This window comes from Streptomyces sp. NPDC029151 (assembly GCF_055564315.1).
On sequence record NZ_JBVHWQ010000008.1, the window covers coordinates 57,672 to 112,710 of the forward strand.

Sequence of the window (55,039 nt, forward strand, 5' to 3'; positions counted from 1 at the left end):
AGAAGATCTCCAGCCGGTCGCCGTCGGTGACCTCACCGATGACGGTGGCGATGACGTCCCACTTCTCGCAGATCTCCAGGAAGCGGTCGACCTTCTCCGGCTCCACGACCGCGCACATGCGTTCCTGCGACTCGCTCATGAGGATCTCCTCAGGAGACAGCGTCGAGTCGCGCAGGGGGACGTCGTCCAGCGTCACGCGCATGCCGCCGGAGCCGTTGGAGGCCAGCTCGGACGTGGCGCAGGACAGGCCCGCCGCGCCCAGGTCCTGGATGCCGACGACCAGCTTCTCCCGGAAGGCCTCCAGGGTGCACTCGATGAGGAGCTTCTCCTGGAAGGGGTCGCCGACCTGGACGGCCGGGCGCTTGCTCGGCTTGGCGTCGTCGAAGGTCTCGCTCGCCAGGATCGACGCGCCGCCGATGCCGTCGCCGCCGGTCCGGGCGCCGTAGAGGATGACCTTGTTGCCCGCGCCGGAGGCCTTCGCGAGGTGGATGTCCTCGTGCCGCATCACACCGATGGCACCGGCGTTGACCAGCGGGTTGCCCTGGTAGCAGGCGTCGAAGACGACCTCGCCGCCGATGTTGGGCAGGCCCAGGCAGTTGCCGTAGCCGCCGATGCCCGCCACGACGCCCGGCAGGACGCGCTTGGTGTCGGGGTGGTCGGCGGCGCCGAAGCGCAGGGGGTCGACCACGGCCACCGGCCGGGCGCCCATCGCGATGATGTCGCGGACGATGCCGCCGACACCCGTGGCCGCGCCCTGGTAGGGCTCGACGTAGGACGGGTGGTTGTGCGACTCGACCTTGAAGGTGACCGCGTAGCCCTGGCCGACGTCCACGACACCGGCGTTCTCGCCGATGCCGACGAGGAGGGCGTCGCTCTGCGGCGCCTTCTCGCCGAACTGGCGCAGGTGGACCTTGGAGGACTTGTACGAGCAGTGCTCGGACCACATGACCGAGTACATGGCGAGTTCGGCGCCGGTGGGGCGGCGGCCGAGGATCTCCACCACCCGCTCGTACTCGTCTTTCTTCAGACCGAGTTCGGCCCAGGGCAGCTCGACGTCGGGGGTCGCGGTCGCGTGCTCGACCGTGTCCAGAGGCGTCCGGCTCATGCGTTGACCAGCTTCTTGAGGATCGAGGTGAAGAACGGGAGCCCGTCGGTACGGCCCGTACCGACCAGCGGCTCGACGGCGTGCTCGGGGTGCGGCATCAGGCCGACGACGTTGCCCGCCTCGTTGGTGATGCCGGCGATGTCGTTGAGCGAGCCGTTCGGGTTGAAGTCCAGGTACCGGAAGACGACGCGGCCCTCCGCCTCCAGCTTGTCCAGCGTGTACGCGTCGGCGACGTACCGGCCGTCCATGTTCTTCAGCGGGATGTGGATCTCCTGGCCGGCGCGGTAGTCGCCGGTCCAGGAGGTCTCCGCGTTCTCCACCCGCAGCTTCTGGTCGCGGCAGATGAAGTGGAGGTGGTCGTTGCCGAGCATCGCGCCGGGCAGGAGGTGGGCCTCGGTGAGGACCTGGAAACCGTTGCAGATACCGAGGACCGGCAGGCCGGCCTTCGCCTGCTCGATCACGGACTCCATCACCGGGGAGAACCGGGAGATGGCACCGGCACGCAGATAGTCGCCGTAGGAGAAACCGCCGGGCAGGACGACCGCGTCGACCTGCTTGAGGTCCTTGTCCTTGTGCCACAGGGCGACCGGCTCGGCGCCCGCGAGACGGATCGCCCGCTGGGCGTCCCGGTCGTCCAGCGTGCCCGGGAAAGTGACGACGCCAATACGAGCGGTCACTTGGCCGCCTCCGCGACTTCGTCGACACGGACCGTGAAGTCCTCGATCACGGTGTTGGCGAGGAAGGATTCCGCAAGATCGCGGATCCGCGCGAGCGCGGCATCGTCGACCGGCCCGTCAACTTCCAGTTCGAAACGCTTTCCCTGACGTACGTCCGAGATCCCTTCGAATCCCAGGCGCGGCAGCGCACGCTGGACCGCCTGGCCCTGGGGGTCGAGGATCTCCGGCTTGAGCATGACGTCGACTACGACGCGTGCCACTGGCACTCCCGGTGTGTGGTGCTGAGCAGGTCCCTTCAGACTACCCGCACAAAATTTCTACGCGGGTAGAGTTGGAGGAAAGTACGTGAGGCGCATCACGATCGGGTGTCGAAGCCGCGCCCTCGCGAAAAGTTCTGGGAAAGTTCCACAGTCCGCCCGTCACCACCTATTGCGCCCGGACACGCGGACGGATTTAGTCGGGCTTCACTTTGCATTGCCGGGCACTGTACAAATGAATTGGCAATAGCCGATACTCGGCACGTCGACGGCGTTGAGCTGTAACGACGTGCCGCACGAAGGGACCGATATTCGTGGCGCAAAAGGTCGTGGTCACTCTCTTTGACGACATCGACGGCTCGGAAGCGGCGGAGACGATCGCCTTCGGACTCGACGGCAAGTCGTACGAGATCGACCTGAACGAAACCAACGCCGAGAAACTCCGCAAGGTGCTCGCGCCGTACGTCGAGGCCGGCCGCAAGCGAGCGCGGTCCGGCAAGGCGTACAAGCAGACGGAGGTCGCCCCCGACCCGGCGGCCGTCCGCGCCTGGGCCCAGGCCAACAAGATGGACGTCCCGGCCCGGGGACGCATCCCGAAGAAGGTCTACGAGGCGTTCAGCGCCGCGCAGTGAGCCCGCGAAGGGGCGAGCCCCCAGGGCCCCGGGAACCGTCAGGGGGCCCTGGGGGCCGTGCACTTGGGGCATACCGGGCCTGACGGGCCGCCTTCCCGTGCCCGCGGGGCCCGCCGGCTCCCGCCCGCCGCGGAGCCGACTTGCGCTACCCCCCTGCTGATCAGCTAATGTCTGGAACACGCCGAGGGGCGAGGCCGGAAGGCCGGATCCCAAGGACCATGCGGGTGTAGTTCAGTAGCAGAACATCCCCCTTCCAGGGGGAAGGCGCAGTGTGCAATTCCTGTCACCCGCTCTGCACCGCCGACACGACCACTGTTGTGGATCAGGTAGGCTGGTGTTCGCACCGATCGGTGGGAGCCGATCGGGAGCAGTGCGGACGTAGCTCAGTTGGTAGAGCGCAACCTTGCCAAGGTTGAGGTCGCGAGTTCGAGCCTCGTCGTCCGCTCGGGAAGAAGACCCCGGTCCACTGGACCGGGGTCTTCTCGTTGTCCGGTCCGGCCGGGCGCTTCTGACATTTGTCACGGCGGGCGATGACACCGCGCACTGCCGGGCGGCCCGTGCCGCCGGGACGCTGGTGGCATGGACACCCACGGACACGAGAACGTGATCGAGGTCACCGACCTGCGGCGGGTCTACGGGGGCGGGTTCGAGGCCGTACGCGGCATCACCTTCTCCGTGGCGCGCGGGGAGATCTTCGCCCTGCTGGGCACCAACGGTGCCGGAAAGACCTCGACGGTCGAACTGCTGGAGGGGCTCGCGGCACCGGCCGGCGGCCGGGTCCGGGTACTCGGCCACGACCCCCGCCGCGAGCGCGCCGCCGTACGCCCCCGCACCGGCGTGATGCTCCAGGAGGGCGGCTTCCCCGCCGAGCTGACCGTCGCGGAGACCGCCCGGATGTGGGCCGGCTGCACGAGCGGGGCCCGGCCGGAGGCCGAGGTGCTCGACCGGGTGGGGCTCGCGGAGAAGCACTCGGTGCGGGTCAAGCAGCTGTCCGGCGGTGAGCGCCGGCGCCTGGACCTGGCCCTCGCGCTCCTCGGCGACCCGGAGGTGCTGTTCCTCGACGAGCCGACGACCGGGCTCGACGCGGAGGGGCGCCGGGACACCTGGGCGCTGGTGCGCGGGCTGCGCGAGGCGGGCACCACCGTGCTGCTCACCACGCACTACCTGGAGGAGGCCGAGGATCTCGCCGACCGGCTCGCCATCCTGCACGAGGGCCGGATCGCCGCCTCGGGCACACCGGCCGAGGTCACCGCCGGCCGTCCCTCCCGGATCTCCTTCGAACTTCCCGACGGCTACTTCCCCGGAGACCTGCCGCCCCTCGCCGGCCTCGGCGTCTGCGGACACGAGAGCGACGGCAGGGTCGTACGGCTGCGTACCCGCGAACTCCAGCGCACCGCCACCGCCCTGCTCGTCTGGGCCGAGGGGGCCGGTGTCGAACTGCGCGGCCTGGACGTGCGCTCGGCCTCGCTGGAGGAGGCCTTCCTCGGGATCGCGCGCGAGCAGCAGGAGGTGGCGGCATGAGCGGCCGGGTCCTCGGCGTCCCCACGCCCTCCGTACGGCGGCTGAGGGCGCTGGCGCGGGCCGAGCTGACCCTCCTCGGCCGCAACCGCGGGGTCCTGTTCACCGCGCTCGCCGCACCGCTCGTGGTGCCGTTCAGCGTGCGGCCCGCCCTCGACGGGCTCGACCTCGGCAAGCGGGGCATCACCCCCGGCGCGGCCATGCTCACGGCCGCGATCGGCTTCACCTTCCTCTTCGCCGTCTACACCTCGCTGGTCAACGCCTACGTCGCCCGCCGCGAGGAACTCGTCCTCAAGCGGCTGCGCACCGGCGAACCGACCGACCCCGAGATCCTCGCCGGCACCGCCCTGCCCGCCGTCGCCGTGGGTCTCGCGCAGGCGCTGCTGCTGTGCGCCGGCTGCGCGGTGCTGCTGCACGCCGGTGCGCCCAGGGCGCCGTACCTGACCGTGCTGGGGCTGGGGGCCGGGCTGGTGCTGAGCGCCGCGCTCGCCGCGCTCACCGCGTCCTTCACCCGGAGCGTCGAGAGCGGCCAGGTCACCGCGCTGCCACTGGTGTTCGTGTCGATGGCCGGTTCGGGAATCATGATCCCCACCGAGGTCATGCCGGAGAAGCTCGCCTCCGTCTGCGAGTTGCTCCCGCTGTCTCCCGCGATCCGGCTCGTCCGGGCGGGCTGGACCGGCCAGTTGAGCGTGTACGAGGCTCTCGGCACGCTCGCGACCGCGCTGGCCTGGACCGTGGTGGCGGTGTTTGCTGTACGGCGGTGGTTCCGGTGGGAACCCCGGCGCTGAGGAACGGGGGCGCGCGTGGTGGGGCGGATACGGCGGTGGCAGCAGCGGCACTGGCGGGAGCGGAGCAAGGCGGAACGGGTCGAGCTGTACACGGTCGCCACCTGGTACTGCACGACCTGGTTCTTCTCGCTCGGCTGGTTGCTGCTCCCCCTGGTCGGCGGACTCGACGCACGACCCGTGGCCTTCGTGCTCGGGGCCCTGCTCGTCCTCGTGGCCGCCCTGCAGTGCGCGGTCTCGAACCGGCTGACCCGGCCCGCGCTCGACCACTACCTGGGGCGTGCCCGGCTGCCGGCCGGGGCGCACGGCGTCCCGGCCGTCCTGCTGGGGCTGGCGCTGACGCTGATCGTGGCCCTCGCCGCGCTGGACGCGGCCGACCCGGTGACGGTCCGGTTGGCGATCGGTGCCACCCTGCTGCCGTTCGGCGTCCTCTACGGACTCACCGTCCCGGTACGGGTCTTCCTGCGCGGGGCGGCACTGCTCGCGGTGCTGCTCATGGGGGCCGTCTGGCTCGCCGACCTCGACGGCGCCGGGATCCTCGTGACCGGTCTGATGGTCGTCTTCCAGACGGTGTTCTCGCTGCTCGCCTGCCGCTGCGGGGCCTGGACCCTGGCCGTGCTGTGGGAGGCCGAGCGGGCCCGCGAGGTGGAGGCCCGGCTCGCCGTCGCCGAGGAGCGGCTGCGGTTCGGGCGGGACCTGCACGACGTACTGGGGCGGAACCTGTCGGTGATCGCCCTGAAGAGCGAGCTGGCGGTGCAACTGGCCCGGCGGGGGCGGCCGGAGGCCGTGGAGCAGATGATCGAGGTGCAGCGCATCGCGCAGGAGTCCCAGCGTGAGGTGAGGGCCGTCGTACGCGGGTACCGGGAAGCCGATCTCGGCATGGAACTCGTGGGCGCGAAGGGCGTGTTGACCGCCGCCGGGATCGACTGCGAGGTGCGCGCGGAGCCCGGCGGGCTGCCCGCCGAGGTGCAGTCCGCGCTCGGCTGGGTGGTGCGCGAGGCGGCCACCAACGTCCTGCGGCACGGGAACGCGGGCCGGTGCGAGGTGGAACTGGCGGTGCGCGAGGGGCACGTGGTGCTGACGGTGGAGAACGACGGGGTCGCGGCACCCCACGGCGGCGGTGGTTCCGGGCTCGCCGGGCTGCGGGAACGGCTCGCCGCCGTGGACGGGACCCTGGAGGCGGGGATCGTGGCCACGGACCGGGACCGGTTCCGGCTGGTGGCGGACATCCCCCTGGAGACGGTGAGAGGAGTCACCTCGTGAACGCTCCGGTACGGCTGTTGCTCGCCGACGACGAGCACCTGATCCGGGGGGCGCTGGCCGCGCTGCTGTCCCTGGAGGACGACCTGCTGGTCGTCGCGGAGGCGGCGAGCGGGCCCGAGGCGCTGGCGATGGCCCGGGCGCACACACCCGACGTCGCCGTCCTCGACCTGCAGATGCCGGGCGCCGACGGTGTGAAGGTCGCCACATCCCTGCGCGCGGAACTGCCGGACTGCCGGGTGCTGATCGTCACCGGGCACGGGCGGCCCGGGCATCTGAAGCGGGCGCTCGCGGCCGGTGTGCGGGGGTTCGTCCCGAAGACCGTCAGCGCCCGGCGGCTCGCCGAGATCATCCGGACCGTGCACGCCGGGAACCGTTACGTCGACCCGGAGTTGGCGGCCGACGCGATCTCCGCCGGGGACTCGCCGCTGACCGTGCGGGAGGCCGAGGTGCTGGAGCTGGCCGCCGACGGGGCGCCGGTCGCGGAGATCGCCGAGCGGGCCGCGCTGTCGCCCGGGACCGTGCGGAACTACCTCTCCTCGGCCGTCACGAAGCTCGGTGCCGAGAACCGTCATGCGGCGGTGCGTCTCGCACGCGAGCGAGGTTGGGTATAGTTGCTCTCGCGCCACGGCGCAACGCGGACGTAGCTCAGTTGGTAGAGCGCAACCTTGCCAAGGTTGAGGTCGCGAGTTCGAGCCTCGTCGTCCGCTCGGGAGAAAGACCCCGGTCCACCGGACCGGGGTCTTTTCGTGTCCCTAGCTCCAGCTCATGCCGGTCAGCCGCTCGTACGCCTCCACGTACTTCTGCCGGGTGGCGGCCACGACCTTCTCCGGCAGCGGCGGCGGGGGCTGCTCGCTCGCGCGGTCCCAGCCGGACTCGGCGGACGTCAGCCAGTCCCGCACGAACTGCTTGTCGTACGACGGCTGGGCGCGGCCCGGCTGCCACTCGTCGGCCGGCCAGAAGCGGGAGGAGTCCGGGGTGAGGACCTCGTCGGCGAGGACCAGGGTGTCGCCGTCGTAGCCGAACTCGAACTTGGTGTCGGCCAGGACGATCCCCCGGTCGCGGGCGATGTCCCGGGCGCGCGCGTACACGGCGAGGGTGGCCTGGCGCAGCTGGGCGGCGGTCTCGGCGCCGACCTGGCGGGCCACCTCCTCGTAGGAGACGTTCTCGTCGTGCTCGCCGACCTCGGCCTTGGTGGCCGGGGTGAAGATCGGGGCGGGGAGTTCCGAGCCGTCGACGAGGCCTTCGGGAAGGGCGAGGCCGCAGACCGTACGGGACGCGTTGTACTCGACCAGGCCGGAGCCGGTGAGGTAGCCGCGGGCCACGCACTCCACCGGGACCATCTTCAGGGACTTGCAGACCAGGGTGCGGCCCGCCCAATCGGCGGGGGCGCCCTCGGGGAGGTCGGTGCTGATCACGTGGTTGACGGCCAGGTCGCGCAGCTGGTCGAACCACCACAGGGAGAGCTGGGTGAGGACGCGGCCCTTGTCGGGGATCTCCGTCGGCAGCACCCAGTCGTACGCGGAGATGCGGTCGCTGGCGACCATCACGAGGTCGCCCGCCTCGTTCTGGTACAGCTCGCGCACCTTTCCGGTGTGCAGGTGCACCAGGCCCGGAACCTCGTTCGGCTCGGGCTTTTCTACGAATCCGGACACGGTTCCTCCCCGTGGCTCTGTCCAAGTGCCTCGATTCTCCCGTACGCGGGCCGGGGGTCGCGCGCGGGGGTCAGTCGCGTTTGCAGATGCGGTCCAGCAGGTTCGCCGTGGCCCGCTGGACACGGGTGTCCACGTGCTCCGGGCGGTCCAGGGCCGGGGACCAGGCGAACGTTCCGGAGGCGAACACCCAGGCGCCGGAGGGGGCGCGGTAGAGGGACGTCTCCTGGTGGCGCAGGACGCCGTCGTTGTCGGTGTAGGGGGAGTGGGCGAGCAGGATGCGCTCGTCGTGCTCGGGCAGCGGGGTGCGCGGGAAGTAGCGGTCCGCCTCGCCGGCGACCAGACCCTCGATCTCGTCGCCCTCGTGCGCGCCGGTCGCCTCCCACAGCCAGTGACCGCCGTTGCGGACGATCAGCGGGTGCGGCTCGGGGACCCGGCCCGCGTACTGGATGCCGACCAGCTGCTGCTCGGGCCGGTCGATCTCCCGCCACAGCACCGGCCGGCCGGGCCCCTTGCGCTTGCGGCACGTCAGCAGCCGGTCCGGGACCCCGGACGGGGACGGTCCCAGCTCCACCTGCCAGTACATGGTGTTGGCGGAGAGGAAGACCAGCGAGGTGCCCCGGTCGCGGGCGTCCTCGACGGCCCGGCGCATCGGCACCGACCAGTACTCGTCGTGGCCGGGGAAGACCAGACCCCGGTAGCGGGTGGGGTCGATCCGGCCGGCGTGCAGGTCGCGGGACTCGGCGTAGGCGAGGTCGTAGCCGTACCGCTCCGCCCAGCGGATGAAGTCGTAGGCGTGGCCGACGTGCAGCGGCAGGCCCGCGCCCGCGTACGGGCGGTCGAAGGAGACCGTCGTGGCCGCGTCGGCCTCGCCGAGGAGGCGGCCCTTCTCGTCCCAGGCGTGGTAGAGGCTGGCGCCGGTACGGCCGTCCTCCGGGTACAGGTTGTACGCCTGCCAGGTGATGTCCGGCAGCAGCAGGAGCAGGTCGGCGGGGTGGTCGGCGCGGACCGTGAAGGGCACGTGGGAGCGGTAGCCGTCGACGGTGGTCAGGACGGCCACGTAGGCGCCGATGCTCCAGTAGGAGGGCACCTGGAGGCGCCAGGACAGCCACCAGTGGTGGCAGGAGACCGTGCGGTCGGCGGCCAGCGGCGCGGGCTGGACGATGCCGGAGAGCCGGGGACTCGTGGTGATCTTGGCGGCGCCGTCGCCGCCGTAGTGGCCGATGCGGTAGATGTCGACGCTGAACTCCTGCGGCGGGTCGACCGTGATGTGGAAGTCGATCGCCTCGCCGGGCGCGACCGCGCCGGTGGACGTGAAGCCCTTGATCTGCCGGTGCACGTCGTCGGCCGAGCGGGGGCCGGAACCGGCCGCGCGCGGCGCCGGGATCCGCGCATCGGAGCCGCCGACCAGCTGCTGCGGACTGGGGTCGACGTACCACGGCACGACATGGCCGGTGTCGTCGAAGTACGTCTCACTGCCGCGCAGCCAGGGCAGCGGGCCCTGGCCGAAGGGGTCCGTGACGGCGTGCGCGAGTGCTCCGGACTCCCAGCGGCGGATGTGGTCCGAGGCCATGGTCGCTCCCCTCCCTCATGCCCCCGTGCCTGTCTGGTGGTGCTCGGCTTGTCTTATGTCGCGTGCCCTTGCCGAAGGCTTGGTCGGTCCCAGCACATCACATAACGCACGGGCCCGGTCACTGCTCGTTGTGAATTGACCTGAAGTGGAAGTCGTTTTTCCGTTTCGCGGTGGAGCCGGGATGGGGCGCGGGGGCGTCAGACGAGTCTGACGGGCTTCTCGGGGCGTATCCCCGAGGCGGCCAGCCAGTGCCGCAGCGGGCCCGGGTCCCCCTCCTCGATCAGGCTGCGGACCCTGGGCGCGAGATCGGCGGCCCGCTCGCCGCCCAGCAGCAGGGAGGGGCCGTCCAGCCAGTCCAGGGCGGGGACCGCGCCGGCGGTGTCGACGGCCGCGCAGCACACCATCGCCGTGACGTGGTCGGCGAGGAGTTCGCGGGCCGTGCGCTGGGGTTGCAGCGGGAAGGGGGGCAGCACGCAGTCCAGGTGCTCCCACGCGGCACGCTCGGGATCCCGGCCGGCCGCGGCCGCGTCCCGCTGCGCGCGAGCCTCCTCGCGGGCCAGCTCGGCGGTGATCCCGGCCGCCAGGGCCGCGCTGCGTTCCGTGCCCGGTTCCGGGCCGGGGGCTTCCGTGAAGGGCGCCTCGGCTTCGCCTTCGGCGTCCGGGTCTCCACCCGCACCACCCGTGCGGGGCGCGTCGTCGGGTGCGGGCGGCCCCGGTGGGGCGTGCACGCCGTCGGCGGCCGGCGGCCGGCCGGGGGGGACTTCTCGTATGAAGTCCGTCTGCGGGGGCTTCGGGCGTGCCGGTTCCGACAAGTGCTCCAGGACCCTTGCCAGCGTCGGGCCGCCGGGGTCGGGGGCCGTGGGGTTCGGGGACGGACGGACGCCCAGGGAGTCCAGGACTCGGTGCAGACGGGCCGCGTCGGTGCGCCAGGTGCGGTCCACGACCTCCTCCGGGTACGCCTGCCAGTCCACCGGGGCCCAGTCGGGGCCGGGATCGGCGGGGCCGCCGTGGAAGAGACGGGCGGCGAGGAGGGAGGCGGCCTCGTCCACCGCACCGGGCTCCTCCAGCAGGTCGCAGGCGGGGCGCTCGCCCAGCCGGGAGGTGAAGCCCTCGGCGAGGCGGTCACGGCGGGACAGCTCGGTGAGCGCCGCCACCACGCCCGCGTCCAGCCGGGACGGCCAGCGGCCCATGCGCCAGGCGGGCAGCGCCACCCTGGTCAGCAGCCGGTCCCAGCCGGCATAGGCGAGCCCGACCTGCTCCTGGGCGACGATCCGCAGGCCGTAGTCCACCGCCTGCGCGCGCTCGGCCGCCGCCGCCGCGACCCCGCGCTCCATCTGCGTCGCGTGCTCCCGGCAGCCGCGCAGCAGCAGCCGGGCCACCCAGCCGAGGGCCGCGCACACCCCGCGGGTCAGCGGGCAGCGGCCCCGCTGCGAGGCGACCGCCACGGCCGCGTCCAGCCCGCGCACGAAGCGGCGGGCGGCGGCTATGTCCGGGTGCGCCGAGGGGCCCGTACCCGCGATGACCGGGGCGAGGACCGCGCGCAGCTCGCCGACCCGCATCCACCACAGGAACGGGGAGCCGATGACGAGGACCGGCGCGACGGGGGTCCCGCGGCGGCCTGGGCCCGCTATCTCGTCGGGCGCCGGACGCGGGGGCGGGCCGTGGGCCGAGTGGGCGCGGTCCTCCAGCCAGCTGTCGCAGTCCGGGGTGAGCGCTATGGCCGAGGGAGCGGGCACGTCCAGGCGGTCGGCGAGGTCGCGCACCATCCGGTACAGGTCCGGGGCGGACTCCTCCGCGATCGGCACCGTGGGGCTCATCGCGGGGCGGGCGCGGGCCACGACCACGGCGATGCCGGCCGCGCCCAGCAGCACCAGCACCGCGAGGACGCCGACGACCCACCGGGCCGCGTCCCAGCCCGGGCCGACGAGGTGGCCGGTGGTGGCACCGGTCAGCAGGATCACCGCGGCGCCCGCGGGCAGCAGGGCCACGGCCAGCGCCCGGCCCCGGACCCGCAGTACGGCGAGGGCCCGGGAGCGCGCGGCCTGTGCGCCCGCCTCCACACCGATTCCGGTCACGTGCCGACCTCGCCCCCTCCCTGCCGATCGCGTGCCGCCCTGGTCTTGCTCACTCCCCCACTGTGGCACCCGCCACTGACATCGCAATGCCGGTGGGCCAAGTGCCGGAACGCTTGCGCGGCACCCTAGTTGGGGCCCCGGCCCCAGTCAGCCATATGGGCGATCGCTCACTCGATGGAATGGCTTTGGTCAGAGCTGGGTGACAGAAAGCAAAGATCAGGCCCCGGATCGTGGATCCGGGGCCTGGCGGTGCGGACGGGCAGGTCAGCGGGCGTGGGGCTCAGGCGCCCGCGCTCTGCGCCACCTTCGCCGCGATGTCGGTGCGGTGCTGCGAGCCGTCGAGCCGGATCCGGCCCACCGCCCGGTACGCCCGCTCGCGCGCCTCGGTCAGGTCCGTGCCGGTGGCGGTGACGGACAGCACACGACCGCCCGCGCTGACGACGGCGTCGCCGTCCCGCTTCGTACCGGCGTGCAGCACGTAGGCGTGGGGGGCGTCCTCGGCGGCCACCTCGTCCAGCCCGGTGATCGGGTCGCCGGTGCGCGGGGTGCCCGGGTAGTTGTGGGAGGCGACGACGACGGTGACGGCCGCGTCCTCGCTCCAGCGCAGCGGCGGCAGATCGCCGAGGCTGCCGGTGGCGGCTGCCATCAGCACGCCGGCCAGCGGGGTCCTCAGGCGGGCCAGCACGACCTGCGTCTCCGGGTCGCCGAAGCGGGCGTTGAACTCGATGACCCGGACTCCCCGCGAGGTGATCGCGAGACCGGCGTAGAGCAGCCCGGAGAACGGCGTGCCCCGGCGGCGCATCTCGTCCACGGTGGGCTGCAGCACGGTCTGCAGCACCTCGTCGACCAGCTTCGGGTCGGCCCACGGCAGCGGCGAGTACGCGCCCATGCCGCCGGTGTTCGGGCCCTCGTCGCCGTCGAGGGCGCGCTTGAAGTCCTGGGCGGGCTGGAGCGGTACGACGGTCTCGCCGTCGGTGATCGCGAAGAGGGACACCTCGGGGCCGTCGAGGAACTCCTCGATGACCACGCGTTCGCAGGCGGCGGCGTGCGCCCGGGCGGCCTCCAGGTCGGCGGTGACGACGACGCCCTTGCCGGCGGCGAGGCCGTCGTCCTTGACGACGTAGGGGGCGCCGAAGGCGTCGAGGGCCTCGGCGACCTCCTCGGCGGTGGTGCAGACGTAGGAGCGGGCGGTCGGCACTCCGGCCGCCGCCATGACGTCCTTGGCGAAGGCCTTGGACCCCTCGATCCGCGCGGCCTCCCCGGACGGGCCGAACACCGGGATGCCGGCGGCGCGGACGGCGTCGGCGACACCGGCGACCAGCGGGGCCTCCGGGCCGACGACGACCAGGTCGGCGCCGAGGCCGACGGCCAGCTCGGCGACCGCCTTGCCGTCGAGCGCGTCGACCTGGTGCAGCTCGGCGACCTCGGCGATGCCGGCGTTGCCGGGGGCGCAGTGCAGCGCGGTGACGTCGGGGTCGAGGGACAGGGAGCGGCACAGGGCGTGTTCGCGGGCGCCGCTGCCGATGACGAGGACCTTCACGGGGGCCAGCCTAATGGCAAGGTTGCCGAAGCCCGGGGCCCGGGTTTGTCGGATGTTCCTCCGAAGGCGGCTCCATGGACCGGTCCGGGACGATTTCCGGACCGCCGGCACCACCGCGTGACCACGCCACCCGGTCACGGGTCACCCGGCTACCCGACCGGCCGGCCGCCGTCCCCGGCGCCTCACCGGCTACTCGTTGGAGAACTCCTCCATCACCGTCGCTCCCAGCTCCCGCACGATCAGCTCGTGGCCGGAGAGCGCCGACTCGTCCAGATCCGGGTCGTCGTCCGCCGGGATGTCGTCCTCCAGGGAGACGGGCGGCGGCTCGGGCGCGGCGGCCGGCCGGGGGGCCGGGGTGGGCGCGGCGGGGGCCGCTGGGGCCGCGGAAGAGGCCGGGGCGGCGGGCTGGTGCCGGGCGGCGGGCGCCTGCGGGGACGACTGGGGGCCCGCGGGGCGGGGCGCGGCCGGGGCGCCGTAACCACCGCCGGGTGCGCCGCCGTAACCGGAGGAGCCACCGTAGCCGGAGGAGCCGCCGGACGGGTCGAGGACCGCGTCGATCTTCCAGTGGACGTTGAAGCTCTCGGTCAGGACCGCTCTGAGGACGTCCTCGCTGCCACTGGCCATGAAGCGGTCCAGGGCGCCCGCGTTGACGAACCCGAGCTGGAGGGTGGTGCCGTCGAAGCCCGTCACCTGGGCGTTGGGGGCGTTCAGCAGGGCCCAGGTGAAGCGCCGCTTGTCCTTCACGGCCTCCAGGATGTTGGGCCACAGCACCCGGGGGTCGAGACCGCCGGCGGGGGCGGCCGGCGCGGGCGCCGTGGGCTGCGCCGAGGGGGCGGCCGGCGCGGGCTGCTGCGGGGCCGCGCGCCCAGGCCCCTGGCCTGCGCCTTGACCGGCGCCCTGACGGCCACCCGCCGGAGCGGCGGCCGTGGGCCAGCCACCGGGCCGCCGGCCGCCGCCGGCGGGGGCGGCGGTGGGCCAGGCGCCGGGGGCGGAGGCGGCCGGGGCCGGCTCCGCGGGCGCGGGAGCGGGAGGAGCGGCGGGGGCGGGGGCGGGGGCGGGGGCGGGGGCGGAAGGAGCCGGTGCCGACTCGGCAGCGGCACCCGGACCGGCGGGACCCGCGGGAACGGCCGGAGCTACGGGAGCAGCCGGAGCAACGGGTCCGGCGGGGGCACCGGGCGCACCCGGCGCCCGCACGGCCGCGCGGGCCGCCGCAGGACCGCCACCGGGCGGCACGGGCACCGCACCGGCACCGGTTCCGGCGCCGGCAGGGGCGCCCGTGCCCGCTGCGAAGGCGGCGCCGCCGTGCGCGTCGGGACCGGGGACGTACCCCATGGCGGGCGCTCCGGCGCCGCCGGAGAAGCCGATGCCGCGCTCCAGGCGGTCGAGGCGGGCCATCACGGACCGCTCGTCGCCGTAGGCGGCGGGGAGCATGACGCGGGCGCAGATCAGTTCCAGCTGGAGGCGCGGGGAGGTGGCGCCGCGCATCTCGGTCAGGCCCTCGTTGACCAGGTCGGCGGCGCGGCTCAGCTCGGCGGCGCCGAAGATCTCGGCCTGGGCCTGCATCCGCTCCAGGACGTCGGCCGGGGCGTCGAGGAGCCCCTTCTCCACGGCGTCCGGCACGGCGGCGAGGATGACGAGGTCCCGCAGCCGCTCCAGCAGGTCGGCGACGAAGCGGCGCGGGTCGTTCCCGCCCTCGATGACGCGGTCGACGACCTCGAAGGCCGCGGCGCCGTCACCCGTGGCGAAGGCCTCCACGACGGAGTCGAGCAGGGAGCCGTCGGTGTAGCCGAGGAGGGACGTCGCCATGGCGTACGTCACACCGTCCTCGCCGGCGCCGGCGAGGAGCTGGTCCATGACGGACATGGAGTCACGCACCGACCCGGCGCCCGCGCGGACGACGAGCGGCAGCACGCCCTCCTCGACCGGGATGTCCTCCTTCTGGCACACCTCGGCGAGGTAGTCCCGGAGGGTGCCGGGCGGCACGAGCCGGAAGGGGTAGTGGTGGGTGCGCGACCGGATGGTCCCGATGACCTTCTCGGGCTCGGTGGTGGCGAAGATGAACTTCAGGTGCTCCGGCGGCTCCTCGACCACCTTGAGCAGGGCGTTGAAGCCCGCCGACGTGACCATGTGGGCCTCGTCGATGATGTAGATCTTGTACCGGCTGCCCGCGGGGCCGAAGAAGGCCTTCTCGCGCAGCTCACGGGCGTCGTCCACACCACCGTGAGAGGCCGCGTCGATCTCGATGACGTCGATCGACCCCGGTCCGTTCCGGGCGAGGTCGAGGCAGGACTGACACGCGCCGCAGGGGGTCGGGGTGGGGCCCTGCTCACAGTTCAGGCAGCGGGCCAGGATGCGCGCACTGGTCGTCTTGCCACAGCCACGCGGCCCGCTGAACAGGTACGCGTGATTGACCCGGTTGTTCCGCAGCGCCTGCTGCAGCGGGTCGGTGACATGCTCCTGCCCAATGACCTCCGCGAAGGTCTCCGGGCGGTAGCGGCGGTACAGAGCGAGAGACGACACGCTTACGAGGTTATAGGCGCCCACTGACAACCGGGCCCGGCCGAAGCCCCGGGGAACGCAAGCGCCCCCCACGCACCCGCCAGAGCCGACCTACCCTTGCTGCCTTCCGGCCCTGGGGGAGTTCAGTCAGATAGCGCCGCGTGAGGGGCTGTGCCCCACAGTACCCGATGGCGGCCCGCGGTCTGTACCCGGCCGGGACCTCACCCCCACCCGGGGAACGGCCTGCGGGAACGAGTTCGCGAGCACTCCCCTCGGTCATGTAATGTTTCCGGCGGAGGATTCGCCTAGAGGCCTAGGGCGCACGCTTGGAAAGCGTGTTGGGGGCAACCCCTCACGAGTTCGAATCTCGTATCCTCCGCCAGTGCCTCACCGGGCACGATGTCGAAGGGCCCCACTGTTCGCAGTGGGGCCCTTCGACGTTGTCCACCCCCGGCTTCCGCCCCGACTTCCGCCCCAGTCGGAGCGTGACACCCGTCACATGCGCCTGCCGGGCGCGCATCCGGGCCACTCCCCGGGCTTCCCACCCGTGATCGCTTCGATCCCCACGTCCGGGACGCCGAGACCGCTCCTGCTCCCGTGGGCGTACTTGGGGCGGACACGGGTTCTGGTGGATCGGAGGCTGCAACCACCCGTCACAGGAAAGCGTCACTTGCGGTGACCGAGCCCGGTTGTCTCCTTGGAGGGCCTCCGTTGCCACCACCGCAGCCGCCTCTTCCGCCGTCTTTGCCACCGCCGCCCGGGCAGTCCGTGTGGGTGTGGACACGGCGCACATTCCGCTCGCGCAAGGCCCTGTCGGGGGTTACGCAGTGGTTCATCGACTGGGGTATACCGATCGCCTTGGTCATCGGGTCCGTCTGGGTGTTCGGTGCCGGCCGATCCGAAAAAGGCTGGAGCGGCATTTACAGGGCGTTCACGCTCATAGACCCGCCCGTGCACGAATCGTCGTGGGGCGCGTCGGTACTCGGCTGGCTGCTGGTGCCCGCTCTCATCGGTGGAGTGGCCGGTCATGTGATCGCTGCCCGGATGCAGCGGGTCAAGGAGATCGCCACCAACCGCCTCTTCCAGCAAAGGGGCCTCGGCCGCCGGCTCAAGTTGCCGGGAAAGATCACCTTTCTCGAGGCCCTGCACCTGAAGAGCGCGGCGGACCAGGAGTTCCTGGACCGCTATGTGAGGCGGGCCCACCGGGGAGACTGGAAGAAGGCCCAGGACCACTGGGAGGTCCTGGTACGGGACGTGCTCTGCACGGTCGAACTCGCGGAACTCGACCGCACCGAGGCACTCGAATCGGCCGAGAGCTTCGCCCGCGCGGTGATGTGGATGACCGGCTACCAGGACAAGTGCCTCGTGTGCACTGCGCGCGCCAACCACCCTTGATCCTCAGGAAGGATCCTTCCGATGCAGACACGAAGCACCGTGGAGATCGCTCGCGCCGCCCTGCGCGAGATCTTTCCCACCGCTCCCGAGGACGGCTTGGACGAGGGGGCACGTCACCTCGCCCGCTGGGGAGTCGAAGGGCACGGAACTCAGCTCGGCAGTTCGGCCGCCGCGCTCATGTACATCGATCTGGCTTGGGCATCCCAAGAGAGGCAAGTGCCGGACAGCGTCACTCAGGCCGCCGAAGTCCGTACTGCCACACGGACCTGGCGGGCGCCATCACAGCGGGGCTGACCATGAACCGCGTGCGTTCCGGGCCGCTCGTCGTCCTGACCTCGGCCCAGCACACCGACGGCCGCCGCTGGTCACCGGCGGGGCCGTGAGGGGCTGGGGGGCCGGTCAGCGGGAGGGTGAGGGCGTGGGCGAGGTCGTCGGGAGGGGGCTGATCCCCGGCTCGTAGTGGTCGCGGAGGTAGATGCGGGTGCGGTCCGGGGCGTAGTCGTGGGCGTAGAGGCTGACGCAGCCGGTGTCCGAGGTGCCGTACGGATCGGCGAGTGGGTCCGGGCTGGGGGTGGGCTCGGGGCCGGGGCAGACGGAGCCGTAGCGCATGCCCTCCTGGAACGACTCCGGTTCCGGCACGCCCAGGTGTCCGAAGTCGTGGGTCCTGACGTCGGTGACGGCGGCCGCGGGCTCCAGCAGCCCGCCGGCCGGCGGGTGGGCGGCCAGGAAGGCCCGCGCCTGGGACCTGGTGAGTGTGAAGGTGAGCACACCGGTGTCGAAGCGGGAGGTCACCTGGTAGCCGGCCCGCGTGTCCTGCGCTGCCGACGGGATGTCGAGGCCCATGTGCCCGCTCATCCACTCCGGCGTGACGCCCTCGACCCACCGGTCGTCCGAGGTCTGCCCGGCGGCGCGGTCACCGGACGGGCCGGTACCGGAGTCGGGGGCGGAGCATCCGGTCGCGGCCAGGGCACCCATGAGCGCCAGCGCGCCCAGGGCCGCCCCGGCGGTGCGGGTCCGGCGGTGACCGCCGGCGTCGTCGTGGGCGTCGTTCATCGGACGGCCGTCCTCCCGGGTGACCTGTGTGCCGTACGGCCCTGTCGCCGCTCCCGGCCCGGCCCTGCGCGTCCGTCCCTGCCGAGCCGGGAGATGACTCGACCTTTCTAACGCGTCACCCGCACCGGCGCGGAGACCGTCACCTGGTCCAGTTCCGAGATCCGGATGGTGGCCTTCATCGTCCAGGTGCCGGGGAGGGGGAGGGTGAAGGAGGGGGTGGACCAGAAGCCGCCGCGGTCGGCGAGCCTGGTGTCCAGGGGGCCCACGCGCCCCTTGGGGAGGGTGAGGGTGACGCGGAGCTGGGGGACGGTGGAGAGGCCGCCGTCGGGGCCGTAGACGACCGCCTCGACGGAGTTGGTGCCGACCCGGCCGGGGTCCAGGGTGATCTGGACCTTGCCGTGGCCGCCGGGCGCGCCGGTGTCGAAGGGGATGGTGGTGACGGAGGCGGTCGGGATGCCCGTCGCCGGGGAGGCCGCGGACCGGGCGGACTCCGTCGCCGCGCGGCCGGGCACGGTGCTGGTCAGGAGCGTGGTCAGGGCCAGGACCAGGAGGGCGGCCGTCGCCTCCAGGAGGACCGAGCGGCGCAGGAGACGTAGCGGGACGGCCGGGGTGGCGGGTGGTCGCGGGGGCAGGCCGGCCGAAGGGAGGGCGGGCGCCGGTTCGGGGGCGCGGGCGGGTGTGGGGACGCGGACGGAGGCGGAGACGGCGGGCGTCGGATCGGGGACTCGGGCGGCGGGGACGGTGGACCGGGTCAGGCGGGCGGTCCAGGTGTGGGAGCAGGCCGCCGCCAGGAGGAGCGCGGTGACGGCCGCGAGCTTGGCCAGGAGGGTGCGGCCGTACGTCGTGTCCGTCAGCGCCTGCCAGGAGCCGAGGCCGCGCCAGGACTGGTAGACGCCGGTCAGCACCAGGACCGTGACCGAGACGGACGCCAGGCGCGAGAAGCGGGCCGGGACGGAGGCCGGCAGGCCCGCCGGTTCCGGGGTGCGCCGCAGCGTCCACAGGAGCGCGGCCAGGCCGCCCAGCCAGGCCCCCATGGCCAGCAGGTGCAGGGTGGAGGAGGCGATCGCCACCGGGACCTGGATGCCCGCCGAGGCGTGGTCGGACGCCGACCAGGTCAGGGACAGGGCCACGGCGAGGACCCCGGCGGCCGCGAGGGTGACGCGGCGCGGCAGCCTCGCCCGGCGCCCGCGCAGGACGGCCGCGGCGGCCGCGGCCAGGAGCAGCAGCGCCAGGCGGAGCAGCAGGAGCCGGCCGGGGCGGGTGGCCGCCGTGTGGGCGAGGGCGGAGAGGGAGAGGGCCGTGGTGGGGGCGGTGGCCTCCTCGTAGGGCGCGCGCAGCACGTACAGGGCGGCGGTGGAGACGAGGAGCGCGGCCGTGGCGGCCAGGACGGGGGCGCGCAGGTGGGCCGTGACCGGCGGGCGGCAGTACGCCACGAACGCGGCGGTGCCGAGGAGCAGGGCCAGGGAGAGGTAGGCGAGGTAGCGCGCGATGGTGTGCAGGGCCGTGGTGGCCCGGTTCTCCGCGCGGTCCGCGGGCGGGGCCGCCGGGGCGGCCGTGCGTTCGCCGACCGAGAAGGTGAGGGCGCCGGACACCGGGTGGCTGTCGGCCGACACCACCCGCCAGGCGACCGTGTACGTGCCGGTGGCCAGCCGGGCCGGGAGGGTGACGCGGGCCGTGTCGGAGCGGCCGGGGGCGTGGGCGGCGGGGCCGGTGCGCAGGCGGCGGTTGCCGGGGTCGTAGATCCGGAAGGAGTCGGTCAGCAGGCCGACGGACTCGGTGAAGGTGAGGGTGACCTGGTGGGGGGCGGTGCGCAGGACGGTGCCGTCGGCGGGGGACGACGCGCGCAGGACGGCGTGGGCCGAGGCGGGGGCCGCCGTGCCCAGCAGGAGGCCGAGCAGGAGGGTGGGGAGGAGGAGCAGCGAGCCGGCGAGCCTTCCCCCGCGTGGTCGCACGGGCCGTCGGGGCCGCATGGGCCGTCGGGGTCGCCCGGGCCGTCGGGGTTTCGCCTGCAGCACCGTCGTCAGCCTCCGTCTCCGCCCTCACCCGTCAACCGTCCTCCCCATGGGTACGGGGAAAGACGCCGGTGTGCTCACCAGGTCGGACGGGCCGTCACTCCGCCGTCCACCACCAGGTCGTGGCCGGTGATCCAGGAGGCGAGCGGGGAGGCCAGGAAGACGCAGGCGTCGGCGACGTCCTCCGCCCGGCCGAGCCGGCCGGTGGGGGCGGCGGCGAGCCAGCGCCGTACGCCGTCCGGCCAGGCCTCCGCCAGGCCGGGCCGGTCGACGAGACCGGGCGAGACCGTGTTGACGCGGATGCCGTAGGGGCCGTACTCCAGGGCCGCCGCACGGGCGTGCGTGACCACCGCCGCCTTGGCCGCGCCGTAGTGGGCGTGGCCGGGGGCCGGATGGCCGGCCTCGATGGAGGCGATGTGGGTGATGGTGCCGCCGCCGTGGGCGCGCATGTGGGCGGCGGCGGCCTGGGTGCAGGCGAAGACGCTGGTGAGATCGGTGTCGACGACCGTGCGCCAGTCCCCCGCCGTCATCTCTCCCAGCGGCTGGACGGGCTGGACGGCCGCGTTGTTGACGAGCGCGGTGAGGCGGCCGGCCGACCAGGCCGTCGTCTCCTCGATCAGGCGGTGGCAGGCCGCCTCGTCGGTCAGGTCCGCCCGCAGTACGACCGCCCTGCCGCCCGCCGCCCGGACGCGCTCGGCGACCTCGCCGGCCGCGGCGAGCGCCGTACGGCAGTGCACGGCCACCGCCGCGCCCTGCTCCGCGAACCGCAGGGCGATCGCACGGCCGATGCCGCCGCCCGCGCCGGTCACCAGGGCGGTCTGCCCTTTCAGCAGGGGAGTCATGGACGGCAGAGTTCCGTGATCAGCGCGGCCTCGGACGGGTAACGCGCCGTGAGGTCGGCCGCGTCGCCGTGTTCGTAGTCCGCGTAGGTGAATCCGGGGGCCATGGTGCAGCCGAAGAACGTCCACGTGCCGCCCCCGGCCACCCGCGCGCCCATCCAGGTGCGGGCGGGCACGGTCAGCTGGGGCTGCTGCCCGGCACGCAGGTCGGGGCCGAGGACGGGGGCGCGGGTGGTGCCGTCGGGAGCGAGGAGCAGCAGGCGGAGCGGGTCGCCGAGGTAGAAGTGCCAGGTCTCGGCGGCCGGCAGGCGGTGCAGCGCGGAGAAGTCGCCTGCGGTGAGCAGCGCCACGATGGCGGTGCCCTCGGGCCGGCCGTCGGGCCGCTCGGGCCCGGCCCAGGTACGCCGGAACAGGCCGCCCTCGCGGGGGAGGGGTTCGAGGCCGTAGTGCGCGATCAGCTCGTCGGGCGTCGTCACTCGGGGAAGGCTACCGCCCGCTCCAGGAAAGCCAGTTGGGCGTGCTTCTGCGGGAGGTACACGTCGGGCAGGTCGACCTCCGGGAGGACGACGGCGGGGCCGCGCCGGAAGCCCTGGCGTTCGAGGCGGGCGATCGCCTTGGCGTTGCGCACGTCCGGGTCGACGACGATCCGCCGGCGGTCCAGGACCAGCAGCGCGTACGCCATGACCGCCTTCAGCAGCGCGGAGGTCCAGCCGGGGAGCGCCCCGCCGGGGCCGGCGGGGGCGAGGAGGAGGTGGACGCCGAGGTCGCCGGGGCGGACGTCGTAGCACTCGCCGACCCGGTCGGCGGCGGGCTCGTACGTCTGGAGCAGGGCGGCCGGTGCACCGTCCTTGGTGACGAGGTGGGCGTGGTGGGTGTCGAGGGTCGCCATGTGGGCGTAGATCTCGGCGACCTGGGTCCTGGTGAGGCCGTTCATGCCCCAGAAGGAGGCGCGTTCGTCGCTCACCCAGGCGTGGACCAGGTCCGCGTCGCCCTCCGGGTCGAGGGCGCGGACGCGGACGGTGCCGTAGCCGTCGACGTGCTGGACGTGCAGGTCAGTCATCGGATTCCTCGGAGTGCTGGGCGGGGTGGGCACGTTCGGCCGGTTCGGCGGGGTGGGCGGGGTGGGCGCGTTCCGCGGGTCCGGTGGGTTCGGGGGCGGGCGCGTCGGGGGCGTCGGGGGTGAGCCGGGTCCAGTCGGTGATCACCGGGACCAGTTCTCCCCTGAGCCACAGGGGGAGCTGGTCGCGGTGGTGGGCGGCGCCGGGTACGCCGTCGGCGCCGAAGGGGACCATCCAGCGGCTGTTCCGACGGTCGGCGAGGTCCCAGACGTAGCGGGCGGCCGGGCCTCGGGCGGCGCGGTCGGTGAGGCCGGGGACGGCCGAGGCGCAGAGCACGCAGTCGTGGTCGCCGCCGAGACCGGGTCCGTCCGTGCCCGGGTCCACCGGGTTCGGGGCCGCCGGGGCCGCGGGGAGTGCCTTCCAGGGGGCCAGGCGGTGGGTGGCGGACCAGGGGCCGGCCGGGGGCGCGGCGGCCGTCTCCTCCAGGGCGGCGCGGACGACCGCCGCGCGGTCGATGCCGTACAGGTCCTCGGCGCGCAGCAGGTGTTCGAGGGCGTACCCGACGCGCGGCACGAGGGCCAGCCAGGGGAGCAGGACCTCCGGGTAGGCCGGGGGTTCGGCGAGCGGGGCGAGGACCGGGTCCGCGGCGAGGCGGCGTACGACCGCTCCGCGCACCGCCGCGTACGCCGCCGCGTCGGTGCTGTCGGCCTCCATGCGGCGGTCCCAGGCCAGCAGGCGGTCGCGGAGGGCCGCGGCCGCGGGGGTGAGGCCGGTCAGGGCGGCCAGGCGGTCCAGGAGGGGTGCGGCGGAGCCCAGGTGGGTGTCGGTGTGGATCGCGGGCATGCCGTCGGCGGTCCAGGTGCGGCGCGTGTCGAGCAGGGCGCGGATGCGGGCGGCGCGGTGGGGCGGGGCGAACTCGACGCCGAGGGGGGCGGCCGGACCGCGGGCGTTGGCCATCACCGCGATGCCGTCGTCGTGGGCCGGACGGGCGTACGGCGTCTCGTGCGCGCCGTGCCACTCGTGGCCGGGTTCCCAGGCGGGGACCGGGGCGAGGCGGTTGGCCTCGGCACGGGCGGGGACGTGGCCGGCGACCCGGTGCAGGGTGCCTCCGGCGGTGTCGGCGGCCTGGACGACGTTGACCGGCTCGGCCCAGGCGTCCAGGGCTCGGTCGACGTCGGCGACGGTGCGGGCGCGGAGGAGGGGGAGGAGGGCGCTGAAGCCGAGGTCCTCCGTGACGCGGGGCGGGTAGCGGAGGGCGAGCGCCTCGGCTCCGGCACCGGTATGCCCGCGGGGGGACGCGGCCGCCACGGGACCGGATCCGTGCAGCCCCCGCAGGCCGCGCGCGGCCATCGCGTCCGGGGTCCCGGCCGTCGTCTCGTCCGGGGTCCGCGGCCGGCCGGGCGGGCCGGCGGTGGTGGCCTCGAGGCCTTCCGGGCCGCCGGCTATCACCGGGCCCCGGGGCGTTTCCAGGACCTCGATCTCGACGGGGGGCTCGCCCGCGATCTCCACGGTCTCCGTGTGGCGGGCGGCCCGGTGCCAGGTGCCGTCGGGGCCGAGGGCCTCGATGCCGGCGCCGGTGCGGCGCAGGCGCTCGCGGTAGAGGTCCTGGTAGTCGGCCATGGCGTTGGTGATGGCCCAGGCCACCGTGCCGGTGTGCCCGAAGTGGGCGATGCCGGGGACCCCGGGCACGGCCAGGCCGACGACGTCGAACTCGGGGCAGGAGAGGTGGATCTGCTGGTAGACGCCGGGGTCCTCGATGAAGCGGTGCGGGTCGCCGGCGATGAGGGCGTGGCCGGTGGCGGTGCGGTCCCCGGTCAGCAGCCAGCCGTTGCTGCCGGCCGTGCCCGGCCCGTCGGTGGCGAACAGGCCGACGGCTCCCGGGCCGAGGTGCCGTATCGCCTGCTCGCGCCAGAGCTTGGCCGGGAAGCCGGCGAACAGGAGGTGCGTGGCGAGCCAGACGCCGAGCGGTGTCCAGGGCTGCCAGCGTCCGGGGGCCAGTGCGGTGCGGGCGAACTCGGGCGCGCGGCGGGCGCCGGCGGGCAGGCCCTCGTTGACCCCGTCGGCGTACGCCCGTACCCAGTCCGCCGTCTCCGGATCCCGGTTCTCCAGCGCGGCGAAGCAGCGCCGGGCGGTGTCGTCGAGCCGTGCGCGGCGGACCAGGACGTCCCAGGAGAGCGCGTCGGCGCCGAGGAAGGAGGCGGAGGTGCCCTGCGCGCGGTGGCGCTCGACCTCCAGCTGCCAGGCCCGGTCGTGGGCGGTGACCCGGCCCTGGGCGCGGGCGAGTTCGCGGGCGCTGGACGCCTTCAGGTGGGGGATGCCCCAGGCGTCGCGGTACGTCTCGATCGTCACCCGGGAATCTCCTGCATCCGTGCTTTAGGTTAGCCTTGCCTAAGTTTCTGTGGCGGAATCGTACGCGAACGACGGAGGGGTCATGGGGCAGGGGCGGGGTTGGGAAGGTGCGGTCCTCAGACTGCTGCGCGCCAAGGACTTCGTGCTGACGGTGCTGGAGGCGGAGGACGTGACCCCGCACTACCGGCGCCTCCGCGTCCGGGACGGCGGACTGCTCGCCGCGGCCGGCGTCCACCCCACCATGTGGGTGCGGCTGTGGTTCTCCGCCGACGGCCGCCCCCACCAGCGCGCCTACACCCTGGTCGACCCCGACCCGGCCGCCGGCACCTTCGCGCTGGAGTTCGCCCTGCACGAGGGCGTGGCCTCCGACTGGGCACGCACCGCGCGGCCCGGCGACACCGTCGAGGCCACCGTCCAGGGCACGGGCTTCGAGTACCCCGACCCCGCGCCCTCCCACCTGGTCGCGATCGGCGACCCGGCCTCGCTGCCCGCGGTCAACTCCCTGCTCGCAGCGCTGGGTCCGGCCCCGGCGACCGTCTGGTTCGAGGGGGACCCGACGGGGCTGCCCAGCCGCGCCGCACCGGGCCGGCACGAGATCCGGGCGGTACCGCGCGAGGACGCGGGCGCCCGTCTCCTGGAGCGCGTCCGCGCCGAGCTGCCCGCCGTCCTCGCCGGCACCCCGCACCCGTACGTCTGGATCGCCTGCGACACGGCGACCACCCGCGCCCTCGCCGCCTACGTCCGCAAGGACCTGGGCGTGCCGAGGCAGCGGGTGCACGCGTTGGGGTACTGGCGCGCGGACTGAGCGGGCGGAGCCGTCGCGCGCGCGGGACCATCGACCCATGGACGTCACCCTGCACCTCGCCCAGGACCCCGAGGCCGACGCGCTGCTCGGACGCTCCCCGCTCGCCGCGCTGACCGGGATGCTGCTGGACCAGCAGATCCCTATGGAGTGGGCGTTCAAGGGGCCCCGGACCATCGCCGACCGGCTCGGTGCCGCGGACCTGGACGCGCACGACATCGCGGCGACGGCCCCGGAGGCGTTCGCCGCGCTGCTCTCCGAGAAGCCCGCGGTGCACCGCTACCCCGGCTCGATGGCGAAGCGGATCCAGCAGCTGTGCCAGTACCTCGTCGAGCACTACGACGGTGACGCGGAGGCGGTCTGGCGGGGCGTCGGCAGCGGGGCCGAGCTGCTGCGGCGGCTGGAGGAGCTGCCGGGGTTCGGCAAGCAGAAGGCGCAGATCTTCCTGGCCCTGCTCGGCAAGCAGCTCGGGGTCGCCCCCACCGGCTGGCGGGAGGCCGCGGGCGCCTACGGCGAGCCCCGCTCCTTCCGGTCCGTCGCCGACATCACCGGGCCGGAGTCCCTGGCCAAGGTGCGCGCCCACAAGCAGGAGCTGAAGGCGGCGGCGAAAGCGGCCAGGCCGGCGAAGAACGCGGCCTCCGCCAAGTCGGCCAAGTCGGCCGGGTCGGCCAAGTCCGCCAAGTAGCAGGGCCGCCGAGGGCACCGCCCTCACCCGTCCGGCCCACTCCGATGGCAGCCGCTGCGCAGCCGGTCCGACCATGGGGCATGACCGACATACCCGGCAGCGGTCCGGAACGGGACCGCGCGTACGACGACCGGCGCGTCCACGCGGCGGAGGCGCCCCACGGCCACCCCACGGCGGAGCCCCGCGGCCGGCACGAGCCGGAACCACCGTTCGAGGGGCCGCTGCACGCCCTGTCCCGGGCCGCCTGGCAGGTCGTCCTGGTCACCGGGATCGGCTCGCTGGTGCTCGGCGTCCTGGTGCTGGTGTGGCCGGGTGCCTCCCTGCTCGCCGCGGGGGTGCTGTTCGGCATCTACCTGGTGTACAGCGGGATCCTCCAGCTGGTCTCCGCGTTCGGCACGCACCGGGCGACCTCGCTGCGCGTCCTGGCCTTCGTCAGCGGCGCGCTGTCGATCCTGCTCGGCCTGTTCTGCTTCCGCGGGCCCATGCAGTCGATCCTGCTGCTCGCCCTGTGGATCGGCATCGGCTGGTTGTTCCGCGGGATCACGCAGACCCTGGCCGCCCTGCACGACTCCCGGATGCCCGCCCGGGGCTGGCAGGTCCTCCTGGGGATCCTGACCTTCGTCGCCGGGATCGTCCTCATCGACTCGCCGTTCCGTTCGGTCGGGGTGCTGACGCTCGTCGGCGGCATCTGGCTGGTCGTGGTGGGCATCGTGGAGATCGTCACGGCGTTCGGCATCCGCGGCCGGGCCCGCCGGGTGCCACAGGCCATGTGACACGCCGTCGGCCGGTGACGACCGCCGGTCTCCCGGCAGCCGTCCACCGCGCACCTCCCGGTACGCCGAGCGGGCGGTTCCCGCGCCCGGCGTGCTGCCCCGGCCGTCCGCTCCGGGCAGACAGCAGCCGTGAGCAGGACCAGGAGCACCCCCCGGAGCCGTACCCGGCTCCGCCTGCTCGTGCTGCTCCTCGTCCTGTGGGTGCCCGGCGCCCACGTACCGGCTCAGCTCGCGCCCGACGTCGTCGCGGCCGCCGGGAGCGCCGAGCAGGACGTCCTCGGCCCGGCACCACGGCCGGCCGTCCGTGCCCCGCACCGGACCGACGTACCCGAACGCCCCGCACCCCTGCCCGGCCCGGGGCCCGCCCGCCCGGCGGCCCGCCCGTGCCCCGCCGCCCCGCGGGTGCCGCACACCACGCCCCTGCTGCGCACGGTGGTACTGCGCTGCTGACCGGCCCGCGTCCCCGCAAGGCCCGGTCGGTTCGACGCAAGGAGCAGCACAGCCATGCCCAAGGATCCCTACGCCGTCGTGCGCGCCCTGCTGCGCGCGGAGGCCCGGCGCGGTACGGCCCCCAGGCCGGAGCAGCGGACGCCGGAACCCCAGCGGTCACCGGAGGGACGGGACCGCTGACCGGCACCGGCGGAGGCGGCTACCGCCTCCGCCGGGCGGTGCCGAACAGCGAACGGGTGATCTCGCGGCCGATCTGGGTGCCGACCGAGCGGGCCAGGGACCTGAACACCGGGCTGTGCACGACCTGTTCGACCAGCGACGGCTCCTCCCCGGCGGCCCGTGGAACCCGCGACGCGCGCGGATCCGGCCGGTCGGCCGGCTCCGGTTCCCGGGCCGGTTCCCGCGGGCGGGCCGCGCTCAGCCGCTCGTACGCCGACTCGCGGTCCACAGCCTGTGCATAACGGTCGTGGAGCGCGGAGGCGCGCACTGCCCGGTCCAGTTCGGCCGCGTCCACCGGGCCCATCAGGGACTCCGGGGCGCGCAGCCGGACGGCGGCGACCGGGGTCGGGGCGCCGCTCTCGCCGAGCACGGTCACCACGGCCTCGCCGGTGCCCAGACCCGTGAGCAGCTCCTGAAGGTCGTACGCCGACCTGGGGAAGGTCTGCACGGTGGCCCGCAGGGCCTTGTCGTCGTCGGGGGTGAAGGCGCGCAGGGCGTGCTGGACGCGGTTGCCGAGCTGGGCGAGGACGTCACCGGGCACGTCCTTCGGGGTCTGGGTGACGAAGAAGACGCCGACACCCTTGGAGCGGATGAGCCGGACGGTCTGCGTGATCGAGTCCAGGAACGCCCTGGAGGCGCCGTGGAACAGCAGGTGGGCCTCGTCGAAGAAGAACACCAGCTTCGGCTTGTCGACGTCGCCGATCTCGGGCAGGTCGTGGAACAGGTCGGCGAGCAGCCACATCAGGAACGTCGAGAAGAGCAGGGGTTTCTCCTGCACCGCCGGGAGTTCGAGGACCGAGACGACGCCCCGGCCGTCCTCCGCGGTGCGCAGCAGGTCGGCGGTGTCGAACTCCGGCTCGCCGAAGAAGTCCGCCGCACCCTGCGCCTCGAAGGCCGTCAGCGAACGCAGGATCACCCCGGCCGTGGCACTGGAGAGGCCGCCGAGGTCCCCGAGTTCGGCCCTGCCCTCGTCGGAGACGAGGAAGGCGACGACCGCGCGCAGGTCCTTGAGGTCGATCAGCTCCAGGCCCTTGGTGTCGGCGTAGTGGAAGATCAGGCCGAGGGACTGTTCCTGGGTCTGGTTCAGCCCGAGCACCTTGGCCAGCAGCACCGGACCGAAGCTGGTGACGGTGGCCCGGACCGGGACGCCGTGGCCGAGGCCGCCGAGGGCGAGGAACTCCGCCGGGAAGCCGGCCGGGCTCCAGTCCTGGCCGACCTCGCCGGACCGCTCGCTCACCCGGTCGCTCCGCTGCCCCGGCCGCGCGATGCCGGACAGGTCGCCCTTGATGTCCGCGAGGAACACCGGTACGCCCTGCGCCGACAGCTGTTCGGCGATCAGCTGGAGCGTCTTGGTCTTGCCGGTGCCCGTGGCGCCCGCGACGAGGCCGTGCCGGTTGAGCACGGACAGCGGGACGCGGACCGGCGCGCCGGCGTGGCAGCGCCCGTCCCACAGGAGGGCGCCGAGGTCGAGCGCGGGTCCGGTGAAGGCGTAGCCGGAGGCGATCTTCCGCGCCTCGGCGGGCGGTACGGAAGCGTCCCGGGGCACCGCGGGCGCGTCCCGGGGCTCGGCGGGCGGCACGGTCTCGCTGTCACTCATCCCCGGCCCCCGTTCCCATAGTAGCCCGTATGCCCGAATTGCTCCATCTTTTCAAGCGTCGCACTGCCCCGCCATGGCTGCGCCCGGAACGTCTTGACCGGTAGGCTTTCCGTGTGATCTTCAAGCGCATCGGAAACGGCCGGCCGTACCCCGACCACGGCCGGGAGAGCACCCGGCAGTGGGCGGACGTCGCGCCGCGCCCGGTCCGCCTCGATCAGCTCGTGACCACCAAGCAGCAGCTCGATCTGGAGACCCTGCTGGCGGAGGACTCGACGTTCTACGGCGACCTCTTCGCGCACGTCGTGAAGTGGCAGGGCGACCTGTACCTGGAGGACGGGCTGCACCGCGCGGTCCGCGCCGCCCTCCAGCAGCGCCAGGTGCTGCACGCGCGCGTGCTCGAACTGGACTGACCCGGCGCGACGGGGCTGGTTGGCCCTTTCGGGTTCCGCTGAGCGGCATCGACTGATCATCTGATAGGCATCGCCGCTCGGGCGCACTACGCTGCGCCCATGAGCATGCTGACTCCCCCTGGCATGGGCGGCCAGTACCGGATCACGGGGGACAAATACCCGCGGATGCGTCCGCCCCGGCGACACGGCAGGCTCGCGGCCGCCGTGGTGGCGTCCGTCGCCGTGCTCGGCCTGGTCGGCTGGGGCACCCTGCAGCTCATCGACGTCTTCAGCGGCGGTACCGGCGACTCCACGGCGACCGGCCCGGCGGCCCACTGCCACACCAAGGCGGCGGCCGCGGCGACCCGCGCCGAGCCCCTCCCCGAGCCCGGCCGGATCACCGTCAACGTCTACAACGCCACCAAGCGCTCCGGGCTCGCCAAGAGCACCGCGGACGAACTGCGCAAGCGCGGCTTCCGGATCGGCGACGTGGGCAACGCGTCGAAGCAGTACGACAAGAAGGTCAAGGGCACCGGGATGCTCCTCGGCTCCCCCGCGGCCCAGGACACGGCACTCCGCGTCCTCGCCACCCAGCTCGCCGGCGCGGACCTGCGCGCCGACACCCGCAAGGGCACCGACGTGGACCTCGTCATCGGCGACGCCTTCAAGGGCCTGGCCGACCGGGCGACGGCCGACCGGACCCTGACGACCCTGAAGGAACCGCAGCCGGCCGCCACCGCGAAGAAGAGCTGCTGAAGAAGAGCCGCTGAAGAGGGGCCGCCGAGAAGCGGCCCTCGCCTACTCGGCGGCGCCGTAGAGCCGGTCCCCCGCGTCACCCAGCCCGGGCACGATGTACCCCAGCTCGTTGAGGTGGTCGTCCACCGCCGCCGTGACCACGGTGACCGGCGTGCCCGCCAGCTCCCGCTCCATGATCTCGACCCCCTCGGGCGCGGCCAGCAGCACCACGGCCGTCACGTCGTCCGCACCGCGCTTGATCAGCTCCTGGATCGCCGCGACCAGCGTCCCGCCCGTGGCCAGCATCGGGTCGAGGACGTACACCTGGCGGCCCGAGAGGTCCTCCGGCATGCGCGAGGCGTACGTGGACGCCTGCAGCGTCTCCTCGTTGCGGATCATGCCGAGGAAGCCCACCTCGGCGGTCGGCAGCAGCCGGACCATGCCGTCCAGCATGCCGAGGCCGGCCCGCAGGATCGGCACCACCAGCGGACGCGGACGGGCCAGCTTGACGCCCGTGGTGCGGGCGACCGGCGTCTGGATGTCGACGGCCTCGGTGCGCACGTCCCGTGTCGCCTCGTAGGCGAGCAGGGTGACCAGTTCGTCGGCGAGCCGCCGGAAGGTCGCGGAGTCGGTGCGCTGGTCGCGCAGCGTGGTGAGCTTGTGAGCGACCAGAGGGTGGTCGACGACATGGAGACGCATGTCCCTAACGGTACCTGCGCCGGACCCGGCCCTCGCGCTGGCGTCAAACCGGCCGACCGGGGGAAAGTGGGAGGGGACGTGAGTGGGGTGGTGCGACGTGTCCGACCTTCCAGACCCGCCCGCGGACGCCACCGGGGCCACCGGCCACACGGCCGGCCCCGCCGCACGGTCCGCGCGGCCCGACCCCGACAAGCCCGAGACCGAGACGGAACGGCGGCGGCGGCGCGCCCAGTTCCTGCGCGATCTCGCCGAGGCCCGGGAGCTGCGCGCCCGGGTCCAGCCCCGGCGCGCCAAGGCCGCCCGGCTGCGCCACGCGATGCGTATGCGGACGTTCCGCTGGTAGCCGCGGCCCGCCCGGCGGGCCGCGGAAGTTCCCCCGCCGTACCGGTGTTGCCGAGGTGGGGCGTGCGTGAGCGTGGGGGAAAGCCGCGTACGATCCGCAGGTGGTGGCAATGAGCGCGCTGGTGGGCCGATCACGGATCCGCGATCGAAACAGCCAGACACAGGGAGCCGAAGACGTCCCCTGGACGCCTTGTTTCTGCCACGATTCCGAGTGGGTGGGGCTCGGAGCCCAGCTCTCTCCGCCCATGTACCTCCGCCGGGGGGACCCCCAACCGGCACGCCTATGACCAGTGGGAGAGTCACGGTGTACTTCGCCGCACTGCTCGCGCGCACCGAAGACGGGTGGGAAGCGAGCGACACAGAGCTCGACGATGTGGAGACCCTGTCGGATCTGGCCGACCTGGCCCGGGAAGCCTCTCCCGACGAGGACACGGTGCTCGTCCTGATCGAGCAGGAGGACGCCTGGTTCGGCGTCGTCCGCGTGGACGGCGAGGACGACCCTCGCATCTACGTCTCGGACGCCGCCGCCGCCCGGCGCAGCGCCTACGGGGAGCTGCTGCTCACCGACGAACTGCTCGGCCGGGAGCCCGGCTCGGACGACGGCCCGGACCTGGACGCCCTGGACCTCGACGGCACCGAGGACGGGGAGTCCGAGGACGACGAGGAGGTGGAGGGCGGCGACGCCGACGCGGTGCCGCACAGCCCGGTGGGCGACAGCGAGATCCTGGACGACCTGGGCATCAGCGAGAAGGAGCTGCGCGCCCTGGACGCCGACGACGCGCTGAACACGATCGCCGAGGCCCTGGGTGCCTCGGAGGTGCTGGAGACCGTCCGCTGACCACGCCACAGGACCCACTGTTCCCGGGACACCCCCCGGAGCAGCTCCCGCAGCAGGGCACGCCGGACCCGGTGAGGGACCCCTGGCGGGCCGCGATGCGGCTCGCCCTCGCGGAGGCCGACCTGGCCGTCCGTGGCGGGGACGTCCCCGTCGGCGCCGTCGTGCTGTCCCCGGACGGTACGACGGTGCTCGGTGCCGGGCACAACGAGCGCGAGGCCACCGGCGATCCCACGGCCCACGCGGAGGTCCTCGCGATCCGGCGGGCGGCGGCCCGGCTCGGGGAGTGGCGGCTGACCGGCTGCACGCTGGTCGTCACCCTGGAGCCGTGCACGATGTGCGCGGGCGCCCTCGTCCAGTCCCGGGTGGACCGGGTGGTCTACGGCGCCCGGGACGAGAAGGCCGGCGCGGCCGGTTCCCTGTGGGACGTGGTGCGCGACCGGCGGCTCAACCACCGTCCGGAGGTCATCGAGGGCGTGCTCGCGGCGGACTGCGCCCGCCTCCTCACGGAGTTCTTCCGGAACCGGTGAATACCGATTTCAAAGCTCGGGCCCCCGTGCTGTAAGGTCTCCCTCGGTAGCGTGTCCGAGCGGCCGAAGGAGCTCGCCTCGAAAGCGAGTGTGGCGCAAGTCACCGAGGGTTCAAATCCCTCCGCTACCGCTCGCAGAAAGGCCCCGCCGACCGGCGGGGCCTTTCGCGTGTTCCGGACACAACGCCCGTGCCACGACGGGCTGTCGGCCCCGCGGGAGGTCCGGAGGTTACACTCGCGGCCGGCAGCAGGGGGCCCTCGGGGCACTGGCACAGGGGAGGCCGCGGTGGCGGTGAACGCCAAGAAGATCGCCGTGTACGTGCTCGTGGTCTTCGCGCTGTACGTGATCATCACGGACCCGGCCAAGGCGGCCGACTACGTCCAGATAGGCTTCGAGGGCATATCGGACGCGGCCAAGGCCGTCGGGGACTTCATGACCTGGGTCGCCAACGGAGGAAAGAGCTGAGGTACACCCCATGATCCGCCATCTGGTCCTCTTCAGGCTCGACGAGGGCGTCGAACGCGACGATCCCCGTGTCGTGGCGGGCGTGGAGGCCTTCCGGGCCCTCGGCGGCCAGATCGAGGAGCTGCGCTTCTGGGAGTGCGCCTGGAACATCAGCGACCGGCCGATCGCCTACGACTTCGCGATCAACTCGGCGGTCGAGGACGCCGACGCCCTCAAGCGCTACCTGGAGCACCCGGCCCACCAGGCGGGCGTCGCGCTCTGGCGCGAGTTCTCCACCTGGGTGATCGCCGACTACGAGATCGAGGGGCAGTAGCTCCGCGCTCCCACGGCCCCAGCAGCCCCCCGCCGGCCCGGCGGGGGGCTGCGTCGTTCCGGCGAAGCGCTTTTTGCGGCACTGCTACCCCAAATCATCGGAGTTTGAACCACAACACGGGGTTATCAGGTGCTTGCACACAGTGCACATGTCTTGTGATGCTATGACCGCTTTTGACGGATGATTGACCGACGAAGAGGTGGCGTTGACCGTGTCGGCCAGTACTGCGCCGCCCCAGGAAGAGGCGCCCACTCCGACCCCGCCGGCCCCAGAGAAGCGCCGCGGCGCCGACACCCGGGCCCTGACCCAGGTGCTGTTCGCCGAACTGAAGGAGCTCACCCCCGGCACCCCGGAGCACAACCGGGTACGGGGGGCGCTGATCGAGGCGAACCTCCCGCTCGTGCGCTACGCCGCCGCCCGCTTCCGCTCCCGCAACGAGCCGATGGAGGACGTCGTCCAGGTCGGCACCATCGGCCTGATCAACGCCATCGACCGCTTCGACCCGGACCGGGGGGTGCAGTTCCCGACCTTCGCGATGCCCACCGTGGTCGGCGAGATCAAGCGGTACTTCCGGGACAACGTCCGCACCGTCCACGTCCCGCGCCGGCTGCACGAGCTGTGGGTGCAGGTCAACAGCGCGACCGAGGACCTGACCACGCTCTACGGCCGTTCCCCGTCCACCGCCGAGATCGCCGACCGGCTCCGGATCGGCGAGGACGAGGTGCTCAGCTGCATCGAGGCGGGACGGTCGTACCACGCCACCTCGCTGGAGGCCGCCCAGGAGGGGGACGGGCTTCCCGGCCTGCTGGACCGGATCGGCTACGAGGACCCGGCCCTGGACGGCGTGGAACACCGCGACCTGGTCCGCCACCTCCTCGTCCAACTCCCCGAGAGAGAACAGCGCATCCTCCTGCTGCGCTACTACAGCAATCTCACCCAGTCTCAGATCAGCGCGGAACTCGGCGTCTCCCAGATGCATGTCTCACGTCTGCTCGCCCGTAGCTTCCAACGGCTGCGTTCCGCAAATCGGATCGACGCGTAGCGGCAGCAGACCGCCTGCCTCCTGATGCACAGCGGGCGCACGGAAGCACAGCCCGTACGCCGCTGCATCGCAAACCCGATCGAGCGGTAACCGGCGCGAGCGAATCGCTCACCAGCGCGGTTGCCGACAGTTGGCACCCGAAAGGCCGTCAGACCCTTTGTTTCCAGGGGCGATTCGGATCTCACATGTCGACATGTCGGTACAGCGCGTTGCCGACATGTGACATTCTGCGGGAAGCGCGTTTGCCGTGGCTCCGGCTCCGGTATTCAGGTGAGGGCTGCGTCGCTCGTGAAGAGTCGGCGCCGCCGCGACCGTCCCGCGACCCAAAGGGGGTGGCATGTCCGCAGACCAGGGCAGCTCGAAGGTGCTGACGCCCACGAAGAGCGAGGCAGCGCCCAAGGAGCTCGACGCTCTCGACGTCCTCGACGGCTTCGAGGGTGTCACGGCCCTCGAAGCCGTGCCGTCCCCGGCCGCCGACCCGGCCGCCGAAGCTGTCCCGGCCGCGCAGGCCACGGCGAACCTCGACACCCGCACCCTGTCCCGCTCGCTGTTCCTGCGCCTGGCCGCGCTGGACCAGGACAGCCCCGAGCGGGCCTACGTCCGGGACACCCTGATCGAGCTGAACCTGCCGCTGGTCCGCTACGCGGCGGCGCGGTTCCGCTCGCGCAACGAACCGATGGAGGACATCGTCCAGGTCGGCACCATCGGCCTGATCAAGGCGATCGACCGGTTCGACTGCGAACGGGGCGTGGAGTTCCCGACCTTCGCGATGCCGACGGTCGTGGGCGAGATCAAGCGGTTCTTCCGTGACACCTCGTGGTCCGTGCGGGTTCCGCGCCGGCTCCAGGAGCTGCGCCTGGCCCTCACCAAGGCCAGCGACGAGCTGTCGCAGAAGCTCGACCGCTCCCCCACGGTGACGGAGCTGGCCGCCGTGCTCGGCGTCTCCGAGGAGGACGTGGTCGACGGCCTCGCGGTCGGCAACGCCTACACCGCCTCCTCCCTCGACTCGCCGGCCCCCGAGGACGACGGCGGCGAGGGCTCGCTCGCCGACCGGCTCGGCTACGAGGACGCGGCCCTGGAGGGCGTGGAGTACCGCGAGTCCCTCAAGCCGCTGCTGGCCAAACTCCCGCCCCGGGAGCGGCGGATCATCATGCTGCGCTTCTTCGCCAACATGACCCAGTCGCAGATCGGCGAGGAGGTCGGCATCTCCCAGATGCACGTCTCCCGGCTGCTGACCCGGACCCTGGCGCAGTTGCGGGACGGACTGATCTCCGACTAGGCGCTCCGCCGGAGAGGCCGACGCCTTCGGGAGCGCCGCGCCGGCGTCGTGGGGGCGCCGGCCGTACCGGCGTTCTCATCTGACGGCACGTCGTCCACCATGACCGGATGCCGCGTACCGGGATGCTCACAGCGGTGCCGGCGGCCGTCGTCGGTCCGGGCGGGATGCTGGTCGCGTGCGGGGGCGGTGGTCCGGGCGGTGGTCACACCGTGTTCGGCGCGGGCCAGGGCGGTCCGACGGCCGTGCCGCCGTCCGGATCGGTGACCCCGGTACCGCTCGACCGGCAGCCGCGCGGGACCGGCCCCGCGGCACCGGTCCGCTCCTCCACTCCCCGCTCCACCGGGCCGGCGTCACCGCCGGCCTCGGCACCCGGAAATCGGCACGGGAATCGGTACCGGCCTCGGCGCCGCCCGTCGAGGCGACCCCGGGGCGCCCCGCGGCCCCGCGGCGGCCCGGGCGGTCGTACGACACCGCCCGCCGCCTCGCCGCACCCCGCTGTGAGCCGTACGACGACGGCGCCCGCCGACCTCTCGTGGGGCGGCACGGCGGTGCGCTCGGGGTCGTATGACGCTCGGGACGCACGTCATCGGCGCGCTCGGCGTCGACCGGGGGAGGATCGAGTCGACCGAGGAGCCGCCGGTGCCGCCGGCGCCGGGTGCGCGCAGGAGCCCCGCGTGGACGGTGTGCGCGGATTCCCGGCGGGTGCCGCCCGGCATGCCCATCGAGACGCGGGACGTCTCCGTCGAGTGGGGCCGAGTCCTACTTCATCGCCAGCCAGGCGACGCCGGCGATCACCGCGAGCGCCACGACGACGCCGATGATCAGACCGACCCGGGGGCCGGAGGAGGCCGCCTGCTGCTGCCGCCCCTGCGGGGCCTCGTCGACGAACGCGCGGAACATCTGGGTGCTGCCTGCAGGGTCGTAATTGCCCTGGGGGCCCTGGGTGTTAGCCATGCCCCGAGACCCTAGCGAATCCCGGTGAGCGACCCAAGTGCGGGGCCACCGGGACAGACGGGGGCACGACACCCGCACCCACCTGCATATTTACGATCGCAATACTTGCCTTTGCCAAGTTTTTGCGCCCACCCCACCCGATTTGTTTGCCTGCAGCAACCAAGCAGGCTTATGGTTGCCCTAAGCAACGATACGGGAGGTGTGATGGCCGAGCGGACGCAGTTTGAAGAGCTGGCGCGTCAGCTCAGTGCCGTCGGAGCGGTGAAACGGGACATGGGGCGGATCCTGCCGCCCGACTGCCCGGCCGGCTCCGCCGCCGTGCTGACCCTGCTCGGCCGCCACGGCGACATGCGCATGAGCAAGCTCGCGGAGCTGCTCGCCGTGGACATGTCGGTCACCAGCCGGCATGTCGCGCACGTCGCCGCACGCGGCTGGATCGAGCGGCACCCGGACCCCGCGGACAAGCGCTCGCGCATCCTGCGCCTGACGTCCGCGGGCCTGGACCGGCTCGACGAGCTGTCCCGGCGGACCACGCATCTGCTCGCCGAGCGGCTCGCGGACTGGACCGACGAGGACGTCGGTGAGCTGATCCGGCTGATGACACGCCTGCGCGCGTCCTTCGGCGACTGCCGCTCGGCCCCGCTCCGGATCACCGAACCCGTATCCGAAGAGACCACCCGTACACCCGCAAGCACGTAAGAGAAGGAAGCCCATGGCAACGACCACACCAGCCGGTGTGCGGGCTCACGCCAAGCACGGGGGAGGCTCCCACGGCGACGCCCCGATGACCCACCGGCAGATCATGGAGGCCCTGTCCGGGCTGCTGCTCGGCATGTTCGTGGCGATCCTGTCGTCCACGATCGTCTCCAACGCCCTGCCGCACATCATCGGGGACCTCGGCGGCGGCCAGTCCGCCTACACCTGGGTGGTCACCGCCGCCCTGCTGTCGATGACCGCGGCCACTCCCCTGTGGGGCAAGCTCGCCGACCTGTACAGCAAGAAGGCTCTCGTCCAGATAGCCCTGATCATCTACGTGGTCGCCTCGATGGCGGCCGGCCTGTCGCAGAACCCCGGCATGCTCATCACCTTCCGGGTGTTCCAGGGCATCGGCGTCGGCGGTCTGTCCGCCCTGGCGCAGATCGTCATGGCCGCGATGATCTCCCCGCGCGAGCGCGGCCGGTACTCCGGCTACCTGGGCGCCACCTTCGCCGTCGCCACCGTCGGCGGCCCGCTGCTCGGCGGTGTCATCACCGACACCTCCTGGCTGGGCTGGCGCTGGTGCTTCTACGTCGGTGTGCCCTTCGCGGTCATCGCGCTGATCGTGCTGCAGAAGACCCTGCACCTGCCCGTGGTCAAGCGGGAGGTCAAGGTCGACTGGGGCGGCGCGACCCTCATCTCCGCCGCCGTCTCCCTGCTGCTGGTCTGGGTCACCTTCGCCGGTGACAAGTACGACTGGCTGTCCTGGCAGACCTACGCGATGGTCGGCGGTTCGATCGTCCTCGGCGCGCTGTTCGTGCTCGTCGAGTCCAAGGCGAGCGAGCCGATCATCCCGCTGCGCCTGTTCAGGAACCGCACGATCACGCTGGCGTCGCTCGCCTCGCTGTTCGTCGGTGTCGCGATGTTCTCCGGCACCGTCTTCTTCAGCCAGTACTTCCAGCTGGCCCGCGACAAGTCCCCGACCATGTCGGGCGTCATGACCATCCCGATGATCGGCGGCCTGTTCGTCTCCTCCACCGTCTCGGGTCAGTTCATCACCCGCACCGGCCGCTGGAAGGCGTGGCTGGTCAGCGGTGGCGTCCTGGTCACGGCCGGCCTGCTGCTGCTCGGCGGCATCCGCTACGACACCGACTACTGGAAGATGGCCATCTTCATGGCCCTGCTGGGTCTCGGCATCGGCATGATGATGCAGAACCTGGTGCTCGCCACGCAGAACCAGGTGGCGCCCTCCGACCTCGGCTCGGCCAGCTCCACGGTCACCTTCTTCCGCTCCCTCGGCGGTGCGGTCGGCGTCTCCGCGCTGGGTGCCGTGATGTCCCGCCGGATCACCCACTACGTCGAGGACGGCGTCGCCGACCTGAGCCCGAAGTACCAGAAGGCCCTGGCCGGCAGCTCCGGTTCGACCGACAGCATCCCGGACATGAACGCGCTCCCGAAGCCCATCCGGACGCTGCTGGAGAGCGCCTACGGCCACGGCATCGCCGACGTCTTCCTCATCGCCGGCTGCCTCGCCGCCGTCGCCTTCCTGATCACGCTGTTCATCAAGGAGGTCCCGCTGAAGACCAAGGGCGCGCTCGCCCAGTCCGCCGAGGCCGAGGCCCCCGTCACCGACCCGGCCGCCGCGCCGGCCGTCGCCGAGGCCCAGGCCCCGGTCGCCGCCGCGACGGCCACCGAGGCTCCGGCCCCGGAGCGGGTGCCCGGCTGGGCCGCCCCCGTCCTCGGCGAGAACGGCACCCCGGCCACCGCGGCCACGCAGTCCGGCGCCGTCGCCACGGTCGCCGAGCCCGGCACCACCGGCGGCACCCCGGTGCACGGCTACGTCCGCGGCGCCGAGAGCGCCCCGGTCCCGCAGGCCGCGGTCACGCTGATCTCGCTGTCCGGCCGCCAGCTGGGCCGCTCGGTCGCCCAGGCCGACGGCTCCTACGTCCTCGAAGCCCCGGGCACCGGGTCGTACGTCCTGATCGCCTCCGCCGACGGCTACCAGCCGCAGGCCTCCACCGTCGTGGTGGGCGGCGAACCGCTGTCGTACGACATCCTGCTCAGCGGCACCAGCGGTCTGACCGGTGTGGTGCGGGCCGCGGGGAGCGCGCTGCCGGTCAAGGACGCGATGGTGATCGTCACCGACGTGCGCGGTGACCTGCTGGCCACCGCCGCCACCGGGGAGCAGGGCGACTTCGCCCTCACCGACCTGGTGCCGGGCACGGTGACCGTCGCGGTCAACGCGAGCGGCTTCCGGCCGCGCGCCCTGCCGGTCGAGGTCGGCGCCACCGGCGTCACCCGCGTCGAGGTCGACCTGGACGCAGGCGCCCGGCTCCAGGGTGTCGTCCGGGCCCCGCACGGCCCGCTGGCCGACGCCCGGGTGACCCTCGTCGACCAGGCCGGCAACGTGGTCGGCACCGCCACCACCGGGACGGACGGGGCGTACGCCTTCACCGACCTGGACGGCGGCGAGTACACCGTCATCGCGACGGGTTACCCGCCGGTGGCCACCGCGCTGACCGTGTCCGGTCCGGGCGTCGACGGCCACGACATCGAACTCGCCCACCCCGGCGAGTAGTTCCCACCCGGCCCGTGGCGGTGCGCGCCCTGAGCGGAGGGCGCGCCCGCCACGGGCCGGTGTCATACGACCGACATGTAAGACCTTGCAGGGAGAAAACGGGATGGGACTGACCGCGAAGATCCGTACGCGGGACGGGTGGGCCGTGTCGCACGCGGTCGTCACGGTGACCGACATGACCGGGAGCCAGGTACTGCGGGCCGAGGCGGACGCCGAGGGTGCCGTACGGGACGCCACCGAGCTGGCGCCGGGCGCGTACACCGTGATCGTGACCGCCGTGGGCTACGCGCCGGCCGCGTCCAGCGCGATCGTCACCGCGAGCGGCCGGGCCGAGGTCGGCACGGTGACGCTGGCCCGGCAGGGCGGAACCGAACTGCCGCCGCCCGGGCCCTGGACCATCGACCCGGTGCACTCCTCCGTCGCCGCGGTCGCCCAGCACCTGGGGATCTCCAGCGTGCACGGCCGGTTCACGGAGTTCGGCGGCACGATCGAGATCGCGCCGGACGACGTCACCAAGTCCCGGGTCGAGGCGGTGATCAGGGCCGCGTCCGTCGACACCGGCAACGGCATGCGCGACGCGCACCTGAAGTCCGGGGACTTCCTCGACGTCGAGCGGCACCCGGAGATCACGTACCGCTCCACCGGTGTGACGGCGGCCGGCTCCGACCGCTGGACGGTCCACGGCGAGCTGTCCATGCACGGCGTCGTACGACCGGTCGACCTCGACCTGGCCTACCTCGGCACCGGCGCCGACCCCTGGGGCGGCACGCGGGCCGCGTTCCGGGCCACCGCCGAACTGCGCCGCGAGGACTTCGCGATGAACTACAACCAGGTCCTCCAGGCGGGCATCGCGGCCATCGGCACCACGCTGAAGGTCGAGCTGGACATCCAGGCGGTCCAGGGCGACTCGCTCCCCCAGGCGTAGGCACGACAGGGTCACCCACAGGGGCGGCCGCTGCCCCTAGGGTGCTGTCATGGCACCGAACATCGCTACCAACACCCGTGTATCGCTGGACGAGCTGCTGGACTTCGTACGGCCCCGCCACCGCGCCCTGCTGATCACTCGCCGGGCCGACGGCTCCCCGCAGGCATCCCCGCTGACCTGCGGGGTGGACGACTCCGGCCGGATCGTCGCCTCCACCTACCCGGAGCGTGCCAAGACCCGCAACGCCAAGCGGGACCCCCGGGTCAGCCTGGTCGTCCTGAGCGACGACTGGAACGGCCCCTGGGTCCAGGTCGACGGCACGGCCGAGGTCGTCGACGCCCCCGACTCGGTGGAACCCCTGGTCGAGTACTACCGCAACATCGCCGGCGAACACCCCGACTGGGACGAGTACCGGCAGGCGATGGTCAGGCAGGGCAAGTCCGTCATCCGGGTGACACCCGAACGCTGGGGCCCGGTGGCCACCGGAGGCTTCCCCGCCCGACTCGCCACCAACGACTGACCACCCCCCACACCGAACCGGCGGACGGAGTCCGCCACAGCCCCCCGAAGCCTGCGCAGCAGCGCGAGGGGGGCAGACGAGAAGGGGCCCGGCAGGCGATGGTCAGGCAGGGCAAGTCCGTCATCCGGGTGACACCCGAACGCTGGGGCCCGGTGGCCACCGGCGGCTTCCCCGCCCGACTCGCCACCGACGACTGACCGTCCCCCACACCGAACCGGCGGACGGAGTCCGCCACAGCCCCCCGAAGCCTGCGCAGCAGCGCGAGAGGGGCAGACGAGAAGGGGCCCGGCAGGCGATGGTCAGGCAGGGCAAGCCCGTCATCCGGGTGACACCCGAACGCTGGGGCCCGGTGGCCACCGGCGGCTTCCCCGCCCGACTCGCCACCGACGACTGACCGTCCCCGTTCCCGGCGCGGGTGGTGACGGGGGAGCGGTCAGCCGCGGGCGACCATCGCCTCGATGCCGGCGACCAGCAGGTCCAGGGCGAAGGTGAAGTCGCGGTCCAGCATCTCGGCCACCGTGTCGCCGCCGCGCGCCGCCATCAGGTCCTTGGACATCTTCATGACGTCGCCGGAGCCCGGCACCTCGTCCACGACGGCCATGGCCTGCTCGAAGTATTCGTCGGGGCTCAGCCCGGTGTCCGCGATCCGGGCGAAGAAGTGTCCCTCGATCGTCCCGAAGCCGTACACGAACTGGAAGACGGCCGAGATCGCCCCGGTCACCCCGTGCGCCGGCAGCCCCGCCCGGCGGACGACCCGCTGGACCACCCGGGAGAACGCGAGCGCGTTCGGGCCGATGTTGAGGAAGCGGCCGGCCAGCGGGGACAGCCAGGGGTGCAGGAACAGCAGCCGCCGGTACGCCGTGGCCAGCGCCCTCAGCTGTTCCCGCCAGTCCTCGTCCGCGTTCTCCGGATCGGGCAGCCGCAGCTCGGCGAAGGCCGCGTCCAGGGCGAGTTCGAGCAGGTCGTCCTTGGTGTCGACGTACCAGTACAGGGACATCGCGGTGACGTTCAGCTCGGCCGCCAGCCGCCGCATGGAGAACTTGGCGAGCCCCTCGGCGTCCAGCAGCCGCACCGAAGCCGCGGTGATCCGTTCCCGGTCCAGCCCCGAGGGCTGCCCGCTGCGCCCGCCCCGACGGGGGCCGCCCTCCCGCCACACGCTGTCCCGGGCCGACCGACCTGCCTGCTTCGTCACCGGCGCACCTTTCTCGAAACCGGCCGCTGTCCCCACCTTAGGGCTGTCAGACGGAGACCCTCTCCGCCCGCCGCAGCAGCCCCGCCGCCACGAACCCGCCCAGCAGCACCGCGACGGCTCCGACCAGCTGCCCGGTCCCCAGCCCCGCGGACAACGACTCCCCCGACGCCACGGAGGAGCTGAGCACGGCACCCAGCACGGCCACACCGAGTCCGTTCCCGAACTCCGCCAGCGTGCCGTTGATCCCGGCCCCGACACCGGCCTTCTCCGGAGGGATCGCGCTCATGATGGCGTGCGCCATGGCCGGGTTCGCCACCGCGCACCCCGCGCCGATCAGCAGCAGCCCGAGCAGCGTCCCCGCGTAGCCGCCCTTGTCCACCTCGGCGATGGCCACCAGGCCACCGGCCATGCACACCATCCCCAGCGCGATCGACACCGGAGTGCCGAGCCGCGTCGACCACTTCGCCGACAGGCCGCTGAAGTTGAGGACGACCACCGTCAGCGCCAGCGGAGCGGTCCGCAGGCCGGCCTCCAACGGCGTGTAGCCGAGCACGAACTGGAGGTGCTGCGTCAGCAGGAACAGCGCGCCGCCCATGCCGAACACGATGAGCACGGCCCCGGCGACCGCGCCCGTGAAGCGCCGGTCCCGGAAGAAGTGCATGTCGAGCATGGGCTCCTCCACCCTGCTCTCCCACCAGGCGAAGGCACCCAGCACCAGCACCGCCACGGCCGCCGTCGTGAGCACCCGCGCCGACGTCCAGCCGTGCCCCGGGCCGGAGATGATCGCGTAGACGAGCGCGGCCATGCCGATGGTGGACAGCAGCGCGCCCAGCAGGTCCGGGCGGTCACCGCGCGGGTTCTTGGACTCGGGGACGAGGGCGACCACCGCGACCAGGCCCAGCGCCGCGACCGGCAGGTTGATCAGGAAGATCGCGCCCCACCAGAAGTGGTCGAGCACGAAACCGCCGATCAGCGGGCCGCCGGCGAAGCCGAGCGCGTTGACCGCGCTCCAGATGCCGATCGCCTTCGGCTGCTCCTCCGGGGAGAAGATCTGCATCGCCACGGCCAGCGTGGTCGTCATCAGCAGCGCGCCACCGATGCCCATGCCGGCCCGTGCGGCGATCAGCTGGGAGGTGCTGCCCGCGAGTCCGGCCACGAGCGAGCCGACGCCGAACAGGGCGAGCCCCGTGATGAGCATCTTCTTGCGGCCGTAACGGTCTGCCGCGCTGCCGGCGGTGAGCAGCAGGCCGGACTGCACCAGGGAGTAAGCGTTGATCATCCACTGGATGTCGGAGGTCTTCGCGTGCAGCTCGCGGGTGAGCGAGGGGATCGCCACGTTCAGGACCGTGTTGTCGAGCAGCACGGTGAGCTGCGCGAGACAGATGACGCCGAGGATCAGCCAGCGCTGGGCGTGGCCCTGGTGGGCGGGAGCGGGTGTGGACATGCCGTACACCGTATAGCCGTCGCTATACGGTGTACAACACAGTTACCGGCCAGGCCCCGGACGGGGTCTCAGGCCTTCTGGGTGAGGTCGTAGAAGGTCGCCGACCCCACCGTCACCTTCTTGAAGGTGCTCTGCACCCACGCGCTGATCGCGGAGGCGGTCCCGCTGTCGCCGCCGCCGCCCATGCCGCCGCCGGCGATGAAGTAGTGGATCCTCCCTTCCTCGACGTACTTCTTGAACCGGGCCGGTGTCGGGGAGGGGTCGGTGCCGTTGAAGCCGCCGATCGCCATGACGGGTTCGCCCGTGGCGAGCTGGTAGCCGGCCGCGTTCTGGGAGCCGACGGACGCGGCGGCCCAGGTGTACTTCCCGGCGTCCCGCTCCAGCAGCTTCTTCGCCCCGGACGACACGCTCGTGCCGTTCAGCAGGCCGCCGGCACCACCGCCCATGCCGCCCTCGCCCGTACGACCGCCACCCGGGAACCCGTTGCCGTTGCCGTTGCCGTTTCGCTGACCCTGCCGGCCGTTCTGCCCCGGCATGCCGCCACCGAAGCCACCGGCCCCCGGGAACCCGTTGCCCTGCCGGCCCTGGCCGCCCTGCTGCCCGGGCATCCCGCCGCCGAAGCCGTCCCGCATGCCGCCACCGGCGCCGGGACCACCGCCGGGGCCGCCGCCCCGGCCCCCCATCACGCTCGCGCCCGCCGGGCCGGCCGTGACGATCGAGCCGGTGTGGCCCACCTGAAGGGTGCTCAGGGTGTACGCCGTCGGACCGGCCAGTGCGGCCACGAGACCGGCGGCCGCCGCGCCCAGGGCCAGGCGCCGGGTGAGCCGGCCGGCGAAGACCAGGCCGAGCGCGGCGGTCAGCCCGCCGACCAGCACCAGCCACTTCAGCCACGGCAGGTAGTCCGGCGTGCGGTTGAGGAGGACGTACCCCCAGGCCGCCGCCGCGACCACGGACGCGGCGAGGGTGACCGACGCCCACGGCTCCCGCCGCCTCTCCCACAGCAGACCCGTGCCCATGCCGACGACGACGGCGAGGTAGGGGGCGAGGGCCACGGTGTAGTACTGGTGGAAGATGCCCGCCATGTAGCTGAACACCACCACGGTCGTCAGCAGCGAGCCGCCCCAGACGAGGAACGAGGCCCGGGTGACGGACGTCCTGCGCAGCCGGCGGGTGGCCACCAGGCTGGCGGCGAGCAGGATGAGGGCGGAGGGCAGCAGCCAGGAGATCTGGCCGCCGACCTCGGAGTTGAACATCCGGTTCCAGCCGGTCTCGCCCCACATGCCGGTGCCGCCCCCGCCGCCACCGCCGCCCACGCTGCCGGTCTCCTCGCCGTTGAGCCGGCCGAGACCGTTGTAGCCGAAGGTCAGCTCCAGGAAGCTGTTGTTCTGCGAGCCGCCGACGTACGGGCGGGACGAGGCCGGCCACAGCTCGACGACCGCCACCCACCAGCCGCCGGAGACGACCAGCGCGAGCGTCGCCGCGGCCAGCTGCCCCCACCGCCTCCGCAGCGGGACGGGGGCGCACACCGCGTACACGACCGCCAGCGGCGGCAGGATCAGGAACGCCTGGAGCGTCTTGGCGAGGAACGCGAAACCGATCGCGATCCCGGCCCACACCAGCCACTTGGTCCGGCCGTCCTCCACCGCGCGGACGACGAGGTAGCAGGCCACGGACATCAGCAGCGCCAGCAGGGCGTCCGGGTTGTTGAACCGGAACATCAGCGCCGCGACCGGGGTGAGCGCGAGCACCGCGCCCGCGATCAGACCCGCCACGGGGCTGAACCGGCGGCGCACGGCCGCGTACACGACGGCGACGCCGGCCACGCCCATCAGCACCTCGGGCGCGAGGATCGCCCAGGAGCGGAGGCCGAAGATCCGTACCGACAGCTCCATCGGCCACAGCGAGGCCGGGGGCTTGTCGACGGTGATGGCGTTGCCCGCGTCCAGCGAACCGAAGAAGAACGCCTTCCAGGAGGTGCTGCCCGCCTGGACGGCCGCCGAGTAGAAGGAGTTGGCGTAGCCGGAGGCGCTGAGGTCGTACAGGTACAGCAGCAGGGTCGCGGCGAGCAGGCCGAGGAGTGCCGGGCGGGCCCAGCGGGGGTCCTCGGGCCGGCCACGCCACAGCCGGCGCGGGAACGGCTGCCGGGGCCGGCCGGCCCCGGATGCCCGCGAGGGTGCGGCCGGAGGCGGTCCCCAGACGGTCGTACTGGTCATCGGGCGTCCTCCGGGTCGGTGTCGTGAGGGGGTACCGGCTGCAACCGCACGGTCGCGCCGTACGGCTCCGGCTCGTACGACCGCTGCGAGTACGTCTGCCGCTCGTTCGCCTGCTGCTCGTTCGCCTGCCGCTCGTACGGCTGCCGCTCGTACGGCTGCTGGTACGGCTGCTGGTACGGCACCGGGCGCTGCGGCAGCGGTGCGTGCGGGTCCGGCGTGCGGTACGGCGGGCCGGCCGGGGCGTGCGCGGCGGCGACCGTGACGGGGGCGGCCGGGGCGCCGGGGCCGGTCCGTCCGCGGTCCGGGAAGACCCAGGCGCGGTAGAGCAGGAACCGCAGCACGGTCGCCGCGAGGTTGGCCGCGACGAGCACCGCCAGCTCGGTCGAGTGCGCCGGGCTGTCGGTGGCCGCGCCCAGGGCGGCGAGCGAACCGCTGGTCAGCGCGAGGCCGATGCCGAAGACGACCAGACCCTGCGCCTGGTGCCGTACCGCGCCGCCCCGGCCGCGCACGCCGAAGGTGAGCCGGCGGTTGGCGGCCGTGTTGGCGACGGCCGAGACCAGCAGCGCGAGCGCGTTGGCGGGCTGGGAGCCGGAGAACTGCCGGAAGACGCCGTACAGCAGCAGGTAGAAGAGCGTGGACAGGACGCCGACCACGCAGAAGCCGACCAGCTGGCGGGCCAGCCCCTTGGGCACGTCGGTCAGTTCACGGTCGCGCGGGTCGTCACCGAAGGGCCGGGTCAGCCGGTCCAGCGGCAGCGAGCCGGTGGCCAGCGCCCTGCCGACCCGGCACACGCCCTTGAGGTCGTCGGTGGCCGTCCTGACGATGTGCACGGTGGAGTCGGGGTCGTCGACCCAGTCGACCGGCACCTCGTGGATCCTCAGCCCCGCCCGCTCGGCCAGCACCAGCATCTCGGTGTCGAAGAACCAGCCGGTGTCCTCCACCAGCGGCAGCAGCACCTGCGCCACATCGCGCCGGATCGCCTTGAACCCGCACTGCGCGTCCGAGAAACGGGCCTGGAGCGAACCGCGCAGGATCAGGTTGTAGGCCCGGCTGACGAACTCCCGCTTGGGGCCGCGCACGACGCGGGAGCTGCGGGCGAGCCGGGAGCCGATCGCCAGGTCGGAGTGGCCGGAGATGAGCGGCGCCACCAGCGGCAGCAGGGCGTTGAGGTCGGTGGACAGGTCCACGTCCATGTAGGCGAGGACCGGCGCCTCGGACGCGGACCACACGGTCCGCAGGGCCCGCCCCCGGCCCTTCTGCTCCAGGCGGAAGGTGGTGACCTCGGGGATCTCCGCCTCCAGCCGCGCCGCCACCAGCGGGGTGGTGTCCGTGGACGCGTTGTCCGCGATCGTGATGCGGAACGCGTACGGGAAGGTGCGCGCGAGGTGCTCGTGCAGTCTGCGGACGCACGGCTGGAGGTCCTTCTCCTCGTTGTAGACGGGGACCACTACGTCCAGGACAGGCGTACCGGCGTCTCCGGCCGGGAGGTGCTCCCGCGCCGGCAGGGTGCCGGGAGAAGAGTCGGTTCGCATGGCACCGACTCTGGTCAGGTGGCCTGTCGCACCCGTGTGGCGGCGCTGTGCTGTGCCTGTGAGTGCGGCTGCCGGTCCCCCGCGGACTCCGGCCGGGGAGCGGCCGGACCGACCGCGGGCAGGTGCACGGTGAACACCGTCCGCCCCGGCACGCTGTCCGCGGTCACCGCGCCGCCGTGCGCGGCGGCCACGGCCTGCACGATGGCGAGCCCGAGCCCCGTGGAACCGGTGGCCCGGGACCGCGCGGAGTCCCCGCGCGCGAACCGCTCGAAGACGTGCGGCAGCAGCTCCGCCGGGATCCCCGGGCCGTCGTCCTCCACGTCGACGCACATCCACGGCCCGCGCCGCTGCACGCGGGCGGTGACCGTCGTACCGGGCGGGGTGTGCTTGCGGGCGTTGCCCAGCAGGTTGACCAGCACCTGCTGGATCCGGGCCGCGTCCGCCGACACCGTTGCCGGTTCCTCGGGCAGGTCGAGCCGCCAGTTGTGGTCCATGCCGGCCGCACGGGAGTCGCTGACCGTGTCCACGACCAGCGGGATCAGGTCGGTGTGCTCGAACCGGAGCGGGCGCCCGGCGTCGAGCCGGGCGAGCAGCAGCAGGTCCTCGACCAGCAGGGTCATCCGTCCCGCCTCGGACTCGATCCGGCCGAGCGCGTGCCGGGTGTCGGGTCCGACCTGCTCCCGTCCGCGCCGGGTGAGTTCCGCGTACCCCCGGATGGAGGCGAGCGGGGTGCGCAGCTCGTGGCTGGCGTCGGCGACGAACTGCCGGACCCGTGTCTCGCTCTGCTGCCGGGCGTGCAGGGCGCCGTGGACGTGGTCCAGCATGCGGTTGAGCGCGGCACCGACCCGGCCGACCTCGGTGTGCGGATCGCACTCCGCCTCCGGCACCCGCTCGCTCAGCCGCACCTCGCCGGTGTGCAGCGGCAGCTCGGAGACCCGGGTCGCGGTGGCGGCGACCCGGCGCAGCGGGCGGGTGGCCACGCCGACGAGCACGTAGCCGGCGATACCGGCGGCGACGAGACCGGCGGCGGTGACACTGACCTCGACCAGGATGAGGGTGTCGATGTTGTCGTCGGTGTCCTTGGTGGGCAGGCCGACGTAGAAGGCGTCGACGCTGTCCCGGCTCGCCCTGTAGGTGACGAGGTAGTCGCCGAGCCCCGGGATCTCCACGGTGTGCGCCGCGCCGTCCTTGGGCACCGTGCCGAGCGCCGCCTTCTGCGCGGTGTTCAGGCTGTCGGCCCGGGACCGCTTGAAGAAGCCGTTGTCGTCGTTCTGCTGCCGGGCGACGGCCGCGCTGCTGACCGAGGAGTTCCGCACGGCGGCGGCGACGGCGCCGAACGGGGTCGGCCCCTTCGTCAGCAGGCTCTCCACCTTGCTGCTCGGGGTGGTGGCGCCGGGCACCTGGGGCGCACCCGGGCTCCCCGCGCCGCCCGGCTCCTGCGGGTGACCGACCGCGCGCATGGCGATCTCGGTGACCTTGCCCTCCAACTGGTCGTAGAGGTGCGTGCGCAGCGCCAGCGTGGTCACCGTGCCGATCACCGCGCACACCACGGCGATCAGCGTCACGGAGGCGACGACGAGCCGGGTCCGCAGGGTGCGCGGCTGCCGTGCCCGCCGCTTCTGCCGCTGCTGCCGCGCCCTGCGTCGCTGCCGATCCGGCCGGCGCCGGCGGCTCATGACACGGCGGGCTTGATCAGGTATCCGGCGCCGCGCCGGGTGTGGATCATCGGCTCCCGCCCGGCGTCGATCTTCCGCCGCAGATAGGAGATGTACAGCTCGACCACATTGGCCTGCCCGCCGAAGTCGTACGACCACACGCGGTCCAGGATCTGCGCCTTGCTCAGCACCCGCCGGGGGTTGCGCATGAGGAAGCGCAGCAGCTCGAACTCGGTGGCGGTGAGGTGGATCGAATCCCCGGCCCGCGACACCTCGTGGCTGTCCTCGTCCAGGGTCAGGTCGCCGACGACGAGCACGGAGTCGGACCGCCGGTCGGCGGCCCCGGACCTGCGGATCAGCCCGCGCAGCCGGGCCACGACCTCCTCCAGGCTGAAGGGCTTGGTGACATAGTCGTCGCCACCGGCGGTGAGCCCGGCGATACGGTCCTCCACCGCGTCCTTGGCGGTGAGGAAGAGGACCGGCACGTCGGGCAGCTCACGGCGCAGCCGCCCGAGGACGGCGAGCCCGTCCATGTCGGGCAGCATCATGTCGAGCACGACGGCGTCGGGCCGGAACTCACGGGCCGCCTGCACGGCCCCCTGCCCGTCCCCCGCACTCCTGATCTGCCAGCCCTCATAGCGGAGGGCCATGCTCAGCAGTTCGGTGATCGACAGCTCGTCGTCCACCACAAGCACCCGGACGGGGCTCCCGTCCGGCCTCAGCAGTTCGGTGCGCCCCTGGGGCGAGGTCGTGGTCATGGCGGACACCCTGGCGAGGCCCTCTGAGAGGACGCTTTCCACAGTCTGTGATTTCCCTGAGAAACACACAGGCGTCCCGCAGGCGCCGCCCCGGTCAGAACAGACCGTCCGGCTCCCTCCTCAACTCCCTTACGGGAAAGGTGCATCCACCGGCCACCGCTTCCGCCGCCACCAGCTCCCAGCCGGTCAACAGCCTGGTGTCGAGCACGACGGCCCCGCGCTCGCCGACCGCCAGATGCAGATCCGGCCCGGCGACGGCGAGCAGCTCACCGCCGACCCGCCCGCCCGGAACGAGCTCCACCACCTCACCGAAGGCCGCCGGCCCCGCGCCGATCCCGAAATCGCTTGCGTGGTCCACTACTTGGCAGGGCTCGGGCCGCAGGGACTCCGGCCACCCGGTCAGGGCGACGGCTCTGGCGTGCAGGTCCCGCACCTCGGCGGCACGCTCCTCCTCCGTCGCGGGCAGCGCCGACCGCACCGCCCGCTTCTCGGCGTACGGAATCCGGTCCGGTACCCGCAGCGCGGCCCGCAGCAGCTCCTCGGTACGCCGCGCGGCCATCAGCGGGCCGGTGCCGAGCCAGCTGAAACAGACGGCACCCTGCTCCAGCAGCCGGGCCGGCCCGCGCTCCCGGGCGGTGATCCCGACCTTCACCATCCCCGGTCCGAACCACGCCAGGTACACCCGGTACGGCCGCGGATCGTCCGCGAGCGTGTCGGCGGCCACCGAGTGCGCCCGGTCCAGCCGCGCGCACTCCTCGCACCGGGCCCCCGTACTCCTGCCCGGCACGACCGCCCGCACTGCACACGCGTTCCCCCGCGCCCCCACGCACCTGCGCACGGCCCCGTCCGGCACGGTGAAGGCGACCCGTTTTCCCCGGGGCAGCGCACTGCGCCGCCCGCCGTCCCACTCCAGCACCGGACCACCCTCGGCCGGCCAGCGCAGCCCGGAGCACTTCCACACCTGTGCCATCACTCGTGAGGGTAGAGGGTGGGTCTGACAGCGGCCGGGGCGGGCGGGACGGGTGTACGGTGCCGGAGGGCCCGAAGCCGCAACCGAGTTCTGCGACTTCGGGCCTCCTCACAGCCGTGACGGGGGCTACGGCCCGGTCGTGACGGGGGCTACGGCAGCGCGAACACCGGCACGCCGCCCGCCCCGAGACCCGTCTGCCGCATGCAGCCCCGCTTGACCAGCATGCGCACGCAGTCATGGACCCGGTCGAGCGTGAGCCCCGTGCGGTCCGCGACCTCTTCCATCCGGCAGTGCACCGGCCCGCGCACCAGCGCCGGCGCGAGGTACGCCGCCACGGCGTGCACGTCGTCGGTGACGACCAGGTTCTTCGCCCGCCAGGTCGCGAGGAGCTGCCGTGGGGTGACGGAGGCCTGCCCGGTGCCCGGCGGCCGCAGCCGGTCGGCGATGAGATCGAGCGCGTCGGCGATCCGGCCGAGCACGTCGTGCACCCCGCCGACGCGTTCGGTGAGGCTTCCGAGGCGGTCGTCGATCCGGCCGAGGTTCTCACCGATCCCACCGAGGCGGTCGTCGATCCGGCCGAGGCGGTCGTTCGCCCGGCGCATCTGCTCGATCCGCTCGGCCTGCGCCACCACCAGCTCCTCGTCCGCCCGGATGTTCCGCTCCTCCAGCCGGACGATCGCGTCGGCGACCTCCCGGGGCATGAGGTAGGCGGTGGTGCCGTCCGGGGCGGGCTGCACCGGGGCGGGGTCGAGACTGTAGGAACCGTCGCGCTGGATGGTCTCGACGACCTCGCTCACCCACGCTTTAAAAGGTCTGCACTCGGGCTTGGTGCAGGCGTTGACGAGCTGGACGAGCCCCTTGAGGTTCACCATCCTCATCGAGCGTTGAAGCCTGTGACCTGCTAGTTTGCGCAAGGTGTCGGCTGTACCGACACCTTGCGCAATCTCACCCAAAGTCATTTGCAAACTCGGGTCGACGTGCGACCTGAGAGCGTCACGCGTGTTGGAATACCCCAGGTTGCCCGCCACGTCCACCGCCGGGAACCAGTGCTCCCCGTCCGGCAGCGTCAGCCTCCGTACCCGCGTCCCCGTGGCCGCGAACACGAAGTCGTTGATGTCGATCGCGTCCTGCCCGCGCCCCACCGGCTGTTCCGGCGGGGTGTCGTTCCGCTCGTTCACCGAGCATCACCTCCACGCCGGAAGCTAGGGTCAGCGGGACGCAACTGCCGTTCGAAGAAAGCTCGTTCACTCGATAGGGGACAGAGGGATCGATTCGGCAGGAATCGTCTCCGGCGTCGGCACCCCGGCCCGTCTCGTCCGCCCCCGCCCCGCGAGCCGGCAGCCGACGCATCCGGCGTGACCCTCGCGGGCCTGCGCGTCGCGGACCCGCATCCCCCACTGCCCGCGCGGCCGCACGCCGGGCGGCTTGCCCCAGCCGGAGACATGGAGGGCCCAGGTGACCAGAACGCTCACCGCGACGACGGCGAGTCCCCCGGCGACCAGTGGCAGCGAGGCCGCGCACACCCCCCACCCGACCACAGCGCCGCCCACGGCCGCGATGCCGAAGCCGGTCCAGCCGGCGATCGTGTGACCCTCGTCGTACAGACTCATGGAGCCGCCTCCAGCGACGAAACCAGTACCTCACGGACTAAGAAGTTTCACTCCGAATATCTCACGAACTAAGGGATTACGAAAGATGCACGGCACGCCGCGCCCGCCCGCCACCCCGGCCCAGGCACTGTCGGCGATGGACCACCTCATCGCCGCCCACCTCATCGGACAGCAGGAGCTGGCCCGGCGGCTGGGACTGACCGTCACCGACCTGACCTGTTTCGGCTTCGTGCTGGAGGCCGGCGACGAGCTGCTGACGGCGGGCGACCTCGCGGCCCGCGCCCACGTCACCACCGGCGCGGTCACCGGCATCCTCAACCGCCTGGAACGCGCCGGCTACGTCACCCGCCGCCCCGACCCCACGGACCGCCGCCGGGTCCGCGTGGCCGCCGTACCGGACGCCGTCACCCGCGTCGAGGCGGTGTTCGCGGGCCACTACAAGCGCCTGACGGCCCTCTTCGCCGACTACTCCCCGGCCGAACTGGCGATCATCACCGACTGGTTCACCCGCGCCACGGACCTGGCCCACGAATACCTGGAGAAGCTGAACCGGAACGACCCGGACGAGGAGTGCTGAGCGGCCCGGAACACGCCGGACCCCGGAACGAACCGAGGCCAACTCCCGCCCGCGGCCCCGTTGTCAGTGCCCCCTGCTAGCTTGCCTGCTGGAGAGAGACCGGCCGGAGAACCTTCGAGGTCCGCGGTCAAGGGGGGTGGGCACAAACGTCCCCGGGAGCCACCTCGGGACCATGTCGCAGGCCGCGGACCCCACCCCCCTCACCACCCGGCCGCATCAGTGTCGGGTTGGATGGCCTGATGGAGCGCGTCGAGGCAGAGCTGTTCACCGACGGTGGCAACGACGCCGTGGTCCGCCTGCCCGGTCGGAGGTTCCCGGGCGTCTTGATGCAGGGCGACTCCCTCCACATCCTCCGCAGCGATCTGGCCGAGGTGGCAGAGGCGTGCGAGCGCGGCGACCTGGCCGAGGCCCGGGACTCGGCCGGCCTGCTCCTCACGAACCTCGACGCTCTGCTGACGCGTTACGCGGACGCCTTGCGGGAGCACGACATCCCCCGGCCCTACTGAGCACTTCTCTGCCGTACGTCCCCGACACGCAAGAGCCCCGGATCTCTCCGGGGCCTCTTGTCCTGCCCGGTGGCTACTGGACAGAGGCGGTTGGGCGCGGCAGCTACCCCGCTTGCTCAAGGGTCAAGCCGCTGCGAGTGGGCTCGGCTCGCCACATCGCAGCCAACTGGGGGTAGGACTCGACGAACCGGCGCATCTCTCCCAGCGCGGCCGTCCTGGGCGCTCCGATCCCGTCGTAGTCGAACCCGGTGTCTTGATGACCCAGGCTGTCGATATCAGCCCATGCCGGGTCCTCGGGGAAGACGAGCTGCAGCTCCACTTTCCAGTACTCCGGCTGCCAGTCGGGGTCATCACGGTCGCCGGCGTCGTTGACGGCAAGCAGTCGCCCGAAGGACAGCGAAGGCTGGTCGTCGTTCCAGCCCCACCTGCCCCACTCGACGATGAAGCCGTCACCGTCGTTCTCGGTCCGCTCGATCCCTTGGACCTCGATCTGGAGGAACTCGCCGAAGGCATCCCAAGCGGCATCGACCCCGCGTACGGCATCGGGCTCGATCCCCCGCTGCAGCAAGAGGCGCGCGAAGACGTCCACGCTGGATCTCCAGGGAATGGGCATGCGGGATGCTAGCGCGCTGCCTCAGGCAGCTCACGGACCGCCCAGGAGCCGTGACGCAGGGCACACGTTCTCCAAGTCTGCGGAGTTCTGCCTCCGGGCGCTCCGGATGCGGCACGCCCAGCAGACCGGGGACCGGAAGGCGGCCGGTGATCCGTGGCAGGACACGCGCGGGCTGATCTCCACCACGAAGTACGGCACCCCGATCGAGCCGGGCAACCTCACCCACATGTTCGCCCTGCGGACGCGGTTGCTGTACTTCGCTGCTGTACGCCCCTGAAACGCAAGAGGCCCCGGAGTGATCCGGGGCCTCTAACCTGTGTGCACTCGGCAGGATTCGAACCTGCAACCTTCTGATCCGTAGTCAGATGCTCTATCCGTTAAGCTACGAGTGCTTGTTCTTTTGTTTTGCCCCCGCTCCCGGTCCTTTCGGCCCGCTCGCGGCGACAGGAAGAACATTACATGACTGCCGCCGTCATGTGAAATCCGATCCGCACACCCCTTGTGACCTGCGGAAACGCCCTGAGTCCCGGGGGAGGGACCCGAACCCGGGGAACGCCGAAGCCCCGGTCCTGGGGACCGGGGCTTCGGGATCGGGGCGGAGGCGGAGGGATTTGAACCCTCGATGGGCTTTAAGGCCCAAACCGCATTAGCAGTGCGGCGCCATAGACCGGACTAGGCGACGCCTCCAGCACAACCGCTCACGCGAGCGCGCGAATGGTGCGTGCAGATGATGACACAGTCGAGCACCGCGTCACCAATCGCCCCCCACGGTACTAGGCACCCGGGCCGCAGGGCAAAGGGCTTCGCCCGGCGGGGCGGGAACCGGAGGAGGGCCGAGGGAGGGGCGGGGCGCAACGTCTGC

The 55,039-nt window shown here is 72.8% G+C and carries 53 protein-coding genes, 7 tRNA genes, 1 other RNA gene and 3 pseudogenes (1 of these 64 running past the window's edge); 34 read left to right on the forward strand and 30 right to left on the reverse strand.

Annotation, left to right across the window (positions count from 1 at the left end; genetic code table 11):
* The 3 genes in view from purL to purS are tightly spaced (each overlapping or abutting the next) and all read right to left on the reverse strand, a layout consistent with a single transcriptional unit that may run on beyond the window.
* Positions 1–1,105: the start of a phosphoribosylformylglycinamidine synthase subunit PurL gene (purL, locus tag ACZ4VF_RS27365; protein ID WP_467929248.1), read on the reverse strand. 1,154 nt of this gene lie to the left of the window's left edge; only the first 1,105 of its 2,259 coding nucleotides appear in the window; the start codon lies at positions 1,103–1,105; the stop codon falls past the left edge of the window.
* Positions 1,102–1,782, reverse strand: a complete 681-nt coding sequence (purQ, locus tag ACZ4VF_RS27370) for a phosphoribosylformylglycinamidine synthase subunit PurQ (RefSeq protein WP_467929249.1) — start codon at positions 1,780–1,782, stop codon at positions 1,102–1,104. The genes purL and purQ overlap by 4 nt, the downstream gene beginning before the upstream one ends.
* Positions 1,779–2,042 (reverse strand): phosphoribosylformylglycinamidine synthase subunit PurS, encoded by a 264-nt coding sequence (gene purS, locus ACZ4VF_RS27375; RefSeq protein ID WP_201821920.1) that lies wholly within the window; start codon positions 2,040–2,042, stop codon positions 1,779–1,781. The genes purQ and purS overlap by 4 nt, the downstream gene beginning before the upstream one ends.
* 311 nt (positions 2,043–2,353) lie before the next feature.
* On the opposite strand from purS, the gene ACZ4VF_RS27380 reads away from it, so the two are divergent.
* From ACZ4VF_RS27380 to ACZ4VF_RS27415, 8 genes are all read left to right on the forward strand, one after another.
* Positions 2,354–2,671 (forward strand): histone-like nucleoid-structuring protein Lsr2, encoded by a 318-nt coding sequence (locus ACZ4VF_RS27380; protein WP_467929250.1) that lies wholly within the window; start codon positions 2,354–2,356, stop codon positions 2,669–2,671.
* 220 nt (positions 2,672–2,891) lie between these two features.
* Positions 2,892–2,963, forward strand: a tRNA-Gly gene (locus ACZ4VF_RS27385).
* An 80-nt stretch (positions 2,964–3,043) separates the two neighbouring features.
* A tRNA-Gly gene (locus tag ACZ4VF_RS27390) sits at positions 3,044–3,116 on the forward strand.
* Positions 3,117–3,250: 134 nt separating this feature from the next.
* On the forward strand, positions 3,251–4,192 hold the full coding sequence (locus ACZ4VF_RS27395; protein WP_467929252.1) for an ABC transporter ATP-binding protein: 942 nt from the start codon (positions 3,251–3,253) through the stop codon (positions 4,190–4,192).
* Positions 4,189–4,977 carry an ABC transporter permease gene (locus tag ACZ4VF_RS27400; protein ID WP_467929253.1) on the forward strand — a complete coding sequence of 263 codons (789 nt, stop codon included), beginning with the start codon at positions 4,189–4,191 and terminating at the stop codon, positions 4,975–4,977. The genes ACZ4VF_RS27395 and ACZ4VF_RS27400 overlap by 4 nt, the downstream gene beginning before the upstream one ends.
* Positions 4,978–4,992: 15 nt before the next feature.
* Positions 4,993–6,237 (forward strand): sensor histidine kinase, encoded by a 1,245-nt coding sequence (locus ACZ4VF_RS27405; protein WP_467929254.1) that lies wholly within the window; start codon positions 4,993–4,995, stop codon positions 6,235–6,237.
* Entirely contained in the window at positions 6,234–6,848 is a 615-nt protein-coding gene (locus tag ACZ4VF_RS27410) for a response regulator (protein WP_467929255.1), read from the forward strand. Before ACZ4VF_RS27405 ends, ACZ4VF_RS27410 begins: the two co-directional genes overlap by 4 nt.
* A 23-nt stretch (positions 6,849–6,871) precedes the next feature.
* Positions 6,872–6,944: transfer RNA gene (locus tag ACZ4VF_RS27415), tRNA-Gly, on the forward strand.
* A 45-nt stretch (positions 6,945–6,989) separates the two neighbouring features.
* Here the strand turns inward: ACZ4VF_RS27415 and ACZ4VF_RS27420 are convergent.
* The 6 genes from ACZ4VF_RS27420 to ffs all read right to left on the reverse strand — a co-directional run bounded on the left by ACZ4VF_RS27420 (position 6,990) and on the right by ffs (position 15,747).
* Entirely contained in the window at positions 6,990–7,889 is a 900-nt protein-coding gene (locus tag ACZ4VF_RS27420; RefSeq protein WP_467929257.1) for a phosphoribosylaminoimidazolesuccinocarboxamide synthase, read from the reverse strand.
* A 70-nt stretch (positions 7,890–7,959) separates the two neighbouring features.
* Complete coding sequence (locus ACZ4VF_RS27425; protein WP_467929258.1) at positions 7,960–9,459, reverse strand: N,N-dimethylformamidase beta subunit family domain-containing protein; 1,500 nt, start codon at positions 9,457–9,459, stop codon at positions 7,960–7,962.
* A 197-nt stretch (positions 9,460–9,656) separates the two neighbouring features.
* The gene (locus tag ACZ4VF_RS27430; RefSeq protein WP_467929259.1) at positions 9,657–11,534 is read right to left on the reverse strand and encodes a M48 family metalloprotease; all 1,878 of its coding nucleotides are present in this window, start codon (positions 11,532–11,534) and stop codon (positions 9,657–9,659) included.
* 280 nt (positions 11,535–11,814) lie between these two features.
* Complete coding sequence (gene purD, locus ACZ4VF_RS27435) at positions 11,815–13,074, reverse strand: phosphoribosylamine--glycine ligase (protein ID WP_467929260.1); 1,260 nt, start codon at positions 13,072–13,074, stop codon at positions 11,815–11,817.
* 189 nt (positions 13,075–13,263) lie between these two features.
* Positions 13,264–15,594 carry a DNA polymerase III subunit gamma and tau gene (locus ACZ4VF_RS27440; protein WP_467929261.1) on the reverse strand — a complete coding sequence of 777 codons (2,331 nt, stop codon included), beginning with the start codon at positions 15,592–15,594 and terminating at the stop codon, positions 13,264–13,266.
* A gap of 54 nt (positions 15,595–15,648) precedes the next feature.
* An RNA gene (gene ffs, locus ACZ4VF_RS27445) (signal recognition particle sRNA small type) lies at positions 15,649–15,747 on the reverse strand.
* 120 nt (positions 15,748–15,867) lie between these two features.
* Here ffs and ACZ4VF_RS27450 point away from each other — a divergent pair.
* Positions 15,868–15,955 (forward strand) — tRNA-Ser (locus tag ACZ4VF_RS27450).
* Between the two features lie 392 nt (positions 15,956–16,347).
* Positions 16,348–16,968, forward strand: a complete 621-nt coding sequence (locus tag ACZ4VF_RS27455) for a DUF6313 family protein (RefSeq protein WP_467929262.1) — start codon at positions 16,348–16,350, stop codon at positions 16,966–16,968.
* Positions 16,969–17,367: 399 nt separating this feature from the next.
* Here ACZ4VF_RS27455 and ACZ4VF_RS27460 read toward each other — a convergent pair whose 3' ends face one another.
* The 6 genes from ACZ4VF_RS27460 to ACZ4VF_RS27485 form a co-directional block, all read right to left on the reverse strand.
* Positions 17,368–18,021, reverse strand: coding sequence for a hypothetical protein (locus ACZ4VF_RS27460; protein WP_467929264.1), 654 nt, complete (start codon positions 18,019–18,021; stop codon positions 17,368–17,370).
* Between the two features lie 107 nt (positions 18,022–18,128).
* A complete protein-coding gene (locus tag ACZ4VF_RS27465; RefSeq protein ID WP_467929265.1) occupies positions 18,129–19,991 on the reverse strand; it encodes a copper resistance CopC/CopD family protein in 1,863 nt (620 codons plus the stop codon).
* A 119-nt stretch (positions 19,992–20,110) separates the two neighbouring features.
* On the reverse strand, positions 20,111–20,875 hold the full coding sequence (locus ACZ4VF_RS27470; protein WP_467929267.1) for an SDR family NAD(P)-dependent oxidoreductase: 765 nt from the start codon (positions 20,873–20,875) through the stop codon (positions 20,111–20,113).
* A complete protein-coding gene (locus ACZ4VF_RS27475) occupies positions 20,872–21,348 on the reverse strand; it encodes a cupin domain-containing protein (protein WP_467929268.1) in 477 nt (158 codons plus the stop codon). The genes ACZ4VF_RS27470 and ACZ4VF_RS27475 overlap by 4 nt, the downstream gene beginning before the upstream one ends.
* Entirely contained in the window at positions 21,345–21,932 is a 588-nt protein-coding gene (locus ACZ4VF_RS27480) for a GNAT family N-acetyltransferase (protein ID WP_467929269.1), read from the reverse strand. The genes ACZ4VF_RS27475 and ACZ4VF_RS27480 overlap by 4 nt, the downstream gene beginning before the upstream one ends.
* A complete protein-coding gene (locus tag ACZ4VF_RS27485) occupies positions 21,925–24,279 on the reverse strand; it encodes a penicillin acylase family protein (RefSeq protein ID WP_467929271.1) in 2,355 nt (784 codons plus the stop codon). The genes ACZ4VF_RS27480 and ACZ4VF_RS27485 overlap by 8 nt, the downstream gene beginning before the upstream one ends.
* An 82-nt stretch (positions 24,280–24,361) precedes the next feature.
* Here ACZ4VF_RS27485 and ACZ4VF_RS27490 point away from each other — a divergent pair, with 82 nt between their 5' ends.
* The 5 genes from ACZ4VF_RS27490 to ACZ4VF_RS27510 all read left to right on the forward strand — a co-directional run bounded on the left by ACZ4VF_RS27490 (position 24,362) and on the right by ACZ4VF_RS27510 (position 27,169).
* The gene (locus ACZ4VF_RS27490) at positions 24,362–25,084 is read left to right on the forward strand and encodes a siderophore-interacting protein (RefSeq protein WP_467929272.1); all 723 of its coding nucleotides are present in this window, start codon (positions 24,362–24,364) and stop codon (positions 25,082–25,084) included.
* 37 nt (positions 25,085–25,121) lie between these two features.
* A complete protein-coding gene (locus ACZ4VF_RS27495; protein ID WP_467929273.1) occupies positions 25,122–25,766 on the forward strand; it encodes an HhH-GPD-type base excision DNA repair protein in 645 nt (214 codons plus the stop codon).
* A gap of 80 nt (positions 25,767–25,846) precedes the next feature.
* Positions 25,847–26,539, forward strand: coding sequence for an HdeD family acid-resistance protein (locus ACZ4VF_RS27500; protein ID WP_467929274.1), 693 nt, complete (start codon positions 25,847–25,849; stop codon positions 26,537–26,539).
* A 129-nt stretch (positions 26,540–26,668) separates the two neighbouring features.
* On the forward strand, positions 26,669–26,989 hold the full coding sequence (locus ACZ4VF_RS27505) for a hypothetical protein (protein WP_467929276.1): 321 nt from the start codon (positions 26,669–26,671) through the stop codon (positions 26,987–26,989).
* A gap of 54 nt (positions 26,990–27,043) precedes the next feature.
* Positions 27,044–27,169, forward strand: a complete 126-nt coding sequence (locus ACZ4VF_RS27510; protein ID WP_467929277.1) for a hypothetical protein — start codon at positions 27,044–27,046, stop codon at positions 27,167–27,169.
* 19 nt (positions 27,170–27,188) lie between these two features.
* Here the strand turns inward: ACZ4VF_RS27510 and ACZ4VF_RS27515 are convergent, their stop codons facing one another.
* Positions 27,189–28,805 (reverse strand): helicase HerA-like domain-containing protein, encoded by a 1,617-nt coding sequence (locus ACZ4VF_RS27515; RefSeq protein ID WP_467929278.1) that lies wholly within the window; start codon positions 28,803–28,805, stop codon positions 27,189–27,191.
* Positions 28,806–28,918: 113 nt separating this feature from the next.
* Between ACZ4VF_RS27515 and ACZ4VF_RS27520 the strand changes: the two genes are divergently transcribed.
* Positions 28,919–29,215, forward strand: coding sequence for a type II toxin-antitoxin system VapB family antitoxin (locus ACZ4VF_RS27520; RefSeq protein ID WP_004943146.1), 297 nt, complete (start codon positions 28,919–28,921; stop codon positions 29,213–29,215).
* A 99-nt stretch (positions 29,216–29,314) separates the two neighbouring features.
* Complete coding sequence (locus ACZ4VF_RS27525; RefSeq protein ID WP_467929280.1) at positions 29,315–29,950, forward strand: LytR C-terminal domain-containing protein; 636 nt, start codon at positions 29,315–29,317, stop codon at positions 29,948–29,950.
* 42 nt (positions 29,951–29,992) lie between these two features.
* Here the strand turns inward: ACZ4VF_RS27525 and upp are convergent, their stop codons facing one another.
* The gene (gene upp, locus ACZ4VF_RS27530) at positions 29,993–30,628 is read right to left on the reverse strand and encodes a uracil phosphoribosyltransferase (protein ID WP_467929281.1); all 636 of its coding nucleotides are present in this window, start codon (positions 30,626–30,628) and stop codon (positions 29,993–29,995) included.
* 97 nt (positions 30,629–30,725) lie between these two features.
* Here upp and ACZ4VF_RS27535 point away from each other — a divergent pair, with 97 nt between their 5' ends.
* The 8 genes from ACZ4VF_RS27535 to ACZ4VF_RS27570 all read left to right on the forward strand — a co-directional run bounded on the left by ACZ4VF_RS27535 (position 30,726) and on the right by ACZ4VF_RS27570 (position 35,434).
* Positions 30,726–30,971: a hypothetical protein gene (locus tag ACZ4VF_RS27535; RefSeq protein ID WP_467929282.1), complete on the forward strand. Its 246-nt coding sequence runs from the start codon at positions 30,726–30,728 to the stop codon at positions 30,969–30,971.
* A 303-nt stretch (positions 30,972–31,274) separates the two neighbouring features.
* Positions 31,275–31,808 (forward strand): tRNA adenosine deaminase-associated protein, encoded by a 534-nt coding sequence (locus tag ACZ4VF_RS27540; protein WP_467929644.1) that lies wholly within the window; start codon positions 31,275–31,277, stop codon positions 31,806–31,808.
* Between the two features lie 95 nt (positions 31,809–31,903).
* A complete protein-coding gene (gene tadA / locus ACZ4VF_RS27545; protein WP_467929645.1) occupies positions 31,904–32,335 on the forward strand; it encodes a tRNA adenosine(34) deaminase TadA in 432 nt (143 codons plus the stop codon).
* Between the two features lie 45 nt (positions 32,336–32,380).
* Positions 32,381–32,465 (forward strand) — tRNA-Ser (locus ACZ4VF_RS27550).
* A 155-nt stretch (positions 32,466–32,620) separates the two neighbouring features.
* The gene (locus ACZ4VF_RS27555; RefSeq protein WP_189296847.1) at positions 32,621–32,800 is read left to right on the forward strand and encodes a hypothetical protein; all 180 of its coding nucleotides are present in this window, start codon (positions 32,621–32,623) and stop codon (positions 32,798–32,800) included.
* A gap of 10 nt (positions 32,801–32,810) precedes the next feature.
* Positions 32,811–33,113: a Dabb family protein gene (locus tag ACZ4VF_RS27560; protein ID WP_467929284.1), complete on the forward strand. Its 303-nt coding sequence runs from the start codon at positions 32,811–32,813 to the stop codon at positions 33,111–33,113.
* A gap of 205 nt (positions 33,114–33,318) precedes the next feature.
* Complete coding sequence (locus ACZ4VF_RS27565; protein WP_467929647.1) at positions 33,319–34,155, forward strand: RNA polymerase sigma factor SigF; 837 nt, start codon at positions 33,319–33,321, stop codon at positions 34,153–34,155.
* A 337-nt stretch (positions 34,156–34,492) separates the two neighbouring features.
* On the forward strand, positions 34,493–35,434 hold the full coding sequence (locus ACZ4VF_RS27570; protein ID WP_467929285.1) for an RNA polymerase sigma factor SigF: 942 nt from the start codon (positions 34,493–34,495) through the stop codon (positions 35,432–35,434).
* 759 nt (positions 35,435–36,193) lie between these two features.
* On the opposite strand, the gene ACZ4VF_RS27575 is transcribed toward ACZ4VF_RS27570, so the two are convergent.
* Positions 36,194–36,388 (reverse strand): hypothetical protein, encoded by a 195-nt coding sequence (locus tag ACZ4VF_RS27575; RefSeq protein ID WP_467929286.1) that lies wholly within the window; start codon positions 36,386–36,388, stop codon positions 36,194–36,196.
* Between the two features lie 204 nt (positions 36,389–36,592).
* Between ACZ4VF_RS27575 and ACZ4VF_RS27580 the strand changes: the two genes are divergently transcribed.
* The 6 genes and pseudogenes from ACZ4VF_RS27580 to ACZ4VF_RS27605 all read left to right on the forward strand — a co-directional run.
* Positions 36,593–37,087 (forward strand): MarR family winged helix-turn-helix transcriptional regulator, encoded by a 495-nt coding sequence (locus ACZ4VF_RS27580; RefSeq protein ID WP_467929287.1) that lies wholly within the window; start codon positions 36,593–36,595, stop codon positions 37,085–37,087.
* Positions 37,088–37,172: 85 nt separating this feature from the next.
* Positions 37,173–39,662: an MFS transporter gene (locus ACZ4VF_RS27585; protein ID WP_467929648.1), complete on the forward strand. Its 2,490-nt coding sequence runs from the start codon at positions 37,173–37,175 to the stop codon at positions 39,660–39,662.
* Positions 39,663–39,765: 103 nt separating this feature from the next.
* Entirely contained in the window at positions 39,766–40,587 is an 822-nt protein-coding gene (locus tag ACZ4VF_RS27590) for a YceI family protein (protein WP_467929289.1), read from the forward strand.
* A gap of 49 nt (positions 40,588–40,636) precedes the next feature.
* On the forward strand, positions 40,637–41,107 hold the full coding sequence (locus ACZ4VF_RS27595; protein ID WP_467929290.1) for a PPOX class F420-dependent oxidoreductase: 471 nt from the start codon (positions 40,637–40,639) through the stop codon (positions 41,105–41,107).
* Positions 41,108–41,196: 89 nt separating this feature from the next.
* Positions 41,197–41,304 (forward strand): annotated as a pseudogene (locus ACZ4VF_RS27600) (PPOX class F420-dependent oxidoreductase); the annotation flags it as partial.
* A gap of 89 nt (positions 41,305–41,393) precedes the next feature.
* Positions 41,394–41,501: pseudogene (locus ACZ4VF_RS27605) on the forward strand (PPOX class F420-dependent oxidoreductase); the annotation flags it as partial.
* Between the two features lie 39 nt (positions 41,502–41,540).
* Here ACZ4VF_RS27605 and ACZ4VF_RS27610 read toward each other — a convergent pair.
* The 9 genes from ACZ4VF_RS27610 to ACZ4VF_RS27650 form a co-directional block, all read right to left on the reverse strand.
* Complete coding sequence (locus ACZ4VF_RS27610; protein ID WP_467929291.1) at positions 41,541–42,299, reverse strand: TetR/AcrR family transcriptional regulator; 759 nt, start codon at positions 42,297–42,299, stop codon at positions 41,541–41,543.
* A 46-nt stretch (positions 42,300–42,345) separates the two neighbouring features.
* Positions 42,346–43,743 (reverse strand): MFS transporter, encoded by a 1,398-nt coding sequence (locus tag ACZ4VF_RS27615; RefSeq protein ID WP_467929293.1) that lies wholly within the window; start codon positions 43,741–43,743, stop codon positions 42,346–42,348.
* 68 nt (positions 43,744–43,811) lie between these two features.
* On the reverse strand, positions 43,812–45,956 hold the full coding sequence (locus ACZ4VF_RS27620; protein ID WP_467929294.1) for a glycosyltransferase family 39 protein: 2,145 nt from the start codon (positions 45,954–45,956) through the stop codon (positions 43,812–43,814).
* Positions 45,953–47,488 (reverse strand): bifunctional glycosyltransferase family 2/GtrA family protein, encoded by a 1,536-nt coding sequence (locus ACZ4VF_RS27625; RefSeq protein WP_467929295.1) that lies wholly within the window; start codon positions 47,486–47,488, stop codon positions 45,953–45,955. Before ACZ4VF_RS27625 ends, ACZ4VF_RS27620 begins: the two co-directional genes overlap by 4 nt.
* A gap of 14 nt (positions 47,489–47,502) precedes the next feature.
* Positions 47,503–49,164: a sensor histidine kinase gene (locus tag ACZ4VF_RS27630; protein WP_467929297.1), complete on the reverse strand. Its 1,662-nt coding sequence runs from the start codon at positions 49,162–49,164 to the stop codon at positions 47,503–47,505.
* Positions 49,161–49,901, reverse strand: a complete 741-nt coding sequence (locus ACZ4VF_RS27635; protein ID WP_467929298.1) for a response regulator transcription factor — start codon at positions 49,899–49,901, stop codon at positions 49,161–49,163. Before ACZ4VF_RS27635 ends, ACZ4VF_RS27630 begins: the two co-directional genes overlap by 4 nt.
* Before the next feature lie 94 nt (positions 49,902–49,995).
* Positions 49,996–50,871 carry a DUF2797 domain-containing protein gene (locus ACZ4VF_RS27640; protein ID WP_467929299.1) on the reverse strand — a complete coding sequence of 292 codons (876 nt, stop codon included), beginning with the start codon at positions 50,869–50,871 and terminating at the stop codon, positions 49,996–49,998.
* 149 nt (positions 50,872–51,020) lie between these two features.
* Positions 51,021–52,049, reverse strand: a complete 1,029-nt coding sequence (locus ACZ4VF_RS27645; protein WP_467929300.1) for a BRO-N domain-containing protein — start codon at positions 52,047–52,049, stop codon at positions 51,021–51,023.
* A gap of 66 nt (positions 52,050–52,115) precedes the next feature.
* Positions 52,116–52,481, reverse strand: coding sequence for an HGxxPAAW family protein (locus tag ACZ4VF_RS27650; RefSeq protein WP_467929302.1), 366 nt, complete (start codon positions 52,479–52,481; stop codon positions 52,116–52,118).
* An 85-nt stretch (positions 52,482–52,566) separates the two neighbouring features.
* On the opposite strand from ACZ4VF_RS27650, the gene ACZ4VF_RS27655 reads away from it, so the two are divergent.
* On the forward strand, positions 52,567–53,058 hold the full coding sequence (locus ACZ4VF_RS27655) for a MarR family winged helix-turn-helix transcriptional regulator (protein WP_467929304.1): 492 nt from the start codon (positions 52,567–52,569) through the stop codon (positions 53,056–53,058).
* A gap of 239 nt (positions 53,059–53,297) precedes the next feature.
* Positions 53,298–53,564: a DUF6959 family protein gene (locus ACZ4VF_RS27660; RefSeq protein WP_467929305.1), complete on the forward strand. Its 267-nt coding sequence runs from the start codon at positions 53,298–53,300 to the stop codon at positions 53,562–53,564.
* Between the two features lie 103 nt (positions 53,565–53,667).
* Here ACZ4VF_RS27660 and ACZ4VF_RS27665 read toward each other — a convergent pair whose 3' ends face one another.
* Positions 53,668–54,153 carry a hypothetical protein gene (locus ACZ4VF_RS27665; RefSeq protein WP_467929306.1) on the reverse strand — a complete coding sequence of 162 codons (486 nt, stop codon included), beginning with the start codon at positions 54,151–54,153 and terminating at the stop codon, positions 53,668–53,670.
* A gap of 112 nt (positions 54,154–54,265) precedes the next feature.
* Between ACZ4VF_RS27665 and ACZ4VF_RS27670 the strand changes: the two are divergent.
* Positions 54,266–54,424 (forward strand): annotated as a pseudogene (locus ACZ4VF_RS27670) (site-specific integrase); the annotation flags it as partial.
* 72 nt (positions 54,425–54,496) lie between these two features.
* On the opposite strand, the gene ACZ4VF_RS27675 reads toward ACZ4VF_RS27670, so the two are convergent.
* Positions 54,497–54,569: transfer RNA gene (locus ACZ4VF_RS27675), tRNA-Arg, on the reverse strand.
* Between the two features lie 204 nt (positions 54,570–54,773).
* Positions 54,774–54,864, reverse strand: a tRNA-Ser gene (locus ACZ4VF_RS27680).
* Between the last annotated feature and the right edge of the window lie 175 nt (positions 54,865–55,039).

Coding starts and splice junctions, on each gene's coding strand:
- ACZ4VF_RS27635 (WP_467929298.1), bottom strand. CDS start 49,901: ATGACCACGACCTCGCCCCAGGGGCGCACCGAACTGCTGAGGCCGGAC.
- tadA (WP_467929645.1), top strand. CDS start 31,904: ATGCGGCTCGCCCTCGCGGAGGCCGACCTGGCCGTCCGTGGCGGGGAC.
- ACZ4VF_RS27650 (WP_467929302.1), bottom strand. CDS start 52,481: ATGAGTCTGTACGACGAGGGTCACACGATCGCCGGCTGGACCGGCTTC.
- ACZ4VF_RS27660 (WP_467929305.1), top strand. CDS start 53,298: ATGGAGCGCGTCGAGGCAGAGCTGTTCACCGACGGTGGCAACGACGCC.
- ACZ4VF_RS27465 (WP_467929265.1), bottom strand. CDS start 19,991: ATGCGGCCCCGACGGCCCGTGCGACCACGCGGGGGAAGGCTCGCCGGC.
- ACZ4VF_RS27425 (WP_467929258.1), bottom strand. CDS start 9,459: ATGGCCTCGGACCACATCCGCCGCTGGGAGTCCGGAGCACTCGCGCAC.
- ACZ4VF_RS27510 (WP_467929277.1), top strand. CDS start 27,044: ATGCCCAAGGATCCCTACGCCGTCGTGCGCGCCCTGCTGCGCGCGGAG.
- ACZ4VF_RS27460 (WP_467929264.1), bottom strand. CDS start 18,021: ATGAACGACGCCCACGACGACGCCGGCGGTCACCGCCGGACCCGCACC.
- ACZ4VF_RS27615 (WP_467929293.1), bottom strand. CDS start 43,743: ATGTCCACACCCGCTCCCGCCCACCAGGGCCACGCCCAGCGCTGGCTG.
- ACZ4VF_RS27395 (WP_467929252.1), top strand. CDS start 3,251: ATGGACACCCACGGACACGAGAACGTGATCGAGGTCACCGACCTGCGG.
- ACZ4VF_RS27470 (WP_467929267.1), bottom strand. CDS start 20,875: ATGACTCCCCTGCTGAAAGGGCAGACCGCCCTGGTGACCGGCGCGGGC.
- ACZ4VF_RS27655 (WP_467929304.1), top strand. CDS start 52,567: ATGCACGGCACGCCGCGCCCGCCCGCCACCCCGGCCCAGGCACTGTCG.
- ACZ4VF_RS27575 (WP_467929286.1), bottom strand. CDS start 36,388: ATGGCTAACACCCAGGGCCCCCAGGGCAATTACGACCCTGCAGGCAGC.
- ACZ4VF_RS27620 (WP_467929294.1), bottom strand. CDS start 45,956: ATGACCAGTACGACCGTCTGGGGACCGCCTCCGGCCGCACCCTCGCGG.
- ACZ4VF_RS27595 (WP_467929290.1), top strand. CDS start 40,637: ATGGCACCGAACATCGCTACCAACACCCGTGTATCGCTGGACGAGCTG.
- ACZ4VF_RS27490 (WP_467929272.1), top strand. CDS start 24,362: ATGGGGCAGGGGCGGGGTTGGGAAGGTGCGGTCCTCAGACTGCTGCGC.
- ACZ4VF_RS27625 (WP_467929295.1), bottom strand. CDS start 47,488: ATGCGAACCGACTCTTCTCCCGGCACCCTGCCGGCGCGGGAGCACCTC.
- ACZ4VF_RS27590 (WP_467929289.1), top strand. CDS start 39,766: ATGGGACTGACCGCGAAGATCCGTACGCGGGACGGGTGGGCCGTGTCG.
- ACZ4VF_RS27500 (WP_467929274.1), top strand. CDS start 25,847: ATGACCGACATACCCGGCAGCGGTCCGGAACGGGACCGCGCGTACGAC.
- ACZ4VF_RS27580 (WP_467929287.1), top strand. CDS start 36,593: ATGGCCGAGCGGACGCAGTTTGAAGAGCTGGCGCGTCAGCTCAGTGCC.
- ACZ4VF_RS27515 (WP_467929278.1), bottom strand. CDS start 28,805: ATGAGTGACAGCGAGACCGTGCCGCCCGCCGAGCCCCGGGACGCGCCC.
- ACZ4VF_RS27480 (WP_467929269.1), bottom strand. CDS start 21,932: ATGACTGACCTGCACGTCCAGCACGTCGACGGCTACGGCACCGTCCGC.
- ACZ4VF_RS27525 (WP_467929280.1), top strand. CDS start 29,315: ATGAGCATGCTGACTCCCCCTGGCATGGGCGGCCAGTACCGGATCACG.
- ACZ4VF_RS27495 (WP_467929273.1), top strand. CDS start 25,122: ATGGACGTCACCCTGCACCTCGCCCAGGACCCCGAGGCCGACGCGCTG.
- ACZ4VF_RS27640 (WP_467929299.1), bottom strand. CDS start 50,871: ATGGCACAGGTGTGGAAGTGCTCCGGGCTGCGCTGGCCGGCCGAGGGT.
- ACZ4VF_RS27585 (WP_467929648.1), top strand. CDS start 37,173: ATGACCCACCGGCAGATCATGGAGGCCCTGTCCGGGCTGCTGCTCGGC.
- ACZ4VF_RS27560 (WP_467929284.1), top strand. CDS start 32,811: ATGATCCGCCATCTGGTCCTCTTCAGGCTCGACGAGGGCGTCGAACGC.
- upp (WP_467929281.1), bottom strand. CDS start 30,628: ATGCGTCTCCATGTCGTCGACCACCCTCTGGTCGCTCACAAGCTCACC.
- ACZ4VF_RS27630 (WP_467929297.1), bottom strand. CDS start 49,164: ATGAGCCGCCGGCGCCGGCCGGATCGGCAGCGACGCAGGGCGCGGCAG.
- ACZ4VF_RS27400 (WP_467929253.1), top strand. CDS start 4,189: ATGAGCGGCCGGGTCCTCGGCGTCCCCACGCCCTCCGTACGGCGGCTG.
- ACZ4VF_RS27570 (WP_467929285.1), top strand. CDS start 34,493: ATGTCCGCAGACCAGGGCAGCTCGAAGGTGCTGACGCCCACGAAGAGC.